Origin of the sequence: Streptococcus vicugnae, assembly GCF_016461705.1 — a bacterium.
Classification (GTDB): domain Bacteria; phylum Bacillota; class Bacilli; order Lactobacillales; family Streptococcaceae; genus Streptococcus; species Streptococcus vicugnae.
The window spans coordinates 115344-164665 of the sequence record NZ_JAEMHW010000003.1 but is presented as its reverse complement, the minus strand read 5'-3'; the positions used below and the strand labels follow the sequence as shown (position 1 = coordinate 164665).

Here is a 49322-nt window from a genome sequence, read left to right as displayed (position 1 = left end):
TCAATCATAGTTAAGTGACGATAGCCTAGGAGATACACCTGTTCCCATGCCGAACACAGAAGTTAAGCCCTAGCACGCCTGATGTAGTTGGGGGTTGCCCCCTGTTAGATATGGTAGTCGCTTAGCATTTATCCGCCATAGCTCAGTTGGTAGTAGCGCATGACTGTTAATCATGATGTCGTAGGTTCGAGTCCTACTGGCGGAGTTTTAAAGCGGTAGACGTAATGAGCAACCTTCGGGTTGCTTTTTTGTGGCTTTAAATTTTTGTTAACTATTTTGTAAGTGATCTGAAAATATTTTCCTTTTTTACTGAACAAAGTTTATTATGGTGGGTTCTTTTCGAATTATTTGTTATAATAGATGTAATATTTTTAAAGGAATGTTTAATGGTTATTATTGAAAAGGCTCCCGCTAAGATTAATTTAGGATTGGATATCGTAGGGAAAAGGCCTGATGGTTATCATGATTTATCAATGGTTATGGTTAGTGTCGATTTGAATGACTATGTAACGGTATCAGAGATTTCAGGCTCAGATATTATTGTTGAATCTAATAATCATAAGATGCCTTTAAATGCTAAGAATGATGTTTTTAAGGCTGCACAGCTTATAAAGGATAGATATGGAATATCATCGGGTGTGAAGATTGAATTGGAAAAAACAATTCCTATTTGTGCAGGCTTAGGTGGTGGTTCCACTGATGCAGCTGCAACTATTAGAGCTTTGGATAAGTTGTGGCAATTGGGATTATCTAAGTCTGAGATGATTGAGATTGGATTTCAGGTTGGAAGTGATGTCCCTTATTGTCTTAGTGCTGGCTGTGCTTGTATTTCTGGCAAGGGAGAGATTGTGGAGTGTTTAAATACTTCTTTATCGGCTTGGGTTGTTTTGGTTAAACCTGATTTTGGTGTATCTACTCGAACAGTTTTTCCTGAGATTGATTGTGAGACAATTTCTCGTGTTGATATTGATTCTTTGAAGAAAGCTGTTTTAGCTAATGATTATGATCAGATTATTTCTCACATGGGAAATTCTTTGGAAGATATTACTATTAAGCGTAAGCCGTTTATACAAAAAATTAAAGATCGAATGATAAAGTGCGGGGCCGATATTGCTTTAATGACAGGAAGTGGGCCAACGGTTTTTGGGCTATGTCGTTCGGAGAAGAAAGCAGATCGTTTGGTTAATAGTATGCGAGGTTTTTGTAAAGAAGTTTATAAGGTTCGTATACTGTGATAGAAGAGAATCAGGTAATTGATTCTTTTTTTTCTTTTTGATATAATTAACTGGTTAATGATATGAGAGGAGTGTTGATATGCAGCTAGAAAAACAAATTGATTGTCTAGTGAATGAGATTTTATTAAAAGCCGAAAATCAGCACGAGTTATTGTTTGGTGCTTGTCAAAGTGGTGTTGAATTGACTAATACACAGGAGCATATCTTGATGCTTTTGTCCCAAGAACGATTGACAAATTCTGCTTTGGCAAAACGTTTGAATATTAGTCAGGCGGCAGTTACTAAAGCGATTAAATGCTTAGTAAAAGAGGGAATGCTTGCTCCTGTGAAAAATAAAGATGACGCTCGTGTAACTTATTTTGAGTTAACTGAGCTAGCTAAACCTGTCGCTGATGAGCATAGTCATCACCATAATGCGACATTATCAGTGTATAAAAAAATGATTAATGATTTTTCGGAAGAAGAACAGACTGTTATTTCAAAATTTTTGACTGCTTTTTCAGATGAGCTAGAAGGGTGTAAATGAGATATATTACTGTAGAAGATTTGTCTTTCCAATATGATAGTGAACCTGTCTTGGAAGGAATTAATTATCATTTAGATAGTGGTGAATTTGTTACTTTAACTGGGGAAAATGGCGCAGCTAAATCAACTTTGGTAAAAGCTACGCTTGGTATTTTAACACCCAAAAGTGGTCAGGTGACAATTTCTAAAACAAATAAGGATGGTAAGAAATTACGCATTGCTTATTTGCCACAGCAGATTGCTAGCTTTAACGCTGGTTTCCCCTCAACAGTGCATGAATTTGTACGATCTGGTAGATACCCTAGAAATGGTTGGTTCCGTCGTTTGACTAAGCATGATGAGGAACATGTCAAAGTGAGTCTAGAATCTGTAGGTATGTGGGAAAATCGAAATAAACGTATCGGAAGTTTATCTGGAGGTCAGAAACAACGCATTGTTATTGCACGTATTTTTGCTTCAGACCCTGATATTTTTATTTTGGATGAACCAACAACTGGTATGGATGCTGGAACAACTGAGAGATTTTATGAATTAATGCATCATAGTGCGCATACACATGGAAAATCTGTTTTAATGATTACGCATGATCCAGATGAGGTAAAGCATTATGCTGACCGTAATATTCACTTGGTGCGTAGTCAAAAGACACCTTGGCATTGCTTCGATCTTCACGCTTTAACAAAGAAAGGAGCTAATAATGCTGACTGAGATTTTTTCATATGATTTTATGCAACGTGCGATTATGGCGGTAGTTGCTATTAGTATTTTTGCTCCAATTTTGGGGATTTTTCTGATTTTGCGTCATCAAAGTTTGATGAGCGATACGCTTAGTCACGTTTCTCTAGCTGGTGTAGCTTTAGGAATTTTGCTTGGCAAATCGACAACCTGGTCTACGGTAATTGTAGTGACGATAGCAGCGGTTGTATTAGAATATTTGCAGACGGTTTATAAACACTATATCGAAATTTCAACGGCAATTCTTATGTCACTAGGGCTAGCAGTAGCCTTAATCGTGACAAGTAAGTCAGAAAACGCTGGGAGTGTGAACTTGGAACAGTATTTGTTTGGTTCAATTGTGACCATTAATATGGGGCAAGTTGTTGCTCTCTTTGTCATTGCGGTTATTGTTTTGATTTTGACCTTGCTGTTTATCAGACCAATGTATGTTTTAACATTTGATGAAGAGATTGCATTTGTCGATGGTTTGCCAGTTCGCTTAATGTCATTGTTGTTTAATATTGTGACTGGTATTGCGATTGCTTTGACCATTCCAGCAGCAGGAGCACTTTTGGTATCAACAATTATGGTTTTACCAGCAAGTATTGCGATGCGATTAGGAAAAAACTTTAGAACGGTTATTTTTATTGGTGTTTTAGTTGGTTTTGTTGGTATGGTAACTGGGATTATCACGTCATATTACTGGGAAACACCGGCAAGTGCAACGATTACAGTTATCTTTGTAGCAATTTTCCTTTTGGTGAATTTGTTTAATGTGGTAAGTCGTCGTAATAGTTAAAAAAGAGAGGAAGTTCCTCTCTTTTTTTGATGGCATAAAAAAACAGATGCTTTAAGCATCTGTTAATGATTTTAAATTAGTAAGTCAACACGAAGTATTTTTTCTTATTTGTTATTCAAAATCCTATAATATCAACGTTTGAGAGGTGTTTTTAGGTCTATTGTTTTGAATTTACTCCCCTTTTTGTGGACTTTTACAAATTTTGGAGAGCTTTTTCATAATATAGTACCGCCTCTTTTTCTTTCTCTTTTGATAAATGGCTATAAGTATCCATAGTCATGGCTAACGTTGCATGTCCTAGGCGGTGTTGTAATTCCTTATAGCCAATTCCAGCATTAAGCAATAAACTAGCGTGTGTGTGTCTGAAAGCGTGAAACGTAAATTGTGGTATACCTGCTTCCTTGCAACGGTATCTAAGTGACTTGGTTCTAGCATCACTGTTTGGGTATTGTGATATCGTTGTAGAGAAGACTAGGGCAGGAGCAGGCGCACCAATCTCTATAAATGCTTGGCGTTGTCTGTTCCTGTACTGTTTGAGCATGAGAATAGTTTTATTATCTATGCTGATAATTCTAATTCCTGCTTTGCTTTTAGGCGTACCAACTTGCTTTACGATTCGGTTGTAAGTCTTGGTAATGTTGATAGTGGCATTATCAAAATCAATATCAGACCATTCAAGAGCTACTGCCTCCCCATATCGGCAACCAGTAGCAAGCAACAGCTTATACAGTACACTATCATAGTAATAGTTGTAGGCGGTGGGTGCTAGTTGTTCCATGTAGTCTAGGAATGTTTTCAAATCTTCCTTATCGATAAATTTGATACGGTTAGCGCCTGCCTTTTGTGGTCTGGGTAGAATAACCTCACGCGCAGGGTTGAACGGTATCAATTGCATACTAACCCCATATTGTAAGATACGTTTGTTAATTGAGGCAGCTACCCCATAATTAACAATCTTGAAAGCTAGCTTGTTTACCCAGCTTTGTATGTGTGCTATATGTATCTTATCCAGTTGCATATCACCAAACACAGGTAAAATATGGTTTCTCAAAAATTGGCGCGTGTTTACGAGTGTTTGAGGTTTAACCGTCATTTGATAATTTTCTAACCATAAATCAGTAAGTTCCTTGTATGTGGTAACTTCTACTCTTTTGAACACAGTTGACCCGTTAGTTTTGAAATTGCTTTGGGCTTGCTGGGCTTTTGCTTTAACCTCTTTTTTCGTTCGCCCTGTTACAGTCGTTTTAACTTTCTTTCCTGTAATGCTATCTACTCCAAGATAAACATTTGAGCGGTATACTTTAGTACCGTCTTTTTTAATAACTTCTTTGATATTCATGATAAACCTTTCTACAGCAGGCAAGCCATTATTAAAAAGGTTTTGAGTTGTTGGGTTTATATGAATTGTTGGGAAATGTGAGTGTGAAATCTATTAATGGAAAATACTGGAAATATGTCAGGTTTTGTCAGGTTTGAGGTAGTCAACTAAACTTCCAAACCATCATTTTTTCATCCTGTCATCAAAATACATAATAGTAACAGCAATAAGTAATGAAATTATGAAGCTTAAAGAAGTATATATTATTCTATTATCAGGAATAAAATGCAGTAAGATACTTTTTACTAGGCTAATACTAGCCCACCAAGCAATAAAAAACCGAAATGAAGAAATTCTCTTTAATCTTTTAAAAAACTTTTTCATAGCTATCTTTTCTCATATTATTTTAACTTATGTCTTTACCTCGTTTATTGGCATAATTAGTCTTGTTTAAAAATATGTAAATTGACTACCTCACGCGCTTTTCTTCTTGAACTTTTGGTAGATAGTTCTTATGATACTGACAATCAGAGAAATAGCGAATATCCAAGACCAGATTGTTTGTGTCATGGTAGCTAATGTTTCACCTAAGATAAACTGAAAACTAATATCTAAAGCAATCAAAGCAAAGAATAATTGATAGGTAAAGTTAAAAATCTCTTTTAGTATAGGTTTTAAGTTTTTCATTGATGACCTCCCAATATGAAAAAACATGAATTTTTGAGCTATTAAAAAAAGCTGTAACCGTTGTTATTATGGCGTTTGTGAGGATATGACTATTAAACCATTAATGTTTTTACTAGTATTGTTGGAAAATGAGAGTGTATAGCCGTAGTCCTAAATTGTGATAGCAGGTTAGAGTTTTTCGGATTTAAAATCCGTAAAATACTAGAAAATACGAGAAAATCCTAGTATATGACGTAACAAAACGGTACTCCATATTAGAAAAAATGTTGGAATAAAAGCTATATATAATTGAATTTAGTAATTTTTAGTAGTTTCCATAATGGAAATATTTGAGGTTTATAGCTGAAATATGTCAGGTTTTGTCAAGTTCTAAGAACTTATAAACCGTTGTTGTGGTTGCGTTTGTGAGCATATGAGTACTACAAAATACTACAATCTTCTTATTATAGATTTTGTTGGAAATTGTTGGGAAAAAATAGCATGGTAGTAAATCAAATGTGACAACGTTGTCATTTTTGGGAATAGTTGCAAATGTGAGCAATTAACTACAAATCCTTAATATAGAAATAGCGAAATATTGGAATAAACACTACTTATTCAGTAACAAGTGTAGTTTTAGGTACGGTTGTAAATATACGGTTAAATCATAGAAAATCATAGTGTATTTTGGGTATGACTGTAGGCCAAATTGTTGGCAAATGTTGGCGCGTGGGTTAGTCAATTTTGATAATTTATTCCGAAATATCGGAATAGGCTAATTCTAATTTAGTGAGTTTATTCAAAATCTCATCCTCTAATTTAGTAAGTTCCTTTGATAATTCTGGAATTTTTTCTTTATCTAGCCCATGGATTAGATATTCTTCATTATTTTCAATGTTATTGTTTAATATAATTTGTATTTCCTGAAAAGAATTCTCAAGTTGTTTTTTCAATCTGTCCATAACATAATAATTGACTTGCTTAACTTTCAACCATTTTTCTTTGACAGCTAGACTTGTTTGAGAAAAGTCAACAAGAAAATCTTCTTTGTTACTAAAACGCTTAGAAGGAGATTGTTTCTTGGGGTTAAAATAAATATCATTTAGTTCAGCCATGATAAACCGTGTCAATATTTCATTTATACCCTCAGCAATAATGTCCTTATAAAATCTAGCCAATTCATTTCGAGCAATCTCATCTAAATCATTAGTAATAAATCGAGGATCCAGATAAGATTTTTTAACTCCTAAATAGTTGGAAAGTTTTTGAAGATTGCCCAAAGTAGGCATTGACCTACCTTTTACATATCCTGTAATAGTACTTTTTGGAATATCCAAGGCATTGTGTAGGTCTATTTGTCTAATTCCCTTTTCTTTCATAATATTATTGAGATTGTTTGAAAAATATTCTCTGTTTTTTAAGTCTTGAGGACTATTTTTTGACATGATTTTCACCCCTTCAGTTATCTTTATCTTACAATGCAATTATATCATTTAGTACGAAAAAAACAAAACTTTTTCCGGAGAGCGCTTGACTAAGTACGAAAAAAATAGTATCATATGTTTGTTAACTTTTGAAAGGAGAACTGTAGTATATGCAGCAATGGACATTAAAAGCTTGTAGAATTAACGCAGGTTACACGTTGAGAGAAGTAGCTACGAAAGTCAATAAGAACTTTCAGACTATCTCAAAGTACGAAAAAAATAGCACTAACATACCTTTTGAACTTTTAAAAGATCTATCTATTCTTTACAATGTAAATTTAGATGATATTTTTTTGGGTGAAAGTACGAAAAAAACAGAACTAAAACACTAGAAAGGTAGGTCAGAAATGAATCTAGTTTATTTAGACGGCGCAAAAGAGCCGTACACTACAAGCGAGATTATAGCAGAATGTGCTGAACTCAAACACGATACAGTACAAAGTTTAATTAGAAATCATAAAGAGGATTTAGAAGTATTTGGAATTTACGGATTTGAAATCCGTAAATTAAATGGTCGTGGTCGCCCTAGGAAAATTTATCATCTTAACGAACAACAAGCGACACTACTTATCACTTACTTGGATAACACCAAACCAGTAAGAGAGTTTAAAAAGAATTTAGTTAGCGCATTCTTTGAAATGAGAGATGAGTTAACCAAGATTAGGATAGAGCGAGCTTCCGAAAGACCAAAACGCTTAGCACTTAACGAAGCTATAAACCGTTGGGAGAACGCCCCTAAAATGGCTTACTCTACTGTTTATAATCTTTTGCTAAAAGGTGTTACGGGTTATAACAAAACACAATTAACCACTAAGCGAGGCGGGGAAACAGGGATTGAATGCTTGAATAGTATTGAGCTAGCGCAGTATCAAGCATTAGAAGACATGGCAATAGCTCTAATCAATCTTAACTTTAGCTACAAAGAGATAAAAACGATGGTCTTTAGACAAAAAGAAAAGCTCTCACAAGGCGCGTGAAAGCAAACAAAAAAAGGCTTAGCAGTCGGCAAACTTACAAGCCTTTAAGCTGGAAATAAAACACGATTAATAAAAAGCAGGCAAGCTATTATTAAAAGGGTTTTAGGAATGTTTATATAGTTTAATTTTATCAAAGTTAGACTATTGTGTCCAGACAGAGAGCGATAACTCTTAAAACTACAGATAAAACTACAAAATAATTGGTATGTATAGTAAAAAGCCAAATAGGTATAAGAAAACAGTATTAAAAAGCGACGAGGAAAAAACAAATATGAAATTTAAAAGTGTAGAGAATAAAGCAAATCCATTTAGTTTAGACCATTATACAGACGAACAAAAAGCGGTTTTTAAAAAACGAGATGAAACCAAAAAAAGAGCAGAGGAATTTTTTTAAAGCAATGTACGACCAATCAACGGCTTGGGTGATTGTTGCTAATGTAATGATTACGTACCACAACATTTATACAGGTTTTGCAGAAACCTTTGAGCAGGCTTGGAACGCCCTAGGTTATGAAATTACAACCGATATTGTCTATAGAGCAGTTAACAATTTACCAGCAAGAGGCAAGAAAGAAGAGGTCAAAGCATGATTTATCAAGAAATAAATTTACCAATTTGGGGGCAATTGTTGCTTATGGCTATTCTTATTTTAATTGGCATTGAGTTGGCTAAAATCAAGCCTGTAGAAGCTCCGAAAGAGATTAAGGAACAAATACCTAACAACCATGTTAAAGAACGGTATGGGGCTTATATTCAACTTAGAGGACGTTATTATAATTAAGGGAGATTGATTATGTTTAGTTTGAGTAGAGAGAGTGAGGACAGTCTCAAAACAGAATTATTAGCATTAGTAGCAAGCTTCCTAAAATCGTACACCAAGCCCAAACCCAAGATTTTAGGACTAATCACACAAGATGAGTTACGCACAGACTTATCTGTTAGCTTTAACACGTTGCAACGGTGGGAGCAGGCAGGTTTAAAACGATACATGCCACCAATCGAAGGTACGCGCACTGTATTCTACAAAATTGATGACATTTTATTATTTTTAGGAGTAGAAAAATGATCGACGACATTATACCAGAATTAAATGACCTACAGACGTTAGCAACTGTGGCTTTGGTTGATGATAATTTGAACACTAGTCAAGCAGTTTTACGAGTAATTGAACAAAAAATACCACGGCTTATTGAAATTTTAGAGGAGTTGGATAATGGGAAGATATAATATACACCCTGCACAAGGTGGCGGACATTATCACAATGAGAAACATTATAAAGACCGTCGCCCTACATTGGAACAGCAAGAAGAACAAAAAAGACTTAAAAAGTTGAAGAAGAAACGGAGAAAGGGGCGTTAGTATGTATCAATTCATTAACTTACAAATTAATAAGCAGGTTTTGCCTTTATTTAACTTTCTAAAGGACAATCCAACACGAACCCTAGCCAAAGACAATCATGTCATGATGATCTACTACCAACCACCAGACTTTTATCTAGTGCCATTTAGCTATAAAGGTATCACGGTAACTGTAACCGCCACAGACGATCTAGAAAGCTATTTAGCGGACGGTTGGCAGGTTGCTAGAGATTATAAAATAGCTAGCGTACAAGACAAGCTAGCGGACGTGTTAGACGAGTTAGAACATGAATACCTAAATAGGCAGAGAGCAGGAAGACCATTGCCTATTATGGGGCTTGTGTTTGATTGGATAGCTTACGGACTATCTAGCAAAGAAGAAATCATAGCCTTTGTTAAGTTATTTTATCTAAATGGCTATTCATACGAGCAAATAACACAGTTGTATGCTAGCTTAACCAAAAGCAATAACCTTAATATCTGCTTTCTAAACACAATTAATACGATTTTCAAGGAGGAATTGAATGAGCGAATTTTTAGAACGGCTTGACGAAAAAGTGCCAGATATTGAAACACCATTGCCAGCACCAATCACAGAGGAGCAAGAAGACAATCATTTAACAACGTTTAAAAATATAAAAAGCGTGTTATTTGATGAGGTTGAAAAAATCAAACGTGATGCCTATAACCGTGCTTATCAAGAATACATGTTAGAGCATGAGAATGCAGAGGATAAGACAGCAAGAGCATACGCCGAGAAAGCGCGTAAAAAAGCAACTCCAAACACACCTCTTGCCGTTGCAATTATCTTAAAAAAATATATTCACTTTACACGTATTAAGCCAGAGGGACAAAATCAGAAAGCGCCGTTGTACTTTTATCACTCTGACAAAGGTATCTACACCGAGGATAACGAATTCTTACAAGATTTGATTATGCTTATTTTTCCAAACGCTACTGAAAAACAAGCATTTGATACACTTTACAAAATCGCACACCAAAGCCCAATCAAGAAAATACAAGGTGAGTATACAGCTATTGGCAAACAACTTTATAACAACGCAACAGGCAAATTTGAGCCTTTCAATCCTCAAATCATTGTCACTAGAAAAATCAAAACCGCCTACAATCCTTATGCAAAAGAGCCAACTATAAACGGTTGGAAAGTGACAGATTGGCTTAAAGAATTGTTTGACGGTGATGAGGAATTATATAAGCTTGCTATCCAAATTTTCAAGGCAAGCGTTACAGGTCAATCACTAGAAAAAATTTTTTGGTTGTACGGCGAGGGCGGAACAGGTAAAGGAACTTTTCAACAGTTACTAATAAATTTAGTTGGTTTAGAAAACGTTGCAAGTCTTAAAATTACAGACTTAAATAAAAGCCGTTTTACCACTTCTATCTTGCTTGGGAAATCGTTAGTTATCGGTGATGACGTTCAAAAAGACGCTATTATCAAAGATACCTCGGACATGTTCAGTCTTGCGACTGGTGATATTATGACAATTGAGGACAAAGGGAAAAAGCCCTATTCGTTGAGGTTAAATATGACCGTTGTACAGTCTTCTAACGGTCTCCCACGTATGAATGGTGATGTATCAGCAATTGACAGGCGGTTTAGAATTTTGATATTTTCAAGCAGATTTAAAGATAAACCAAACCCAGCTATCAAAAAAGATTATATCAATCGCAAAGAAGTCCTAGAGTATTTGGTTAAGTTAGCAATTGAAACACCATCAGAGGATATCAATCCTAAGCAATCTCAAACCTTATTAGGTGAACACCAAAAGGACATTAACCCTGTTTTGGATTTTGTCGAAAAGACGTTTAGAGAAGATTTAGCGAGTGAATTTATTCCCAATGATTTTATTTGGTATTGCTGGAAACAGTATCAAGATTATTTTCATCAATCGTTTTTTAAGACCGAAAGAGGATTGCACAGAGATATTAAGCAGGTTTTACCACCTTACATTAGAACTGGTGTAAGAACTATCCCATCAGGTAGGCAATTACATTTAGGTTTTTACCCTAAAGAGGATACACCAGACTATGCCAATCTTGCGACCTATTCAAACGGTAGAGAGACACCAGAGAAACGCAAGAAATCCAAAAAAGATAGGGGATATTGGAATAACAACGTAAGACATAAATAATTTTTTTGGAACGTTAGGAACACTTGTATTTGTAAACGTTCCATGAACTAGTCTTACAGCGCCAAGGGTTTGGAACATTTGTTACATTTAGTACATTGAATATAAGTTATATATAGATAAAGTTATTTTACTCTTATATTTAGTTATAGAGTTTACCCCCTATGTCCCAAATGTGGTAAACGTTCCAAAGCCAGTAGCACCAAGGAATAGCGGGAATTAAAAAATGTTCTATGAATGTAGCAAACGTTCCAAAAATCAGAAAGGATAAAGAAAAATGAAAATTAAACTATTCAATCGCAAGCGAATTGAAACAGGCTTTAACGAGTATATGGATTTGCCAAAATTCAGAAATGAAACTAATGAGGAATTTGAAAACAGGGTGAATTCTTTTATTGCTGATAAGAAAGTGATTGATATTAAATATCAAGAAGCAACTTATGGCACTTATGAGGAAATGGATGCATATTTAACGATCATAGTTATGTATGAGGAGGTAACTAATATGACTAACACAAACAAAACAACAGCACCAATGACACTAGCAGAACTTAAAGAATGGGTAGAAGAAACATGCGAACTATCAACGCTCTTGCAGACCAAAGACTATAAGAGCTATCTTCCTGAAGAGAAACAAGAAGAATTTGAAGCAATCGCTTTTAGTGTTTTCAATTGTTTGGAAAGCTTCTCAATGATGTTAGAAGATGATGAATTACATTATCAACCAAAGCCAATCGAGGAAGAAAGTGACTTGGATAACCAAGCCGATGAGATGGCACAATATCATGAGCTGATGAAAGAAGTAGAGGACAGCGACAAGGAAGCGCGTGAGATTGCTTATGATGATACTATTCATGAGTATATTGACAAACGAACAGAACAACTAAAGGAACAAGCAGACGTTGAGGAGTTAGTTAACAAAGTCGCAAGATATGAAGCTGAATTAATTGATTATGCAGAGCGTTTGTTAAGTGATGAACCATTGAACGCAGATAGTGAAACAGCAATTGGAACACTTGATATGTTAGATGATGAAGCGATTGACTTATTCAAGTCTGTAGACGTTGATAATGAGTATCAAGGTTTAGAGTATTACAATACAAGTCTAAACAAAGAAGATTAAAGCAAAGTCTGTTATCATAGTATCAAGCGTTAACATGACAAGAGGAAGCTTACTGATTATCAGTAGGCTTTTTTGCTTGGATAGCGAAACGAACAGCGAGGGAAGTGCGAGAAACACGCGCTACCTTGTTTATTATTCGGAAATACCCCATTGATTTTTAATGGGGCTTGGTATTGTTCGTGTTCTACAACGCCGCCCTCTTCCGTGTGTGATTTTCCCTTTTTGATTTTTCTAGCACGTCCTTATTAGCCCCTAAAATGACTTGTATGACGTTTTAAGCGATTGGGGTATAATTATATTATCCGAGTGTTTAAATTAACCCCCGCCCCCTATTTTGAGACAAGGAGAGCCACCACAAGGCGTTTGCTTGTATCACGCGCCATTTTTTGAGATTTTTAAGGGGTGTCATCACTTGCATTGAGTTTTGTTATTATGCTATTTATTAGGTAGCTAACAATATGATTAACTCAGTTTTTAGGTATCAAAAAAAGACCATGGATAAACCACAGTCCGAAAGAAAAAGCCCTGCCACGCAAGCCCTCGTAAATATGTTAACGTTACTATATCATAACATTTTCTATATTTATTTTGGCTTTGTGCCAATGCATATATTATAACACAAAAAGGTAGAACCGTCCCACCGCCTACCGCAGACAAGTCTGTTTCAAGGGGCGTTAGAAAGGTTCTACCGACTTGTATTATAGCACAAAACAAAGAGATAGACGACCGCGCTCCAATAGGTGCTCGACCTTCTACCTCTTTGACTACATTATAGCACAGGAGGCAGATAATGGAAATAGATAAGAAACTGACAAAGAAAAATACTTATGAGGTTTTAAAATTGTATCGACGTTATTCCCGTATGGCTGGAGAAGAACTTATACCCAAAATAACAGATAACTACCTATTTGAGCTTAAAATGGTAGAGTTAAATATCAAAGTGGAAAGGCAATTACAAGCCTTTAAGGAACTACGGGCAATTACAGAAGCTATCAATAGCATTGATAAGCAACATTTAAGGCAAATCCTTATTGAGAAGTATTGTAAATGGCACAATAAGGAAGATTATATTATCTATGGTGAACTGATGATGTCAGAGACTAATTTTTATCTGAAATTAGAGCGTGGGGTTATTGAGTTTGCCAAACATTATAAAAATGGTGAACTGTTAGTGTTTACTTCGGAGCAACTCACGCGCCACAATCAATTTTAAACCTCACAGACAACATTCTTAATAGCCTACAGCAATCATTAAGACTTTCCGAGGGTAATTATACCAGACCAGTATTAAAGTTTGATTTAACGCCTGTAGAACGTACCTAGGAGCAAAAAAAGAGCCTTGCTAGTTGCAAAGCTCCAAAATCAGAAAGTGTGATACATGAACGAATTTAGTTTATCAGTATCTAAAAAATTATCAAATAAGTTTATCAAGAACAACTATATTATACCATGGGCAAACTAAAAAAGCACCCGTTAAGGTGCTAGTTTCTTGCCTGCTGAACTCGTTAAAATTTACTCCCCTTTTTGTGGACTTTTGATAAAAATAAGTAAAAATGTAAGGAGATAGATTTTTTTAGAAATCCTATAATATCAGCGTTCCAAGGGTTCTATGCTAGTATATGATTAGCTAAAGTCCAGTACGAAGTATTTTTTCTTACCACGACGGATAACAGTAAGTTCGTTATCAATTTTATCGTCATCAGAAAGTGTGTAATCTAAATCTTGAACACGTTCACCGTTGATGTAGATAGCACCATTTTGAACGTCTTCACGTGCTTGACGTTTTGATGGTGAGATTTTAGCAACAACAAGCATTTCAACGATGTTGCGGTTATCATCGTCTGAAACAGCGTAGTTAGGAACGTTGTTTAGACCTTGTTTTAATTCTTTTGCTGAAAGGCTCTTGATGTTTCCAGCGAAAAGTTGTTCAGTGATTTTAAGAGCTTCTTTGTAAGCTTCTTCACCGTGAACAAGTGTGACAACTTCACGTGCTAGGACTTTTTGTGCCAAACGTTCGTGACGTGCAGCGTTAAATTCTTTTTCGATTTCAGCGATTTCATCTAGTGAAAGGAATGTGAAGATTTTCAAGAAGCGAACAGCATCGTCGTCCATGACGTTGAGCCAGAATTGGTACATTTCGTATGGAGATGTTTTGTCAGCATCAAGCCAAACAGCATTTCCTTCAGATTTACCGAATTTTTTACCTGTAGCATCAGTGATAAGTGGCACTGTCATAACGTGACCAGTCTTATCTGCTTTACGACGAAGAAGTTCTGTACCAGCAGTCATATTTCCCCATTGGTCAGAACCACCAATTTGCAAAGTAACGTTGTATTTATCATTCAATTCGTAGAAATCGTAACCTTGCATGATTTGGTAGGCAAATTCAGTATATGAGATACCTGTTTCAATACGTTTTTTAACTGATTCTTTACTCATCATAGCATTGACAGTAAAGTATTTTCCGACATCACGTAGGAAGTCGATGAAGCTGACATTACCAAACCAGTCATAGTTATTTACCATGACAGCTTTGTTGTCACCATTTTCGAAATCAAGGAAACGTGACAATTGATTTTGAATTTTAGTTACCCAACCATCAACAGTTTCTTTAGTTTGAAGACTACGTTCAGCGTCTTTAAATGATGGGTCACCAATAAGTCCTGTAGCTCCTCCAACAAGAGCATATGGTTTGTGTCCTGCCAATTGAAGGCGACGTGATGTTAAAATAGCAACCAAGTGACCAAGGTGCAAGCTATCAGCTGTAGGATCATAACCAGTATAATAGGATACTTGCCCTTCTGTTAATGCTTTGACAAGGGCTTCTTCATCAGTTGTTTGAAAAACTAAGCCACGTTCTTTGAGTTCTTCGAATATGTTCACGAGCTTTCTCCTTACTTAAAATTTTGGGGTGATTGTGATTTCTAGCTAAGCTAAATCTCCCCCAATGATATAATGTAGTTTACAGGCTATTATATCAAAAAGCGGTGCCTCTATGCAAGCTTTATCAAAGTTTGGTATAATATTATCGAGGTATTAGAATGAGTAAGAGAAATAAAAATAAGAAAAAAGCAGATCGTCAGAAGCTTGGCTTACTAGATTTTGGATCAGTCTTTTTGAGGACAGTTAAGTTATTAACCGACTTTTTTTATATTATTGTCATATTGTTTGGCATGTTGGGAGTCGGTCTAGCTTTTGGTTATCTTGCTAGTCAGATAGATGCGGTTAAGATTCCTGATAAGGAGAGCCTAGTTAGTCAGGTAACTTCTTTGACGCGTGTGTCACAGATGTCTTATTCTGATGGTAGTTCGATTGCTGCTATTGATACGGATTTGTTACGTACTCCAGTTGCTAGTGAAGCTATCTCAGAAAATGTTAAACATGCCATTGTGGCAACTGAGGATGAAAATTTTGAAGGGCATGATGGTGTGGTTCCTAAGGCGGTTTTCCGTGCGACTTTGGGATCTGTTCTTGGTTTAGGCGAAACTAGCGGTGGGTCAACATTGACTCAACAGTTAATCAAGCAACAGGTTTTAGGTGATGATCCAACCTTTAAGCGTAAGTCACGTGAAATTATCTATGCTTTGGCATTAGAACGTTATTTGAATAAAGATGAGATTTTGACCGATTACCTGAATGTGTCACCTTTTGGACGTAACAATAAGGGTGAAAATATTGCCGGAATTGAAGAAGCGGCGCAAGGTATTTTTGGGGTGTCTGCAAGTGATTTAACCATTCCGCAAGCAGCATTTTTAGCTGGTTTGCCTCAAAGTCCGATTGTTTATTCTCCATATACAGCAGCTGGTCAGCTAAAAGATGCTGAGAATATGACTTATGGTATTTCGCGTCAGCAAGATGTACTTTACAACATGTATCGTTCGGGCTATTTAACTAAAGATGAGTACAACGAGTATAAGTCTTATGATATTAGCCAAGATTTTATTCAACCAGCATCTGCAACTACAAGCTTTCATGATTTCCTTTACTATTCTGTCCTAGAAGAAGCACAAGAGATTATGTATAACTACTTAATTGAGAAAAATGGTGTTTCTGAACAAGAATTAAAAAATGATGCTACTAAAGAATCTTACCGTAAGTTAGCCTCAGAAACCTTGCAACAGGGTGGTTACACGGTTAAGACAACGATTGATAAGAATGTCTACAATGCGATGCAAAATGCTGTAGCACAGTATGGTGGTACGCTTGATCAAGGAAGTTCTCAACAGGTCGATGTTGGGAATATCTTGATGGATAATTCTACTGGTGCGATTTTAGGATTTATTGGTGGCAGGGATTATTCAACCAACCAAAATAACCACGCTTTTGATACTGCGCGCTCACCAGGTTCAAGTATCAAACCGATTATCGCTTACGGTATTGCCATTGATCAAGGGCTCCTTGGTAGCGCAAGTATTCTTTCTAATTACCCAACGAATTTCTCAAGCGGTCAACCGATTATGCACGGTAATGATGTCGGAACAGGCATGATTAATCTTCAAGAAGCACTTAATGTGTCATGGAATATTCCAGCCTATTGGACTTATCAAATGTTGCTCAATCATAATGTTGATGTTGAGTCTTACATGAAGAAGATGAATTATAGCGTTGATAATTACGCGATTGAAAGTTTGCCTTTAGGTGGGGGGATTGAGACAACTGTTCTCCAACAAGTAAATGCTTATCAGATGATTTCAAATGGTGGTGTTTATCAAAAAGGTTATATGGTCGATAGCATTACTGACAGTAAAGGTAATGTCATTTACCAACATAAGGCAAATCCAGTACGTGTCTTCTCAGAATCAACAGCTAGCATTTTGAATCAGCTTCTGAAAGATGTTGTTAAGGGCGGTGCAACAACCGAGTTTTACAAAGATTTACAAGGTTTGAATGGTCAAGCAGCGCAAGCGGATTGGTCAGGAAAAACAGGGACAACCGACAATTATACTGATGTTTGGTTGATGCTCTCAACACCAAAAGTGACACTTGGTGGCTGGGCAGGTAATGATGATAATACTTCGTTAAATCCGATGGCCGGATACAAATACAATGCTCAATATATGGCTGATTTGGTGAATAGTATTTATAATGCTAATTCTAATACGTTTGGAACAAATAAATACAATCTATCTTCAAATGTTATTAAGTCAACAGTTCTAAAAGCAACAGGTTTACAGCCTGGTACAGTAACGGTTAACGGTCGCTCGCTTAATGTAAGTGGTGAGACTACAACAAGCTACTGGGCTAAGAATGGTGCTGGTAATATGACCTATAAATTTGCTATTGGAGGAACGGATAGTGACTATACAAAAGCATGGGATGCCTTGCTTCATAATCCTTCGATTAAAACCAATAGCAGCAATTAAAAATACTTGCAAAAATTGAAAAAATAAGGTATAATATTAATAACTATTTGTCGTCTGCTTTAGTTGAAATATTGTCCAACTAAGGTTTGCAGCAGTTAAATCACACTTTTTATGGTCAGATTTAGCTGCTCTTTTTGTGCCTAATTTTAGAAAAAATGCGGTTTGTAACCTATATTTAAAGATTCTAAAAATTCACATCAGCGACACACTTGGCAGGGTGTTTAATAAGCATCCTAACTATAAAGGTCAAAATGAAAATGTAATGATTGTTCTCATCGCATGAAGAGAATTGTGGTTATGATGGATTTTATAGACCTCTGTATTTTAATGAAGGAGTAAAAAACTTGGCAGGACATGAAGTTCAGTACGGGAAACACCGTACACGTCGTAGCTTTTCAAGAATCAAGGAAGTTCTTGATTTACCTAACTTGATTGAAATTCAAACGGATTCTTTTAAAGACTTCTTGGATAACGGATTGAGAGAAGTTTTTGAAGATGTACTTCCGATTACAAACTTTACGGATACTATGGAGCTTGAATTTGTTGGTTACGAATTGAAAGAGCCTAAGTATACGCTTGAAGAAGCTCGTATCCACGATGCATCTTACTCAGCACCTATTTTTGTAACCTTCCGTTTGATTAACAAAGAAACAGGAGAAATCAAAACTCAAGAAGTTTTCTTCGGTGATTTCCCAATTATGACTGAAATGGGTACATTCATCATCAATGGTGGTGAACGTATTATCGTTTCTCAGTTGGTTCGTTCTCCTGGTGTTTATTTCAACGATAAAGTTGATAAAAACGGTAAAGTTGGTTATGGTTCAACTGTAATCCCTAACCGTGGAGCTTGGCTTGAATTAGAAACAGATTCAAAAGACATTGCTTACACACGTATTGACCGTACACGTAAAATTCCATTTACAACACTTGTACGTGCTCTTGGTTTCTCAGGTGATGATGAAATCATGGATATCTTTGGTGACAGCGAACTTGTTAGTAACACTATCGAAAAAGATATTCACAAAAACCCAGCAGACTCACGTACTGACGAAGCTCTTAAAGAAATTTATGAACGCCTTCGTCCAGGTGAACCAAAAACAGCTGATAGCTCACGTAGCTTGCTTGTAGCTCGTTTCTTTGATCCACGTCGTTATGACTTGGCAGCTGTTGGTCGTTACAAAATCAACAAAAAACTTAACATCAAGACTCGTCTCTTGAACCAAACAATTGCTGAAAACTTGGTGGATGCTGAAACTGGTGAAATCCTTGTTGAAGCTGGTACAGTAATGACACGTGATGTTATCGATTCAATTGCTGATCAATTGGATGGTGACCTTAACAAATTTGTTTACACACCAAACGATTACGCTGTTGTCACTGAACCTGTTGTTCTTCAAAAATTCAAAGTTGTGTCACCAATCGATCCAGACCGTGTTGTTACAATCGTTGGTAACGCAAATCCAGATGATAAAGCACGTGCTCTTACACCAGCTGATATCTTGGCTGAAATGTCATACTTCCTTAACCTTGCTGAAGGTCTAGGTAAAGTTGATGATATCGACCACCTTGGTAACCGTCGTATTCGTGCCGTTGGTGAATTGCTTGCTAACCAATTCCGTATTGGTCTTGCACGTATGGAACGTAACGTTCGCGAACGTATGTCAGTTCAAGATAATGAAGTGTTGACACCACAACAAATCATCAACATCCGTCCTGTAACTGCTGCAGTTAAAGAATTCTTCGGTTCTTCTCAATTGTCACAGTTCATGGACCAACACAACCCACTTTCTGAATTGTCTCACAAACGTCGTTTGTCAGCCTTAGGACCTGGTGGTTTGACTCGTGACCGTGCTGGTTATGAAGTTCGTGACGTGCATTACACTCACTATGGTCGTATGTGTCCGATTGAAACTCCTGAAGGACCTAACATCGGTTTGATTAATAACTTGTCAACATACGGGCACCTTAACAAATATGGTTTCATCCAAACACCATATCGTAAAGTTGACCGCGCTACAGGTGTGGTTACAAATGAAATCGTTTGGTTGACTGCCGATGAAGAAGATGAATACACAGTAGCACAGGCTAACTCAAAACTTAACGAAGATGGTACATTTGCTGAAGATATCGTTATGGGACGTCACCAAGGTAATAACCAAGAGTTCCCATCAAACATCGTTGACTTCGTAGATGTTTCACCTAAACAAGTAGTTGCCGTTGCGACAGCATGTATTCCTTTCCTTGAAAACGATGACTCTAACCGTGCCCTTATGGGTGCTAACATGCAACGTCAAGCGGTGCCATTGATTGATCCACACGCACCATATGTTGGTACTGGTATGGAATATCAAGCAGCCCACGATTCAGGTGCTGCCGTTATCGCTAAACACGATGGACGCGTTGTTTTCTCAGATGCTGAAAAAGTTGAAGTTCGTCGTGAAGATGGTTCACTTGATGTTTACCACATCACTAAATTCCGTCGTTCAAACTCAGGTACAGCTTATAACCAACACACACTTGTTAAAGTTGGTGATATCGTTGAAAAAGGTGACTTCATCGCTGATGGTCCTTCAATGGAAAAAGGTGAAATGGCCCTTGGTCAAAACCCAATCGTCGCTTACATGACTTGGGATGGTTATAACTATGAAGATGCCATCATTTTGAGTGAACGTCTTGTTAAAGAAGATGTTTATACATCAGTTCACTTGGAAGAATTTGAATCAGAAACACGTGATACTAAGTTAGGCCCTGAGGAAATCACTCGCGAAATTCCAAACGTAGGTGAAGAAGCTCTTAAAGACCTTGACGAAATGGGTATCATCCGTATTGGTGCTGAAGTTAAAGAAGGTGACATCCTTGTAGGTAAAGTAACACCTAAAGGTGAAAAAGACCTTTCTGCTGAAGAACGTCTTCTTCATGCAATCTTCGGTGATAAATCACGTGAAGTTCGTGATACATCACTTCGTGTACCACACGGTGGAGATGGTGTCGTTCGTGACGTTAAAATCTTTACACGTGCTAACGGTGATGAATTGCAATCAGGTGTTAACATGCTCGTTCGTGTTTACATCGCACAAAAACGTAAAATCAAAGTCGGAGATAAAATGGCCGGTCGTCACGGTAACAAAGGGGTTGTATCACGTGTTGTTCCAGTTGAAGACATGCCTTACCTTCCAGACGGAACTCCAGTCGATATCATGTTGAACCCACTTGGGGTGCCTTCTCGTATGAACATCGGACAAGTTATGGAACTTCACCTTGGTATGGCTGCTCGTAATCTTGGTATTCACATCGCAACACCAGTCTTCGATGGAGCAACTTCAGAAGACCTTTGGGATACTGTTCGTGAAGCAGGTATGGATAGTGATGCTAAGACAGTTCTTTACGATGGACGTACAGGTGAACCATTTGATAACCGTGTGTCAGTTGGTGTCATGTACATGATCAAACTTCACCACATGGTTGATGATAAACTTCACGCTCGTTCAGTTGGTCCATACTCACTTGTTACACAACAACCTCTTGGTGGTAAAGCACAATTTGGTGGACAACGTTTCGGTGAAATGGAAGTTTGGGCTTTGGAAGCTTACGGTGCATCTAATGTTCTTCAAGAAATCTTGACTTACAAATCAGATGACGTGACTGGACGTCTTAAAGCTTATGAAGCCATCACTAAAGGTAAACCAATTCCAAAACCTGGTGTACCAGAATCATTCCGAGTTCTTGTTAAAGAATTGCAATCACTTGGTCTTGATATGCGCGTGCTTGACGAAGACGATAACGAAGTTGAACTTCGTGACCTTGATGAAGGTGAAGATGACGACGTAATGCACGTTGATGATCTTGAAAAAGCTCGTCAAAAACAAGAAGCTGAATCAGCAGAAGTAGCAGAAGTTTCTGCAGAAGAAAAATAATAATAGGAAAGAACAATTTGGGCATAAGAGTTGCAAGTAAATTTTGCTTCTCTTAGTCGGATTGTTTGGATGAGTCCTATAACGATAAATAATGTCTTGCAGATTGATATTTGTGAGTCATGACAGTTAGGAAGTAGCTCAGCTATTTTCAAAAGTACAATAAAGAAAGGTAAAACTAGTGGTTGACGTAAATCGTTTTAAAAGTATGCAAATCACATTAGCCTCACCAAGTAAGGTTCGTTCATGGTCTTACGGTGAAGTTAAAAAACCTGAAACAATCAACTATCGTACGCTCAAACCAGAACGTGAAGGTCTTTTTGATGAAGTTATCTTTGGACCTACAAAAGACTGGGAATGTGCTTGTGGTAAATATAAACGTATTCGTTATAAAGGAATTGTTTGTGACCGCTGTGGTGTTGAAGTAACACGTGCTAAAGTTCGTCGTGAACGTATGGGTCACATCGAATTGAAAGCTCCAGTATCACACATTTGGTACTTCAAAGGTATTCCATCACGTATGGGACTTACTTTGGACATGAGCCCACGTGCACTTGAAGAAGTTATCTACTTCGCTGCTTACGTGGTTATCGATCCAAAAGATACTCCGCTTGAACCAAAATCACTTTTGACAGAACGCGAATACCGTGAAAAAATCCAAGAATATGGACAAGGTTCATTCGTTGCTAAAATGGGTGCTGAAGCTATCCAAGATCTTCTTAAACGCGTTGATTTGAAATCTGAAATCGCTGAACTTAAAGAAGAATTGAAAACAGCAACTGGTCAAAAACGTATCAAAGCAGTTCGTCGTTTGGATGTTCTTGATGCCTTCTACAAATCTGGTAACAAACCAGAATGGATGGTACTTAACATCTTGCCAGTTATTCCACCAGATCTTCGTCCAATGGTTCAATTGGATGGTGGACGTTTTGCTGCATCTGACTTGAACGACCTTTACCGTCGTGTTATCAACCGTAATAACCGTTTGGCTCGTTTGCTTGAATTGAATGCCCCTGGTATCATCGTACAAAACGAAAAACGTATGTTGCAAGAAGCTGTTGATGCTCTTATCGATAACGGTCGTCGTGGTCGTCCAATCACAGGTCCTGGTAGCCGTCCTCTTAAATCTTTGAGCCACATGCTTAAAGGTAAACAAGGTCGTTTCCGTCAAAACTTGCTTGGTAAACGTGTTGACTTCTCTGGACGTTCAGTTATCGCCGTAGGTCCAACACTTAAAATGTATCAATGTGGTGTGCCACGTGAAATGGCTATCGAATTGTTCAAACCATTTGTAATGCGTGAAATCGTTGCTCGTGATTACGCAGGTAACGTTAAAGCAGCTAAACGTATGGTTGAACGTGGAGATGAACGTATTTGGGATATTCTTGAAGAAGTTATCAAAGAACACCCAGTACTTCTTAACCGCGCACCGACTCTTCACCGTTTGGGGATTCAAGCCTTTGAACCAGTCCTTATCGATGGTAAAGCACTTCGTCTTCACCCACTTGTTTGTGAAGCCTACAATGCCGACTTCGATGGTGACCAAATGGCCATCCACGTACCTCTTTCTGAAGAAGCACAAGCAGAAGCACGTCTTCTTATGCTTGCCGCAGAACACATCCTTAACCCTAAAGATGGTAAACCAGTCGTAACACCATCTCAAGATATGGTTCTTGGTAACTACTACCTTACTATGGAAGAACCAGGTCGTGAAGGTGAAGGAATGGTCTTCAAAGACCGTGATGAAGCAGTAATGGCATACCGTAACGGTTATGTTCACTTGCACACACGTGTTGGTATTACAGTAGATAGCATGCCAAACAAACCATGGACTGATGAACAAAAACACAAAATCATGGTTACAACTGTTGGTAAGATCCTCTTCAACGACATCATGCCTGATGATCTACCTTACCTTCAAGAACCAAATAATGCTAACTTAACTGAAAAAACTCCAGATAAATACTTCTTGGCACCTGGACAAGATATCCACACTGTTATTGATAGTCTTGATATCAACGTTCCATTCAAGAAGAAAAATCTTGGTAACATCATTGCGGAAATCTTTAAACGTTTCCGTACAACTGAAACATCAGCCTTCCTTGACCGCTTGAAAGACCTTGGTTACTACCATTCAACTCTTGCTGGTTTGACAGTGGGTATCGCCGATATCCCAGTTATCGATAACAAACAAGAAATTATCGATGCAGCTCACAGCAAAGTTGAACAAATCAACAAAGCCTTCCGTCGTGGTTTGATGACTGATGATGATCGTTATGTTGCTGTTACAACAACATGGCGTGAAGCTAAAGAAGAACTTGAACAACGTCTGATTGAAACACAAGATCCTAAGAACCCAATCGTTATGATGATGGACTCAGGAGCTCGTGGTAACATCTCTAACTTCTCACAACTTGCCGGTATGCGTGGTTTGATGGCCGCTCCGAACGGACGTATCATGGAATTGCCTATCTTGTCTAACTTCCGTGAAGGTTTGTCTGTTTTGGAAATGTTCTTCTCAACTCACGGTGCTCGTAAAGGTATGACCGATACAGCCCTTAAGACTGCCGACTCTGGTTACCTTACTCGTCGTTTGGTTGACGTTGCCCAAGACGTTATCATTCGTGAAGACGATTGTGGAACTGACCGTGGTCTTGTTATCCGTGCAATCACTGATGGTAAAGAAGTTACAGAAACTCTTGAAGAACGTCTTGTTGGTCGTTATACTAAGAAATCTGTTAAACACCCTGAAACCGGTGAAGTTATCGTTGGCCCTGACGTATTGATTACTGAAGATATGGCCGCTGAAATTGTTAAAGCTGGTGTTGAAGAAGTAACAATCCGTTCAGTATTTACATGTAACACTCGTCATGGTGTATGTCGTCACTGTTATGGTGTCAACCTTGCTACAGGTGATGCGGTTGAAGTTGGTGAAGCAGTTGGTACAATTGCCGCTCAATCTATCGGTGAACCTGGTACTCAGCTTACAATGCGTACCTTCCACACGGGTGGTGTTGCGTCAAATACCGATATCACACAAGGTCTTCCTCGTATCCAAGAAATCTTTGAAGCTCGTAACCCTAAAGGGGAAGCAGTTATCACTGAAGTTAAAGGTACAGTTGTTGACATCGAAGAAGATGCTTCTACACGTACTAAGAAAGTTTACGTTCAAGGTAAAACTGGTATGGGTGAATACGTGGTACCATTCACTGCCCGCATGAAAGTTGCTGTTGGTGATGAAGTACACCGTGGTGCCCCACTTACTGAAGGTTCTATCCAACCTAAACGTCTCCTTGAAGTTCGTGATACATTATCAGTTGAAACTTACCTTCTTGCCGAAGTACAAAAAGTATACCGTAGCCAAGGGGTAGAAATCGGTGATAAACACGTCGAAGTAATGGTTCGTCAAATGCTTCGTAAAGTACGTATCATGGATCCAGGTGATACAGATCTTCTTCCAGGTACACTTATGGATATCGCAGACTTCACAGATGCTAACAAAGATGTTGTTATCTCTGGTGGTATCCCTGCAACTGCACGTCCAGTACTTATGGGTATTACTAAAGCTTCGCTTGAAACTAACTCATTCTTGTCAGCTGCATCATTCCAAGAAACAACTCGTGTTCTTACAGATGCTGCTATCCGTGGTAAGAAAGATCACCTTCTTGGTCTTAAAGAAAATGTTATCATCGGTAAAATCATTCCAGCTGGTACAGGTATGGCTCGTTACCGTAACCTTGAACCACAAGCTGTTAATGAACTTGAAACAAGTGAAGATGCTGAAACAGTTGAAGCAACTGTATCAACAGACGCTGAATAATCTGATTTCACATTTTGAGTTAATAAATGAAAAAGCCTAGGATGATTTCCTAGGCTTTTTCGGTGCTAATTATTAGAGCTAAACAGATGATAATGGTTATAAATAAGCAAATCCTTTTTAAAATCCTTTTAATTTTTATATAATAAAGGCCATAAGGAAGTGAAAAAATGTATCAAGTAATCAAAATGTATGGGGACTGGGAACCCTGGTGGTTCTTGGATGACTGGCAGGATGATATCATCGAAGAACAAGTTTTTGAATACTTTGAAGAAGCTGTGTCATTTTATAAATCAGAATGGCAGTCGTTGAGAATGAACCTGCCAAGTTGTAAGTGTCATGATAATTTTCAAGCTGCTTTCTGGGATCAATCAGAAAAACGTTGGTGTGAAAATTGTGGTGACTATCTGCAACAGTATCATTCCCTTTTAATCTTAAAGGATGGGCAAGAATTGACTGAAGAACATTTTGCTTATCATTTTAATGTTCGAAATGACGAACCTAGTCCCAGGCCTCGAAATTGCAAATTTAAACCTTAACCATGGAATTTTTCCATGGTTTTTTCTTTTTACCAAAATTTTTTACGAATATAAGATTTGAGGAGGTTAAAATGATTCAGGAAAAGGCAAAGCAGCTTATTAGAGATGCTGTTGAAAAGAATGCACAAGATATTTATATTGTTCCTAAAGCCAATCATTATGAAATTTATCAGCGTATCGGAGATGAACGTCAATTTATCCAAGAAGCAGCTATTGATGAGATGACGGGGTTGATTAGTCATTTTAAATTTGTATCGGGGATGAATGTTGGTGAGAAACGCCGTAGTCAGCTAGGTTCTTGTGATTATTTATTTGCTGATGATGAGGAAATTTCATTGCGCTTGTCTACGGTTGGTGATTATCGTGGGCATGAGAGCCTGGTCATTAGACTTCTTTATTCAGGTCGCCATGATTTGCAATATTGGTTTGATGGAGCTAGAAATATTTTAGAAGCGATTGATAGTAGGGGACTTTATCTTTTTTCCGGGCCAGTAGGGAGTGGGAAAACTACTCTCATGTATCAATTGGTTCGGGAAAAATTTCCGGATAAACAAGTCATTACAATAGAAGATCCTGTTGAGATTAAGCAAGATAACATGTTGCAGTTACAACTTAATGATGAGATTGGTATGACTTACGATAATCTGATTAAACTTTCGCTCCGTCATAGACCAGATATTTTGATTATAGGTGAGATTCGAGATAGTGAGACGGCACGTGCGGTTATTAGAGCAAGCTTAACGGGAGTTTTGGTCTTTTCAACGATTCATGCTAAGAGTATCCCGGGTGTCTATGCAAGATTATTAGAATTAGGAGTTAGTAGGCAGGAGCTAGAAAATAGCTTACGAGCTATTATTTATCAGCGGTTAATTGGCGGTGGAGGTGTAGTTGATTTTGCCAAAGGAGATTTTGAACATTACTCACCAAAAAGGTGGAATGAGCAAATTGAAAGCCTTGCTAGAGACGGACATATCAGTGCTGAGCAAGCGAAAATCGAAAAAATTACCTTTTAAAAAACAGCAGAAGGTTATTCAATTATTTAATAATTTATTTAACAGTGGCTTTAACTTAACTGAAATTGTTTCTTTTTTAAGACGAAGTCAACTATTAGCAGAAGTTTATGTGGATACCATGCAGGAATCTTTGTTAAGTGGTGAGAGCTTGGCGGATATGATGGCAAAACTAGGTTTTTCCGATACGATTGTAACCCAGATTGCTCTTGCGGATGTTCACGGTAATTGTCAGCAGAGTTTGTTAAAAATTGATGGCTACTTGGCCAGTATGTCAGTTATTCGAAAGAAATTGATTGAAGTGGCGACTTACCCACTCATTTTACTTAGTTTTTTAATCCTGATTATGCTGGGCTTGAAAAATTATTTGCTGCCACAGCTAGAAAATCAAAATATTGCCACTCAGATTATTAGCCATTTTCCTATGATTTTTTTGGGTGGTTTTGCCTTACTAGGCTTAGGAAGTTTTTTAGGATTTTTGTACGCAAAGCGTCTATCACCGATTTACCTTTATAGTCAGCTAAGCCGTCTTCCGATTTTGGGACGCTTTGTTCGATTATATTTGACGGCTTATTATGCGCGTGAATGGGGAAATCTGATTGGACAAGGAGTTGAATTAATGGAGATTGTTGAACTTATGCAAAGACAAAAATCCCGTCTTTTTCAAGAAATTGGAAAGGACATGCAAGAAGCTTTGCTTGCTGGGCAATCTTTTCATCAAAAGGTTCTAGATTATCCTTTTTTCTTGCGTGAACTTAGCTTGATGATTGAGTACGGTGAAGTCAAATCAAAATTAGGGCGTGAACTGGATATTTACGCAGAGGACACTTGGCAGAATTTCTTTAGCCAATTAACACAAGCGACACAATTGATTCAACCTTTGGTTTTTGTTTTTGTTGCTTTAATCATCGTTTTAATTTATGTGGCAATGCTTTTGCCAATGTATCAAAATATGGGAGGAAATTTTTAATGAAAAAAATTTGGAAAAAACTACGTAAAAAGTCTGTGGAAGCTTTCACACTTGTGGAGATGTTGATTGTCCTGCTAATCATTGGTGTCTTGATGTTGTTATTTGTGCCGAACTTGAGTAAGCAAAAAGAGGTCGTGCATGAAAAAGGGGATGCTGCTGTTGTTAAGGTTGTTGAGAGTCAGATGGATCTTTATGAGGTTAAAACTGGAGATAAAGCTAGTGTAGATGACTTGGTAGAAGTTGGCTATATTACAAAAGAACAAGCCAAAACTTACAATGAAGCTAAGAAGTAAGACGCTAGCAGCTTTTACCCTTATTGAAAGTTTGCTGACCTTAATGGTTTCTTGTTTTATAGTCATCATGTTTTCTCATTCGGTTAACGGCATTTTTCAGTCTGTTGAGGAAAAGCTATTTTTCCTCTCTTTTGAAAATTGCTACCGCGATACACAAAAATTGGCCAGTATGAAGCAGGAAAGTCAAACCTTGCAAATATCACAAGATGGCATTTCAAATGGGATGACTAGTGTTACTTTACCTCAAACAGTGTCTGTAGCCAAAAATTATCAGGTTGTTTTTGATAAATCTGGGGGCAATTCATCTTTAGCAAAACTACAGTTTTATACTGAAACTCAAGAAGTTGATTATCAATTGTACATAGGAAGTGGTAACTATAAAAAAACAGAAACTAAAAGCCTACATACTCCTTGAAGGATTGGTATCTTTAGCCTTGTTAGCAACGATTACTAGTCTTGTTTTGGGGGAGATGGATCATAGTCGTCAACGTATGCAAGAAAGCCTACACCAACAAGAAGTGTTAAATGTGGCAACGATGGCAGTTCAAACAGGACAAAATCACTTGGTAATAAATGGTGTCGATGTTGAAATTGTTAAACATGATGGTGAGATTCATGTTTTTGACGGTCAAAATGAGGTTTTATATGTCAAGAAAAACTAGACTAAAAGCTTTTACCCTTTTAGAAAGCTTAGTTGCCCTGCTGGTCATTTCAGGATCAATACTGGTCTATAAAGGTTTAACTCAGTCGATTTCAAGTAACGTTCACTATTTGTCTGTTAACGAGGAAGATAAATGGTTGCTCTTTTCTCAGCAGTTACGTTCAGAACTTGAGGAATGTCAGTTAGATAAAGTCGCTGACAATAAGCTTTATGTTAATAAAGCTGGTCAACAGTTAGCTTATGGCTTATCTAAGGCAGATGACTTTAGAAAGACAAATGCTTCTGGTCAGGGCTACCAACCCATGCTTTTTGGAGTGACGTCATCCAGTGTAACTCAGGATGACAATAAGGTGATGATTAAATTGCAATTGGGCAAAGATGTGGAGAGATGTTTTGTTTACACTTTTGAAAAAAGAAGTTAAAGCAGGCATTTTATTGTATGCTTTATTGATGGCGGCGATTTTTGCTTTGTTGTTGCAGTTTTATTTGGGGCGCGTGGTTGCAAGCGAGCGCCAACATCAAGCTCAGATAAAATCTGCTCAAGCTTATTTAATGGCAGAAATCAGTAAAGATTTGGTAAAAGATGACTCTGGACAATACCAATTTGATAAAGGACTTGTTACCTACCAACACAAAGATGACGTTTTAGTAGAAACAGTGACATTAGAGAGCAAAGAAGAGTTTCATTATACTTTTTACCTTCCTAAAAAAGAAAATCAAGCACCTGAGAAAGAAAGTCACTAGTGCTTTCTTTTCATTTTCAAGGTTTTTTGATATGATTAATTTTGGAGGGGAAAATGAATTTTGAAAAAATCGAAACAGCTTATGGGCTGATTCTAGAAAATATACAGTTAATCGAAAATGAGTTGAAAACACACATTTACGATGCACTTATTGAACAAAACTCTTTTTATCTTGGTGCTGAAGGTGCCAATGAAACAGTAGCTGCAAATAATGAAAAACTACGCCAACTTGATTTAAGTAAAGAAGAATGGCGTCGTGCTTTTCAGTTTATTTTCATTAAAGCTGCTCAGACAGAAGCACTTCAGGCAAACCACCAATTTACACCTGATGCTATTGGCTTTATCTTAATGTTCCTTATTGAGAATTTGACAGCTTCAAAAGAACTTGATGTTTTAGAAATCGGTAGCGGAACAGGTAATCTTGCTCAAACCTTGCTAAATAATTCATCTAAAGACTTGAATTACCTTGGAATTGAAGTTGATGATTTGTTAATTGACTTGTCAGCAAGTATTGCCGAAGTGATGGATTCTAAAGCTCAATTTATTCAAGAAGATGCTGTACGACCACAGATTCTTAAGGAAAGTGATGTCATCATCAGTGACCTTCCAGTCGGCTTCTATCCAAATGATGAAATTGCGAAACGCTATAAAGTAGCAAGTAGTGAAGGGCATACTTATGCGCATCATTTGTTGATGGAACAATCTCTCAAATATCTCAAAAAAGATGGTATTGCTGTCTTTTTAGCACCGGTTAGTCTTTTGACAAGTAAACAAAGTGATTTGTTAAAGGCATGGTTGAAGGATTACGCTGATGTTATTGCGGTGATTACTTTACCAGAATCTATTTTCGGCAATGCGGCCAATGCTAAGTCAATTTTTGTCTTGAAGAAACAGGCTGAACATACACCAGAAACATTTGTTTACCCGCTTGCTGACTTGCAAAGTCGCGAAGCTCTGACAGATTTTATTGAGAAATTCAAAAAATGGAATGTTGAAAATATGATTTTTTAAAATAGTTGTGCTAAAATAGAGATATATTATGAAAGCGCTTTAGAGGTAAATTTATGGCGAAAACTATTTCTATTAATGCAGGAAGCTCAAGTCTCAAGTGGCAATTGTACAAAATGCCTGAAGAGGAAGTTATTGCAAAAGGTTTAATTGAACGGATCGGCCTTGCAGACAGTGTTTCTACAGTGAAATTCAATGGTCAGAAGTATTCGGAAACGAAAGATATTCCAGACCATACAGCAGCTGTAAAAATTCTTCTTGATGACTTGATTTCGATGGACATTATTGCTAGTTATGATGAGATAACTGGTGTTGGTCACCGTGTGGTAGCTGGGGGTGATTATTTCAAAGAATCGGCCTTAGTGACTGATACGGTGATTCAACAGGTAGAAGAATTATCAATGCTAGCACCGCTTCATAATCCAGGAGCAGCTCTTGGAATTAAAGCGTTTAAGGAAATATTGCCTGATATTACGAGCGTTGTTGTTTTTGATACTGCCTTCCATATGACAATGCCTGAAGTAGCTTACCGTTATCCTATTGCTAATCGTTATTATACTGATTATAAGATTCGTAAATACGGTGCACACGGTACAAGTCACCAATATGTTGCTCAAGAAGCAGCTAAGGTTTTAGGTAAGCCTTTGGAAGACTTAAAATTGATTACTTGTCATATTGGTAATGGAGTCTCTATTACAGCTATTAAAGGTGGTAAATCTGTTGATACTTCAATGGGATTAACTCCACTTGGTGGGACAATGATGGGAACACGTTCTGGAAGTATTGATCCAGGTGTCATTACTTATTTGTTAGAATGTGAGCCAGCGATGGCTGATCCTAAAAAAATTCGTACCATCTTGAATCGTGATTCAGGTTTACTCGGTATTTCGGAAAAATCAAGTGACATGCGTGATATTCTAGCAGGAAAAGCAGAAGGTGATGAAAAATGCCAACTTGCTTACGATATGTATGTTGATCGCTTGAGAAAATATATTGGACAATACTTCGCCGTTTTAAATGGTGCCGATGCTATTGTCTTCACCGCTGGTATCGGTGAAAATTCTAGTGATGTCCGTGGGGATGTCATTTCTGGAATGACTTGGTTTGGTGTCGATGTTGACCCAGCTAAGAACGTTTCAGGTACTTATGGTGTGATTTCAACAGATCAAGCTCGCGTGAAAGTAGTTGTTATTCCAACGGATGAAGAACTCGTAATTGCGCGTGATGTTGAACGTTTCAAACACCTTACTAATTAAGTTATCAAAATATTATATTATGATAAGACCAGAAAAGCTGACCCTAGGGTCAGCTTTTTTGATATTTTTATAAAAATGTAAAATAAGCTTGACATAAAATGTAAAGCGTACTATACTAAAAATGTAAAGCGAACTTTACTTATAATATCTACTGGAGGGACAAATGGAAACAAAGATTCAAGAACTCCGAAAAGCAAATAAAGTTAGTCAGGCTGAATTAGCTGAGGCATTGGGGGTAACGAGACAGACGATTATTTCTCTAGAAAAAGGGCGTTACAATGCTTCTTTAGAATTAGCATATAAAATCGCTAAATATTTCGGCATGACAATCGAAGAAGTTTTTATCTTTGACGAAGAATAATAGGAGATAGAGAGTATGAAAAGATAGGTTTGGTTTTAAGTAGACGTGTTACGGTTTTTTCACAGAATAGAAAGGAAAATAAATAATGCTATTAAAGGCGCTTCAAAGTTGTCAGCAAAAGAAAACATTGGAAGAATATCGAAGTTATTTGATGAAAGTATCGTATGTAATTTTGATACTTTCGATTTTAGGGATTATATTATCGTTTGTCATTCGAGCTAATGATTTTGCCTCAGGTTTATTGCTTGGAAGTGGTAGTAGTGGTTTGATTGTTGCCATCTATTATTGGATAGTTTGTCATCAACCCAAGCGTTTAAAGAATGCTTATATTGCTGCATATGATGAACGTAATCAATTTATTTTGCGTATGACAGCAGTATCAATGTTAGTAATGATGTTCTTAATCAATTTTGTCTTGATTATTTTATATGCTTTCTTTAGCGTTGAATTGTCTTACATTACGTTGTTATTAATCTGGTTGTATAGTTTGAGTTTAGGATTTTTAATACTTAGAGGAATTCTTTCAAAGATTTTATAGGGAGAGTGTTATGAAAAAAGTAGTATCATTTTTTAAATATCTTGGTTTAGCGGTAGGATTAATTCTTCTGGAACAATTGCCTACAGTTTTTCTCAGAAAAAATCAGCCAACTTGGCAAGCTTTAATTATTATGGTTTCTTTGCTGTTAGTTACACTGTTAACGGTTTATGTTGCTAAACGTTTGGGATTTTTAAATCACATGGAACACTTGTTAACGTGGGATGCATGGAAAAGTATCTTTACGGGATTTTTGATTATGGTTCCTATCAAAATGCTTGGAGGCATTACTTTATTTTTAGAACATGGTGCAAAAACTGATACGCTTAACCAATCTGTTATTGAGCAACTTGGGATGTCTCCGTTAATGTTATTGGTTTTGACTGTTATTGCAGCACCGATTGTTGAGGAATTTGTTTTTCGTGGCCTTATCGTTAAGCAAGCTTTTAAGTTTTCTAAACTAGGAGTTGGTGTTAGTACTTTTCTTTTTGGAGCTCTTCATATGCCAACGGACATTGGCAGTTGGATTCTTTATGGAGGCATGGGATTGGTGCTCGCTTTGGTTTATCAAAAGACACAAAAGCTTGAATGTTCAATTGCTCTTCATGCAGTCAATAATTTTCTTGGTGTTATTTCGATGTTTTTTTAATACATAAAAAGGTTGAGACAATCTGTCTCAACCTTTTTATATTTTTATCGTTTACAAAGCTTTAGCTTTATCGATTGTTGCATCAATACTTGAAATAACGCTAGCTGTTAAGCCAGTTTTTTCAAGGTCAAGCAAACCTGCGATTGTTGTTCCACCAGGACTTGAGATTTTATCAATCAAATCATGTGGGCTATCAGAACCTTGAAGCAGGTTTTCAGCACTAGCAAGGACGGTTTGTGTCACAATGTCCAGTGATTTTTCTTTTGGAATACCGTATTTGACACCTGCTTTAGCAAGGGCTTCGATAAATAGGTAAATGTAAGCTGGGCTTGATCCTGCAAGAGCAGTGAAGGTATCAAAGTCTTTTTCAGGAATATCAAAAGTTGATCCAAAACTGTCTGTGATTTCTTTAGCGGCTGCTAGGAGTTCTGCAGAGACTTTGTCATTAGTACAAATGGCAGTTGTACTTTTAAGAATTTGAGCGTTGAGGTTCGGCATAATACGGATTAGTGGAAGATTTGGATCAGTTAATTTGCCAAGACGTTCAAGTGTTACCCCTGCTGCCATTGAAAGAATGGGTTGGTGGAAGTGAAGTCCAGCAAGAACGGGTTCAAACATTTGGGGTTTGATACCAAGGACAACCAAATCAGATTGGTCGATAAGTTCTTGATGTGAAAGAGCTGCTTCAACTTCAAGCTGCTCTGCAATTTCGCGTGAGCGAGGAAGTGAAGAACCTGAAATGATGATATCGTGTGATGTTGCATTTAGTCCGTTGATGATGGCAGTAGCCATTTTTCCGACTCCGATAAATCCAATTTTCATAGTAAGACAAAGGGGAAAGTACAAGAGAAATGTTTAATGACCTGAGTCCCCTAGCTCCTTTCTAGTATTTTTTGATGAGGTCAACAGTTGAGCGGTCTAGTTTTTTAACAATAGCTTGGATGAAGGCTTGTGCTTGTAAGAAGTCATCCATAGCATAAAGGCTTTGATGTGAGTGAATGTAACGTGCACAAACTCCGATAGTTGTTGATGGGATACCACCGTTTTTGAGGTGAGCAGCACCAGCGTCTGTACCACCTTTGGCAGCGTAGTATTGGTATTTGATACCAGCTTCTTCAGCAGTTGTGAGCAAGAAGTCACGCATATCTTTTAGCATCACATGTCCTGGGTCGTAGAAACGGAAAAGTGTTCCATCACCAATTTTACCTTGGTTACCATAGATGTCTCCGGCTGGTGAACAGTCAACAGCAAAGAAAAGTTCTGGTTGGAATTTTGTAGCAGATACATGTGCTCCGCGAAGACCTACTTCTTCTTGAACGTTTGCCCCAGCGATAAGTGTATTATCAAGTTTTTGACCTTTAAGGCTTTCAAGCAACTCTGTTACCATAAGCACACCAAAGCGGTTGTCCCAAGCTTTAGAGATAACATTTTTTTGGTTTGCTGTGAGGATAGTTTCAGATTTTGGAACAATGATATCACCTGGAAGGATACCAAAGGCTTCCGCTTCAGCTTTATCCGTAAATCCAGCATCAAAGATGATGTCATCGATTTTTGGAAGTGATGCAGAGTCATTTGCTCCACGAAGGAAATGTGGTGGGACTGAACCAGAAACAACTGGAATAGCAGAACCATCACGTGTATAAAGTGTGAAGCGTTGTGAACTTAGGACTAATGGATTCCATCCACCGATACCAACAGCACGCATTGTTCCATCGGCTTTGATTTCGCTGACCATGAAACCAACTTCGTCCATGTGTGCAGCCACCATGATGCGAGGTGCGTTTTCAGCGGCAGAATTTTTGATACCAAAAATACCACCAAGACCATCAGTTTGCACGTCATCAACAAGTGGAGTGATTTTTGAGCGAAGATAGTCACGAACACTGTGTTCGTATCCTGCGATACCATCAAGTTCAGTGACTTCTTTTATTTTTGAAAATAAGTCTGACATAAAAACCTCGATTCTATGGTTTCTATTTTACCACGTTTTCTGACAATTTTTAGATTGAAATAACATTAAATATTTGGACCTTGGTATTATGTGCTGAAATATGCTAAAATAAAGCGTATGAGAAACAAAAAAAGAAGCTTACTGTCACGTTTTGGCCTTGTGGGAGTCGGCGGTATCATTGTTTTGGGAACAATCCTGAAAAAACAACGCGAAGAAAAGCGACAAGAACAGATTAAGAAAGCCATTCGTGATTATTTTAGTCAATTTGGGAGCATTTCGGTGCTTTATCTGAATGCTTATGAATCTGATAAGGAGAGAACGACTGGAGGACTTGTTTTTGAGGATGGTCGAACTTTCCAATTTGTTTACCAAGACGGTGAGATTAGCTACGAGGAGGAGAAGAATGATTAGTCCAAAATCTTATGAAGAAATGGCTAGCTATTTAGAAAATGATGGCAAGGTAGTCTTCTTTTTTACGGCAAATTGGTGCCCAGACTGCCAGTTTATTTACCCAGTCATGCCTGAAATTGAAGCAGAAAATCCAGAATTTACTTTTGTTCGTGTTGACCGCGATGATTTCATGGAAGTAGCTCAACGCTGGAATATTTTTGGTATTCCAAGTTTTGTAGTGACTGAGAATGGCAAAGAAATTGGTCGTTTAGTTAATAAATTAAGAAAAACCAAAGCAGAAATTAACAGCTTTTTAGCTGGATTGAAATAGGAGAGAAAATGATTTTTACGTACAACAAAGAACATGTCGGTGATGTCCTAATGGTGATTGTCAAAGATAGCAAAGGTGCTAAACTTGACTATGAACGCAAAGGCAATGTCTCACGTGTTTTCCTTGAAAAAAATGGTGAAACAGTTGCTTGGAATATTTTTGAAGTATCAAGTTTAATCACAATCGAAGGTGTTGGACAAGTGACTTTGTCTGATGAAGATGTTGCTAAGCTTAACGCTGAATTGACAAAAGAAGGCTTTAGCGAACAATTGGAAAATGACCCTTCACCAAAATTTGTTGTTGGTCAAATCAAAGAAATGGTTGCTCACCCAGATAGTGACCACTTGAACATTTGCCAAGTGCAAATCTCAGATGACAAAACTGTTCAAATCGTTGCAGGTGCTCCAAATGCTGCTGTTGGACTTAAAACAATCGTTGCCCTTCCAGGTGCTATGATGCCAAACGGAAGCCTTATCTTCCCAGGTGCCCTTCGCGGTGAAAAGAGCTTTGGTATGATGTGCTCACCTCGTGAATTAGCCCTTCCAAACGCACCACAAAAACGTGGTATTATCGAACTTGATGACACAGCTGTTGTCGGTGAAGCCTTTAACCCAGAAAAACACTGGAAAGGGTAAGAGAATGAAACGAGCTAGAATATTCTAGCTCGTTTCATTTTTTGCGTAAAGTAAGGTGCTGTAGAAAAGCAATATCTTTATAGGGTTTTTGGTTAGCTACAGCTAGTTCCATTTTTGTTAAACGTTCTAGCCAACCGTCCTCAGTTTTGAAGGCATTTGGTTGGAGAGCATAAAAGGTGCGTAAACCTTGGTAATTTTCAAGTTTTAAGTTAGTTTTGTTGGTAAGCTCTTCAATACTGTAAGTTTCCCCACGTCCGAATGATGAACTATTGTAACTGTCTTTCCCATCTAAGAGATAAAGTGCATCTTCAATATTATTGTTAAAAATGACTTGATGTAAGACTTTTCCAGTAAGATTGTGCTTAATTAAGGAAAGCTCACCATGTGGTTTTAAGAGGCGTTCAAATTCATTAAGGAATTTTTGATGTTGAGATTTGTCGATGTATTCAAAGACATTATGGCAAACGATGATATCAAAAGATGAATCAGGCAATTCTTTTAAAGCATCTAGACTACCATTGATTTTAGTGAAGGTCTGTGTGCCATCTGCAAAAAGCATATCAGCATTTGGTTCAATCGCAGTAACGGTATTATTTTGTGATAAATATTCTGAGGTTGTTCCAAAACCAGCACCAAAATCAAGGATTTGTTTATCTTTGATGTGGTTGAGTTGTGCAAAAATCAAACGGTACATGATTTTTCCCCAAGGCTGATTCAGCATTTCTTTGTAGGCATTGATATTGACTGTCATAAAATCTCCTAGCTTGTAAAATATATTTTATTTTAACAGAATATTTTGAAAAATTCTTTTTTAAAGTGGATTACCAAATTTTTTTTCGAATAATAAGATAGGAGGTAATGATGTACAATAAAGTTATTATGATTGGGCGTTTGACGGCACAGCCTGAGCTTGTGACAACGCCAAATGAGAAATCTGTTACACGTGTAACACTTGCCGTTAACCGACGCTTTAAATCACAAAATGGTGAACGTGAGGCTGACTTCATTTCACTGGTGGTTTGGGGACGTTTGGCAGAAACGCTCGTTTCTTACGCTGGTAAAGGAAGTTTGATTTCGGTTGATGGTGAACTTCGCACACGCAAATATGAAAAAGATGGTCATACGAATTATGTGACAGAAGTGCTCTGTCAGTCTTTCCAATTGTTAGAAAGCCGTGCGCAGCGCGCCATACGAGAAAATAATGTGGCAAACGACCTCGCTGATTTAGTTTTAGAAGAGGAAGAATTGCCGTTTTAACCAACCCAAGCTCGAGTTATTTTTTGACTTGGGCTTTTTTTGTTATTTAGTGAGATAAATTTTTCTTATATTTGGTTATAAGAAAAATAGATTAGGCAATTACATTGAAACATGTTAATCTAATCGTATCATTAATTCGGAGGTAATAAATGCTTTTAAAAATAATTTCAGGTGGTCTTGTAGGTATTGCCTTTGGGTTTGTCTTGCAACGTACACGGTTCTGTATGACAGGTGGCTTTAGAGATATGTATATTGCCAAAAATAATACTTTATTCTACGCGTTTTTAACAGCAATCACGGTAGAAAGCGTTGGTGTTCTTAGTCTAATTAAGTTGGGAATTGTTTCCTCTCCTTATGAGGATTACTCAGTGCTGGGGGCGATTATAGGATCTTATTTGTTTGGGATTGGTATTGTGTTAGCAGGTGGTTGTGCTACAGGAACTTGGTATCGTGCAGCTGAAGGATTAATAGGTAGTTGGGTGGCCTTATTTTTCTATATGTTAAGTGCAGCAAGTATGAAGTACGGTGCTTTACAATTTTTAAATCAAGCAATTTCCAAATACTGGGTAGTTAACGATAATTTAGCAGGGCAATTAGGTATTTCGGTGTGGTATTTTGTTTTACTTTTAGTCATTGTAACAATACTTTTAGTAATCAGAGAATTAAATAAACCTAAAAAAATTGTTGCTACTCTTGCTCCCAAATATAAAGGAATTCGACATTTGCTTTTTGAAAAGCAATATCATAAGTTTTGGGCTGGATTCGTCATTGGTTTGATTGCTCTTATAGCATGGCCAGCAAGTGAGTTTGCTGGACGTACAGGTGGTTTGGGTATTACAACACCTTCTGCTAATCTTATTAGTTATGTTGCGACTGGTGATATTAATTTACTTAATTGGGGAGTCTTTCTTGTTTTGGGAATATTCCTAGGATCTTATATTGCTGCTCGAGGTGCTGGAGAATTCCGATGGCGTCTTCCTGATATAAAAACTATTAGGAAGAGCACTGTTGGTGGTATTCTTATGGGAATAGGTGCTTCTTGGGCAGGGGGATGTACGATTGGAAATGGTTTAACAGCGACAGCGGTCATCTCTAGCAAAGGTTGGATTGCTTTGCCCTTAACTATTCTTGGAGTATGGACTGCATCTTATTTTATATTTGTTAAGCCAAATCAATATTTGAAAGGAGAGTAGTTATGGCTGTGGTAGAACTTGAAACGGGTGGATTAGTGTGTCCTTTTCCATTGATTGATGCTAAAAACAAGATGAAAGAATTATCAATTGGTGATGAACTTCTTATTAAATTTGATTGTACACAAGCAACGGAGAGTATTCCAAATTGGGCAGCAGAGAATAGCTACCCTGTTACGCGTTTTGAACAAGTTGGTCAAGCTTCATGGGAGATTGTTGTTCAAAAACAGTAACTAACCTTTTAACCAACCCAAGTTCGAGTTAGTTTTTGACTTGGGCTTTTTTTTGTTATTATCAGGAAATAGTTTTTGAAACCCTTTTCAAAAAGTGCTATACTGAGAGAAAATAGGAGGAAAAGTACAATGGTAAAAATAATTTTTAGTGATATTGACGGCACTCTTATTAATGATGCCTTGAAAGTGACGCCTAGGACACGCCAAGCTCTTCGTCATGCTGTTGATACAGGTATTTTATTTGTTCCAGTTTCGGCGCGTATGCCAGAGGCGATTAAGCCAATTTTGAAAGATTTTTTACCTGATGTACCCATGATTTCCTATAATGGTGCCCTCACCCAAGATGAACAAGGGCAAGTGATTGATAGCTGTCCGATGAGTCCACAAGAAGCGCAAGCCATTTGCCAGTATTTAGAAAAAGAAGTTTCAGAGGTTGCTTGGAATGTTTACAGTGGTGAAAAGTGGTTGTCGCAAAATCGAATGAATAAATGGATTTCTCGTGAGGAAGAAGTTGTTGGACTGGTTTCTCAGGAGGCGGATTTGGAGGCAATTGGGCATTTGTCTGAAGTTCATAAACTGCTTTTGATGGGAGAACCAGAGAAAATGGTTACCTTGGAAGAAAAGTTAAAAGAACTCTATCCTGGCTTGTCGATTGCACGTTCGTTGCCGTATTACATAGAAGTGATGGCAAACGGCATTCAAAAAGGACGCGCAGTTAGCCTATTAGCCGACCATTATGGTGTTGATACGTCTGAAACCTTAGCATTTGGTGATAATTTTAACGACCTAGACATGCTGGAAGTTGCAGGCGAGGCATATGTCATGGCAAATGCTCCGCAGGAAGTTAAGGAGCGTGTTGGACACGTAACAGCCAGTCACAATCATGATGGAATTGCCTTGGTTTTGGAGAAATTTAAACTAGCTAGATAAACGATTTTTTTATAACGATTGTCAAATTCCTACGCTTTGATGTAGGAATTTTTTTGATGACTTTTGCCACTAAAAAATTGATTTTTGTCATATCAAGCTGGTGACAAATGTTTAATGATAACGCTTTCTCTTTTTGCTAATATTATTTCTGTTGAATGTTGAAGCTACTTTGACAAATTTCAATAGGAGAAAGGACTTATGAAAAAAGAACAAGAAAAGAAATGCGTTAATTGGTTTATGCACAAACGCGGTAAACAATGGATTTATGGCTGTGGTGTTTTAGTTTGTGGTATAGTCTTAGGGACTGTAGCTACACCTGTTATGGCTGATGAAGCTGTATCTTCACCAACGGAATTGGTAACGGTTGCAGATGTAAATGCCGACAACAATACAAACACAGACCAAAAAACTGAAGTAGATCAAGAAACACAACAACCTGCAAATCAGGTAGAAACTCCAGAAAATCAAACACCAATTGAACAAGGAGTGGTTGGAGAGCAAAATCAAAAAGTTACAGAAGAAAATCAAGTAACAGAAAACCAAGATGTTACACAACAAAATCAAGTAACTGAAAATCAAGAACCTGCGACTAAAACTCAAGATGATGCTCAAAAAACTGAGACAACAGATGCTGAAGAAAAAGTTGAAGTGACTGATTCACTTAAACAAAAGGCTGATCAACCTAACGAAAGCACCGAAAAAGCTAGAAAAGCCCTTTCTACTAATTTAACTACGAAAAAAGAGAGTAGCTACAACACAAATCTTCAAGGCTTGAGCTATGATGCAAATGTTTGGGAAGTTCGTGAAGATGGTTTGTATAGTAATGCCATCGGAGAAGGAGATAGTTTCCTTTTGTCAACATCAGCAGGTAAAAACTTTGTCTTCCAAACAGATGTAACATTCTTACAAAATACAGGTGCAGCTTCGCTTGTTTTCCGCTCGACTGGTGATGCTCAAAATCTAAAAGGTTATGTAGTCAATCTCGATGGTAATTCTCATAAAATAAAATTCATGCGTTGGGGTGAAGCAAACCTTATCGATGAAAAAGAAATCGAAGCCACATCAGATAATAAGTATTCTTTAAAAGTTGTTGCTGCCAATGGTTGGATTTCATATTATATTAACGGTATCTTGGTTGCAAACTTGAGTGACTATACCATCCAGCGTGACGACCGTGGTCAAACAACATATATTAAAGATGGTAATTTCGGTCTTTTGAACTGGAATGGTGAAATGATTTTCCAAAATACTTTTTACCGTGAACTCACAGATGCAGAATTACCAATTCTTAAGGATGTAACAGTTTCTTCAAAAAATGGTCCGGTTGAACCTAAAGGACAATTCTTCCCAGAAGGTGCTGTTTATATCCAATACGTATCACATGATGCTTCAACTGTTGACTTAAGTTTTGTTCCGAATAATCAAGATGCAGTCATCAAAGTGACAGATGATCAAGGCAATGTTTATTCAGATCCAAGCAATATTCCAGTATCAGTGGGTGCAAACTACCTCACAGTGACAAGTACTTACACAGTAGATGGTTACGAAGTAACATCGACTTACCGTATTAATGTTCACCGCCGTCAATCAGCAGAAGTTTATTATAATGAGAACTTCCGTGATCAATATCACTATTCTGTTAAAGATGGCTGGGCAAACGATCCAAATGGTTTAGTTTATTATAATGGTGTTTACCACATGTTCTATCAATTTTATGATGATATACAATGGGGACCAATGCACTGGGCACATGCGACAAGTACTGATTTGATTCACTGGGAAGACCAACCGATTGCTTTTTATCCAGACTATAATGGTGCAATGTTCTCTGGTTGTATCGTAGCTGATCCTAATAACACAAGTGGTTTGTTTGAAGGTGATAAGGGTGGATTGGTTGCCTTGATTACAGCTGATGGTGAAGGTCAACGTATCAAAGTTGCTTACAGTAAAGATGAAGGTAAGACTTGGCAAAAACTTGATGAAGTTGCAGCTGACTGGTCAACCGACCCATTGCAAAATCGTGATTTTCGCGATCCTAAAGTCTTCCGTTGGGAAGGTAAATGGTTCATGGTTCTTGCTGGCGGTCCACTTCGTATCTATTCATCAGATAACTTGCTTGATTGGTCAGTGGAATCAACTTACCCAGATCTTCATACAGAATGCCCAGACCTTTATCCAATCATGGCAGAAGGCAATACAGTGAAATGGGTTCTTTCACGCGGTGGACGCTATTACAAAGTTGGTGATTTAAAACAAGTTGATGGACACTGGAAATTCGTTGCGGACGCTGATTACCAAGAATCAGATGGTATCATGAACTTTGGTAAAGATTCATACGCTGCAATGACTTACTACGTACAAGATTTTGGTACTAAAGATAACCCAACAATTCCTCAAATTATTGAGCTTAACTGGATGAATACTTGGGATAACTATTGTAACCTTGTTGCTGAACGTACTGGTCAAAAATTTAATGGTACATTCAATCTTAACTTGACACTTGGTCTTGTCAAAGATGGTGATAAATATGTTCTTACTCAAACACCAATCAAAGCATATGAAAGCTTACGTGATGTAGACCATAAAGTCGAATACAAAGACGTTGTTGTTGGCAAAGATAATAATCTCTTCAAAGACTTCTCTGGAGACACTTACGAAATTGTAGCTCACTTTAAACCAAGCGATAGAACAACAAAAGTTGGTTTCAATCTCCGTGTTGGTCAAGGTGAAGTAACAAAAGTTTACTATGATTTGCAAACAGGACGAATTGCTATCGACCGTAGTCAATCAGGTATTATACTCACAGAGCTCTTTAGAAATGTTGATAGCCAAGCTGTGACACGTAATGCCGATGGAAGTATTGACCTTCACATCTTTGTTGACCGTGCTAGTGTTGAAGTCTTCACAAAAGGTGGTACTGTTACTGGTGCTAACCAAATCTTCACCTCACCACAAAGTCTTGGTCTTGGGGTATTTGCTGAAGGTTATGAAGCTAAAGCAGATATTGCTCTTTATCCATTAAAGAGTATTTGGAAAGACAAAGTTGAAACTACTAAACCACAAAGCATTGTCCCTGCTTCTGCTAAAAATGTCAGAATGAATGTTGGTGACAGCACGGTGGTGAAAGCGTATGTCTCTCCAGCGGTTGTTAACCAAGATTTGCTTTGGTCAATTCTTAACAATGGCAATGTGTCAACAGAAATTTCTGGTAACCAAGTCTTTGTGAAAGCACTGAAGAAAGGTCAAGTGATTGTTAGAGCACAATCTAAAACTGACCCATCAGTTTACCAAGATTTTGTTCTTGATATTCTAGAAGACAACTTTAAGACAAATGTTAAAAATGTGAAAGTCTTCGCTGGTGATTGGCATGCTGACGGTGAATCATTGAAAGTTGAAAACCATAACTCAAATGACATTTACATGGCAGCAGATAAGATGCCTTATGAAAACTATCAAATGGATTTGGATATCAAATACGGTCGCGGGGTTGTAAATATCTTCTTTGCTTCAGGCAATCCAGATGCTAACAATGCCTATAGTATCCAATTCGGTGGCGATAATTCTGTTCGTTTGTTCCGCTTCTACAGTGATACTATTTCAGAATCACAAATGACAGCAGCCATTAATGACAATCAATTCCACCACGTTCGTTTGGTGAAATCAGCAAACGCTATTCAAGTCTTTGTTGATAATCAATTAGCAATGTCTTACACATTTGATCAAGTTGAAGATTTCTTCAATAATCCATATATTGGACTTGGTCTTTGGGACGGTGAACTTGAAGTTCAAAACTTCTTCGTTGTAGATTTGGATGCTAAAGAACCAACACAAAACGAAGAAAAGGTCGAAGTTGTGCCAACAGATCCTCAAACACCAGCAGAACAAGTAGTTACAACAACTACATTGGCAGCTAAAGCGCCTGCTAAATCAGAAAAAGCTACAGATGCTAAAGCTCCAGTTATTCCAAAAACTGCTCTTGTTTCAGAAACTGTCTTGCCACAAACAGGTGAAAAAGATAGTCATCTTGCTGGACTTGGTATCGTATCAATCCTAGCAGCTATGGGAGCATTCTTTGGACAATTCTTCAAGAAAAAAGAATCATAACATTTAGGATATTAGGGAAATGAAAAGAAAGGAGAATGGTTGTTTTCCTTTCTTTTTCTTCTTGATAGCTGTCAATCACGACCAAATTGTCTAGACATTTTAAACATGCTATAATATTTGTGTATTGTTAGTTGATATTTTTGAGTAAGTAGATAAGGTAGGGAATGAAAAAAGGAAAACTTATAGCATTAATAGTAAGCGTTTTTATTGCGCTGTTAACGATGCTTGGCATTTATCTTCATTACAAATTAGTTCCTTATAATGAAAATCGTGTCAAAATAGGAGCAACTTATATGACCATGAACAATGATTTCTATAAGGTTCTAAATAATGAAATCGATAAAATAGTAGAGGAAAACAACGATATTCTCTACACAAGGGACCCAGCACTTGATGTTAATAAACAGACTCAGCAAGTGGAATTATTTATCAAAAAAGGGGTCAATATTATTATCATCAATCCTGTTGATGCCAACAGCAAAAAATTGATTAAAGTTTTGAAGAAAGCTAAGAAAACAGGAATTAAGATTGTGGTTGTGGATAGTCAGCTTTCAGATAATTCTCCAGTGGACACGACGATTGTGTCAGATAATTATCAAGCAGGTGTCCTATGCGCGAAAAACCTTATGCAGACTCAGTCAAGTGCTAAAATTTTACTTTTAGAGCACCAAAAAGCGGTGTCTGCGGTTGATCGGATCAATGGTTTTTTGGCGACAATCAAGGGACATGATAGCTATCAAGTTGTTGATAGAAAAGATTGTTTGGGTCAGACCGAGGTTGCCATGCCACAAGTTGAATCAGTTATCAATTCTGGGGTAGATTTTGATACGGTCATGGCTCTTAATGACCAAGTGGCAATAGGGGCGCTTGCTGCTATTGAGAATATGAAAGTTACAGCTCCTGTTAAAATTTATGGTGTTGACGGTTCACCTGACATGAAAAACTTATTAGCAACAACTAGTTCTATTCAAGCTACCGTTGCACAGTCACCTTTGACCATTGGTGAGAAAGCTATTCAAGCTGGTTATCGACTTTATCAGGATAAAAAAGTAGATAAAGAGATTGTTATTCCAGTTGAATTCATGACAAGTGACAATGTCTTAAATAGTGATTTAACGGGGTGGCAATAATGAAAGTTTTAAAAAATGTTGAATTTGCCAAACGTGCGCTGTTGGTCATTAATTTTTTAGCGGTGCTTTTTTACAGTTCAGTCTATCTGTCAGCGACTAAGTACATTATTGAAAATAATTTTAGTCGTTCGCTGTTAGAAAAAATCAATATTATTCCAAGTTCACCTGAGCGAATTTTTTGGTTATCAAATTTATTTTTTATTGGCTTACTTTTGGTGATGTATGTCAGAAATCGTGAATTTGAAAGGGAAACCAAGGTGCGCGATTGGTTAGCTGCTCTTGAAATCATTTTGCTGTTTGCGACTTTTTTTGCTTTGCAACTATCATATAATGGCTTGATTTTATTGGTCTTCATGGATATTTTCTTTTCATATACGGACTTTTACACCTTTCGCGAAAAAAAAGCTTGGTTACTTTTTATTGTCGCTAGTTTTGGTGCACTTTTGCTATCAAATTATGATGTGTTGTCACTTTTGGTGAGAACGCCTGATTTGGATGTTTATATCAATTTCTTTCCAGCAGGCACACGTCTTGTGATTTCGTTCATCAAGAATTGTCTGGTGTCACTTAATATGATTGTCTTTATCATTTCATTGATGACTTATATTATTTATTCGGTGACAGAAAATCATAAGATTGAGGAAGAATTATTAATGGCTGCGCAAGCCAATACGCGTTTGAAGGAATACGTTGCGGTGTCTGAAAAGATTACTGAAGATAGGGAACGTAGACGTATCGCGCGTGAAATTCATGATACGATTGGACATGCTTTGACGGGAATTTCGGCAGGGATTGATGCCGTGACGGTTTTGATTGACCTTGACCCAGAACATGCCAAAAAACAATTAAGCAGTGTTTCAAATGTCGTTCGCGAAGGGATTGTTGATGTTCGACGATCTCTTAATAAAATGCGACCAGGTGCTCTTGAAAATCGTACGTTGAAAGATGCTCTAGAGAAGATGCTTTCAGAGTACCAAGAGTTGTCACACTTGCAAATTGATTTAAATTATCACTGGGATAATGTTGACTTTGATAAGACCAAAGAGGACGTTATTTTCCGAGTTATTCAGGAATCTGTAACGAATTCTTTGCGACATGGTCGTGCAACCAAAATCAGCATTACCATGCTTAGTGAGAGTGATTATGTTTTATTGATTAAGGATAATGGAACAGGAAGTGAAACCATCAAGTATGGTTTCGGCTTAACGCAGATGACAGAACGTTTAGCCATTATTGGTGGTCGCGTTGCCTTTTCTGGTAAAGATGGATTTTCTACAACGATTCATATCTCTAAAATACAAGGAGAAGAAGGATGATACGAGTACTTATTGCAGATGATCAGGAGCTGATTCGCGAATCTTTGAAGATTGTTTTATCAGCGTATCCTGATATTGAAGTTGTTGGGGCTGTGAGTGATGGAACAGAGGTCCTAGAAACTCTGCCAACGAGCAAACCTGATGTTATTTTGATGGATATTCGTATGCCAAAAATGGATGGTGTTTTGTGTACCAAAGCAGTCAAAGAAAACTATCCAAATATCAAGGTTATCATTTTGACGACATTTGATGATGATGATTTTATCTACAGCGCTCTTAAATACGGTGCGACAGGTTACATGTTAAAAGGGACGTCAATGGATGATTTGCACGATGCTGTTGTGACAGCCAATGAAGGACGTGCCATGATAAACCCTGATATTGCAACCAAGGTTTTTAAATTATTTTCACAAATGGCTCAATCAAATTTTGCTATCCAAGTTGACGATGACTTGGTTCATGACATTAGCAAAATGGAATGGCGTATCATTCAACAAATCGGATTTGGTTTGTCAAACAAAGAAATTGCTGCGAAGTTGTATTTATCAGAAGGAACAGTGCGCAATTACCTTTCTAATATTTTGTCAAAACTCAATTTGCGAGATCGTACGCAATTAGCGATTTGGGCAGTTCAGACAGGTGTAACACTCAAATCATTTGAGGATGATGACCATGACTAAACTAACCAAGATAAAACTTTGGCTTTCGGTGCTTGTTCTTTTAAGTGCTTGTGTTGGTGGTTATGTTTATTATCAAATGCAACAAAAGACGATTTTAAAGATTGGTGTTTATGCTGGCAGCAGCTGGGATGTGCCAAACGGTAATGATTATAAAGTTATTGACACAGCCATTAAACGCTTTGAAAAACTCCATCCTAGTGTCAAGGTTGTCTACGAAAGTGGGATTTCAAAGGCAGATTATTCAAACTGGTTGACAGATCAGATTGTCGCTGGAAAGCAACCTGATGTCTTTATCGTGCCAGAAGATGACTTTAATCTTTTGTCATCAACAGGTGCCTTGTCTAATTTGGATAGTAGCATCAGCACTAGTTTTTATGATTCAATTTTTTATAAGTCGTCTTACCAAGCTGGAGAATACAATCATAGCCATTATGCCTTGCCGTTTGAAAGCAATCCAACCATGATGTGTATTAACATTGATCTTCTTGAAAAAGAAGGCATTAGCATTCCAAAATCAGGTTGGACGGTTGATGATTTTTATAACATTTGTAAACAAGTCACCAAAGATACAGATGGCGATGGAGTCATTGATCAGTACGGTTGTGTTGGCTATACTTGGCAGCAAGCTGTTGCGGCTTATGGCGCAAAACTTTTCAATGAAACAGGTAGCAAAGCGTATTTTGATAGTGAAAAGGTTAAAAAAGCTTTGGGGTTAATTACTCAACTAAAAGCTCTAAATGGAAATTATGAAGTAACGACAAAAGACTTTGATGAAGGAAAAGTTGCCTTTATTCCAATGTCATTAGCCATGTATCGAACTTATAAACCTTATCCTTACCACGTTGCTAAGTATTCAACATTCTCATGGTCTTGTGTGACCATGCCAGCTAGCCAAAAAGGGGTTGATGCGACACAGGTTTCAACATCACTTTATGCGATCTCATCGAAAACAAAACACCGCAGCGCTGCTTGGAAATTTTTAAAATTTTTGTGCACTGACGAAAAAGTCCAACAGTCTGTCTTCAATTACTCTCAAGGAAGTTCAGTTTTGAAATCTGTCATGCGCAGTCAAGCAACAGAGGATAAATTGAAAGAAGACGGCTTTGGTTCTGAGTCTTTGACCGTTTCAACGCTAGATTCGATGCTCAGCCAAGGTGTGACTAAGCCAACTTTTAAAACTTACAATAGTGTGATGAATCAAGCGGATTATATCATCAATAAATCCTTAGCTAATAACAGCATTGATAGTGATTTATTTGCTATTCAGAAGGAAATTGAGGATAGTTTAAAATAAAAAAGAAAGTCTGGAAAGAATTGTTCCAGACTTTTTTCATGTTTTCTAAAAATGACAATTGTCATTTTCAATGTTGCGATTGTCATTATCATGAGATGACAAACGAGAGTGTGAAAACGCTTAATACATTGATAGAATAATAGACAGATAAGGAGAGAAAAAACTATGAAGTATTTACTACTGGTGAGTCATGGTGGTTTTGCAGAAGGTCTCAAAACTTCTTTGGCTATGTTCGCTGAAGATAAGATGGACCAAGTCATTGCGGTTGGTTTGAAAAATGGAAAAACCGTTGATGATTTTGCGCAAGATTTCAGACAAGCCATTTCAGGTTTGACAGCTGAAGATTCAGTTATCGTTCTTGCAGATATTGTTGGTGGTAGCCCACTTACAACAGCTTGCAGTGTTTTGGAC

Annotated in this window: 50 protein-coding genes, 1 tRNA gene, 1 rRNA gene and 1 pseudogene (1 of these 53 only partly in view); 46 read left to right on the top strand and 7 right to left on the bottom strand. The window is 37.5% G+C overall.

The features are described 5' to 3' along the window. Positions 1-10 precede the first annotated feature (10 nt). The 6 genes from rrf to JG537_RS07730 all read left to right on the top strand — a co-directional run bounded on the left by rrf (position 11) and on the right by JG537_RS07730 (position 3276). Positions 11-126: ribosomal RNA gene (gene rrf / locus JG537_RS07755) — 5S ribosomal RNA — on the top strand. 5 nt (positions 127-131) lie between these two features. Further along, positions 132-205 (top strand) — tRNA-Asn (locus JG537_RS07750). 181 nt (positions 206-386) lie between these two features. Next, positions 387-1235, top strand: a complete 849-nt coding sequence (gene ispE, locus JG537_RS07745) for a 4-(cytidine 5'-diphospho)-2-C-methyl-D-erythritol kinase (RefSeq protein ID WP_132869792.1) — start codon at positions 387-389, stop codon at positions 1233-1235. 79 nt (positions 1236-1314) lie between these two features. Continuing rightward, positions 1315-1761 (top strand): zinc-dependent MarR family transcriptional regulator, encoded by a 447-nt coding sequence (locus JG537_RS07740; protein ID WP_132869793.1) that lies wholly within the window; start codon positions 1315-1317, stop codon positions 1759-1761. Beyond that, positions 1758-2468 carry a metal ABC transporter ATP-binding protein gene (locus JG537_RS07735; protein WP_132869794.1) on the top strand — a complete coding sequence of 237 codons (711 nt, stop codon included), beginning with the start codon at positions 1758-1760 and terminating at the stop codon, positions 2466-2468. The genes JG537_RS07740 and JG537_RS07735 overlap by 4 nt, the downstream gene beginning before the upstream one ends. Then, positions 2458-3276 carry a metal ABC transporter permease gene (locus JG537_RS07730; RefSeq protein WP_132869795.1) on the top strand — a complete coding sequence of 273 codons (819 nt, stop codon included), beginning with the start codon at positions 2458-2460 and terminating at the stop codon, positions 3274-3276. The genes JG537_RS07735 and JG537_RS07730 overlap by 11 nt, the downstream gene beginning before the upstream one ends. Positions 3277-3469: 193 nt before the next feature. Here JG537_RS07730 and JG537_RS07725 read toward each other — a convergent pair whose 3' ends face one another. The 3 genes from JG537_RS07725 to JG537_RS09770 all read right to left on the bottom strand — a co-directional run bounded on the left by JG537_RS07725 (position 3470) and on the right by JG537_RS09770 (position 6705). Beyond that, positions 3470-4615 carry a tyrosine-type recombinase/integrase gene (locus JG537_RS07725; RefSeq protein ID WP_199544739.1) on the bottom strand — a complete coding sequence of 382 codons (1146 nt, stop codon included), beginning with the start codon at positions 4613-4615 and terminating at the stop codon, positions 3470-3472. A gap of 453 nt (positions 4616-5068) precedes the next feature. Next, positions 5069-5281, bottom strand: coding sequence for a hypothetical protein (locus tag JG537_RS07720; RefSeq protein WP_199544738.1), 213 nt, complete (start codon positions 5279-5281; stop codon positions 5069-5071). A 731-nt stretch (positions 5282-6012) separates the two neighbouring features. Then, entirely contained in the window at positions 6013-6705 is a 693-nt protein-coding gene (locus JG537_RS09770; protein WP_246454378.1) for a helix-turn-helix domain-containing protein, read from the bottom strand. A gap of 149 nt (positions 6706-6854) precedes the next feature. On the opposite strand from JG537_RS09770, the gene JG537_RS07710 reads away from it, so the two are divergent. The 11 genes and pseudogenes from JG537_RS07710 to JG537_RS07660 all read left to right on the top strand — a co-directional run bounded on the left by JG537_RS07710 (position 6855) and on the right by JG537_RS07660 (position 13567). Continuing rightward, positions 6855-7076 (top strand): helix-turn-helix domain-containing protein, encoded by a 222-nt coding sequence (locus tag JG537_RS07710; protein WP_199544734.1) that lies wholly within the window; start codon positions 6855-6857, stop codon positions 7074-7076. 15 nt (positions 7077-7091) lie between these two features. Continuing rightward, entirely contained in the window at positions 7092-7721 is a 630-nt protein-coding gene (locus tag JG537_RS07705) for a Rha family transcriptional regulator (protein WP_199544733.1), read from the top strand. Between the two features lie 271 nt (positions 7722-7992). Then, positions 7993-8311 (top strand): annotated as a pseudogene (locus JG537_RS07700) (hypothetical protein). Continuing rightward, positions 8308-8502, top strand: a complete 195-nt coding sequence (locus JG537_RS07695; RefSeq protein ID WP_199544732.1) for a hypothetical protein — start codon at positions 8308-8310, stop codon at positions 8500-8502. The pseudogene JG537_RS07700 and the gene JG537_RS07695 overlap by 4 nt, the downstream one beginning before the upstream one ends. 12 nt (positions 8503-8514) lie before the next feature. Further along, a complete protein-coding gene (locus JG537_RS07690; RefSeq protein ID WP_199544731.1) occupies positions 8515-8787 on the top strand; it encodes a hypothetical protein in 273 nt (90 codons plus the stop codon). Next, positions 8784-8948 (top strand): flagellar biosynthesis protein FlgC, encoded by a 165-nt coding sequence (locus JG537_RS07685; protein WP_199544730.1) that lies wholly within the window; start codon positions 8784-8786, stop codon positions 8946-8948. The genes JG537_RS07690 and JG537_RS07685 overlap by 4 nt, the downstream gene beginning before the upstream one ends. Next, positions 8935-9081: a hypothetical protein gene (locus JG537_RS07680; RefSeq protein WP_013643539.1), complete on the top strand. Its 147-nt coding sequence runs from the start codon at positions 8935-8937 to the stop codon at positions 9079-9081. The genes JG537_RS07685 and JG537_RS07680 overlap by 14 nt, the downstream gene beginning before the upstream one ends. Before the next feature lies 1 nt (position 9082). After that, positions 9083-9631, top strand: a complete 549-nt coding sequence (locus JG537_RS07675) for a hypothetical protein (protein WP_199544728.1) — start codon at positions 9083-9085, stop codon at positions 9629-9631. After that, complete coding sequence (locus tag JG537_RS07670; protein ID WP_199544726.1) at positions 9606-11234, top strand: DNA primase family protein; 1629 nt, start codon at positions 9606-9608, stop codon at positions 11232-11234. Before JG537_RS07675 ends, JG537_RS07670 begins: the two co-directional genes overlap by 26 nt. Positions 11235-11508: 274 nt before the next feature. Then, on the top strand, positions 11509-12354 hold the full coding sequence (locus tag JG537_RS07665) for a hypothetical protein (RefSeq protein ID WP_199544724.1): 846 nt from the start codon (positions 11509-11511) through the stop codon (positions 12352-12354). 790 nt (positions 12355-13144) lie between these two features. After that, positions 13145-13567: an ArpU family phage packaging/lysis transcriptional regulator gene (locus JG537_RS07660; protein ID WP_199544722.1), complete on the top strand. Its 423-nt coding sequence runs from the start codon at positions 13145-13147 to the stop codon at positions 13565-13567. Positions 13568-13977: 410 nt separating this feature from the next. On the opposite strand, the gene tyrS is transcribed toward JG537_RS07660, so the two are convergent. Next, complete coding sequence (tyrS, locus tag JG537_RS07655; protein ID WP_132869888.1) at positions 13978-15237, bottom strand: tyrosine--tRNA ligase; 1260 nt, start codon at positions 15235-15237, stop codon at positions 13978-13980. 158 nt (positions 15238-15395) lie between these two features. Here tyrS and pbp1b point away from each other — a divergent pair, with 158 nt between their 5' ends. The 16 genes from pbp1b to JG537_RS07575 all read left to right on the top strand — a co-directional run bounded on the left by pbp1b (position 15396) and on the right by JG537_RS07575 (position 33470). Next, positions 15396-17717, top strand: a complete 2322-nt coding sequence (pbp1b, locus tag JG537_RS07650; RefSeq protein ID WP_199544720.1) for a penicillin-binding protein PBP1B — start codon at positions 15396-15398, stop codon at positions 17715-17717. Positions 17718-18061: 344 nt separating this feature from the next. Then, positions 18062-21631, top strand: coding sequence for a DNA-directed RNA polymerase subunit beta (gene rpoB / locus JG537_RS07645; RefSeq protein WP_132869236.1), 3570 nt, complete (start codon positions 18062-18064; stop codon positions 21629-21631). A gap of 178 nt (positions 21632-21809) precedes the next feature. After that, a complete protein-coding gene (rpoC, locus tag JG537_RS07640; protein WP_199544718.1) occupies positions 21810-25448 on the top strand; it encodes a DNA-directed RNA polymerase subunit beta' in 3639 nt (1212 codons plus the stop codon). Between the two features lie 167 nt (positions 25449-25615). Next, positions 25616-25984, top strand: coding sequence for a DUF1033 family protein (locus JG537_RS07635; protein ID WP_199544716.1), 369 nt, complete (start codon positions 25616-25618; stop codon positions 25982-25984). Between the two features lie 71 nt (positions 25985-26055). Continuing rightward, on the top strand, positions 26056-26997 hold the full coding sequence (gene comGA / locus JG537_RS07630) for a competence type IV pilus ATPase ComGA (protein WP_199544715.1): 942 nt from the start codon (positions 26056-26058) through the stop codon (positions 26995-26997). Then, the gene (gene comGB, locus JG537_RS07625) at positions 26921-27964 is read left to right on the top strand and encodes a competence type IV pilus assembly protein ComGB (protein ID WP_199544712.1); all 1044 of its coding nucleotides are present in this window, start codon (positions 26921-26923) and stop codon (positions 27962-27964) included. Before comGA ends, comGB begins: the two co-directional genes overlap by 77 nt. Then, on the top strand, positions 27964-28257 hold the full coding sequence (gene comGC, locus JG537_RS07620) for a competence type IV pilus major pilin ComGC (RefSeq protein WP_132869474.1): 294 nt from the start codon (positions 27964-27966) through the stop codon (positions 28255-28257). Before comGB ends, comGC begins: the two co-directional genes overlap by 1 nt. After that, on the top strand, positions 28241-28672 hold the full coding sequence (gene comGD / locus JG537_RS07615; protein WP_199544748.1) for a competence type IV pilus minor pilin ComGD: 432 nt from the start codon (positions 28241-28243) through the stop codon (positions 28670-28672). The genes comGC and comGD overlap by 17 nt, the downstream gene beginning before the upstream one ends. Next, positions 28626-28919, top strand: coding sequence for a competence type IV pilus minor pilin ComGE (comGE, locus tag JG537_RS07610; RefSeq protein WP_199544710.1), 294 nt, complete (start codon positions 28626-28628; stop codon positions 28917-28919). Before comGD ends, comGE begins: the two co-directional genes overlap by 47 nt. Then, complete coding sequence (gene comGF / locus JG537_RS07605; RefSeq protein ID WP_132869475.1) at positions 28903-29340, top strand: competence type IV pilus minor pilin ComGF; 438 nt, start codon at positions 28903-28905, stop codon at positions 29338-29340. The genes comGE and comGF overlap by 17 nt, the downstream gene beginning before the upstream one ends. After that, complete coding sequence (gene comGG / locus JG537_RS07600; protein WP_425507483.1) at positions 29324-29662, top strand: competence type IV pilus minor pilin ComGG; 339 nt, start codon at positions 29324-29326, stop codon at positions 29660-29662. The genes comGF and comGG overlap by 17 nt, the downstream gene beginning before the upstream one ends. Positions 29663-29715: 53 nt before the next feature. Next, the gene (locus JG537_RS07595) at positions 29716-30672 is read left to right on the top strand and encodes a class I SAM-dependent methyltransferase (RefSeq protein ID WP_132869477.1); all 957 of its coding nucleotides are present in this window, start codon (positions 29716-29718) and stop codon (positions 30670-30672) included. A 53-nt stretch (positions 30673-30725) separates the two neighbouring features. Then, positions 30726-31925, top strand: coding sequence for an acetate kinase (locus JG537_RS07590; RefSeq protein WP_132869478.1), 1200 nt, complete (start codon positions 30726-30728; stop codon positions 31923-31925). Between the two features lie 163 nt (positions 31926-32088). After that, positions 32089-32286 (top strand): helix-turn-helix transcriptional regulator, encoded by a 198-nt coding sequence (locus JG537_RS07585; protein ID WP_199544708.1) that lies wholly within the window; start codon positions 32089-32091, stop codon positions 32284-32286. 85 nt (positions 32287-32371) lie between these two features. Next, entirely contained in the window at positions 32372-32824 is a 453-nt protein-coding gene (locus JG537_RS07580) for an ABC transporter permease (protein WP_199544706.1), read from the top strand. 10 nt (positions 32825-32834) lie between these two features. Next, on the top strand, positions 32835-33470 hold the full coding sequence (locus JG537_RS07575) for a CPBP family intramembrane glutamic endopeptidase (RefSeq protein WP_199544704.1): 636 nt from the start codon (positions 32835-32837) through the stop codon (positions 33468-33470). A 51-nt stretch (positions 33471-33521) separates the two neighbouring features. Here JG537_RS07575 and proC read toward each other — a convergent pair whose 3' ends face one another. Together proC and pepA are read right to left on the bottom strand one after the other, a co-directional pair. Then, positions 33522-34292, bottom strand: a complete 771-nt coding sequence (gene proC / locus JG537_RS07570) for a pyrroline-5-carboxylate reductase (RefSeq protein WP_132868819.1) — start codon at positions 34290-34292, stop codon at positions 33522-33524. Positions 34293-34353: 61 nt separating this feature from the next. Continuing rightward, entirely contained in the window at positions 34354-35421 is a 1068-nt protein-coding gene (gene pepA, locus JG537_RS07565; RefSeq protein ID WP_199544702.1) for a glutamyl aminopeptidase, read from the bottom strand. Between the two features lie 117 nt (positions 35422-35538). Between pepA and JG537_RS07560 the strand changes: the two genes are divergently transcribed. Genes JG537_RS07560 through ytpR form a run of 3 tightly spaced genes read left to right on the top strand, consistent with a single transcriptional unit; the run spans position 35539 to position 36777 of the window. Then, positions 35539-35832: a DUF4651 domain-containing protein gene (locus JG537_RS07560; protein ID WP_199544700.1), complete on the top strand. Its 294-nt coding sequence runs from the start codon at positions 35539-35541 to the stop codon at positions 35830-35832. Next, on the top strand, positions 35825-36142 hold the full coding sequence (locus JG537_RS07555) for a thioredoxin family protein (protein ID WP_199544698.1): 318 nt from the start codon (positions 35825-35827) through the stop codon (positions 36140-36142). The genes JG537_RS07560 and JG537_RS07555 overlap by 8 nt, the downstream gene beginning before the upstream one ends. Positions 36143-36150: 8 nt before the next feature. Continuing rightward, the gene (gene ytpR, locus JG537_RS07550) at positions 36151-36777 is read left to right on the top strand and encodes a YtpR family tRNA-binding protein (RefSeq protein WP_074869730.1); all 627 of its coding nucleotides are present in this window, start codon (positions 36151-36153) and stop codon (positions 36775-36777) included. 34 nt (positions 36778-36811) lie between these two features. Here ytpR and JG537_RS07545 read toward each other — a convergent pair whose 3' ends face one another. After that, complete coding sequence (locus JG537_RS07545) at positions 36812-37528, bottom strand: class I SAM-dependent methyltransferase (RefSeq protein WP_199544696.1); 717 nt, start codon at positions 37526-37528, stop codon at positions 36812-36814. A 110-nt stretch (positions 37529-37638) separates the two neighbouring features. Here JG537_RS07545 and JG537_RS07540 point away from each other — a divergent pair, with 110 nt between their 5' ends. From JG537_RS07540 to JG537_RS07495, 10 genes are all read left to right on the top strand, one after another. Next, a complete protein-coding gene (locus tag JG537_RS07540) occupies positions 37639-38034 on the top strand; it encodes a single-stranded DNA-binding protein (RefSeq protein ID WP_199544694.1) in 396 nt (131 codons plus the stop codon). Between the two features lie 149 nt (positions 38035-38183). Then, positions 38184-39227, top strand: coding sequence for a YeeE/YedE family protein (locus tag JG537_RS07535; protein WP_199544692.1), 1044 nt, complete (start codon positions 38184-38186; stop codon positions 39225-39227). 2 nt (positions 39228-39229) lie between these two features. Next, positions 39230-39457 (top strand): sulfurtransferase TusA family protein, encoded by a 228-nt coding sequence (locus JG537_RS07530; protein ID WP_014293788.1) that lies wholly within the window; start codon positions 39230-39232, stop codon positions 39455-39457. Between the two features lie 129 nt (positions 39458-39586). Continuing rightward, positions 39587-40387, top strand: a complete 801-nt coding sequence (locus JG537_RS07525; RefSeq protein WP_199544690.1) for a Cof-type HAD-IIB family hydrolase — start codon at positions 39587-39589, stop codon at positions 40385-40387. A gap of 198 nt (positions 40388-40585) precedes the next feature. Continuing rightward, a complete protein-coding gene (locus JG537_RS07520) occupies positions 40586-44491 on the top strand; it encodes a GH32 C-terminal domain-containing protein (protein ID WP_009853254.1) in 3906 nt (1301 codons plus the stop codon). 164 nt (positions 44492-44655) lie between these two features. Continuing rightward, complete coding sequence (locus JG537_RS07515; protein WP_009853255.1) at positions 44656-45621, top strand: sugar ABC transporter substrate-binding protein; 966 nt, start codon at positions 44656-44658, stop codon at positions 45619-45621. Next, positions 45621-46937 carry a sensor histidine kinase gene (locus JG537_RS07510; protein WP_009853256.1) on the top strand — a complete coding sequence of 439 codons (1317 nt, stop codon included), beginning with the start codon at positions 45621-45623 and terminating at the stop codon, positions 46935-46937. Before JG537_RS07515 ends, JG537_RS07510 begins: the two co-directional genes overlap by 1 nt. After that, positions 46934-47617 (top strand): response regulator transcription factor, encoded by a 684-nt coding sequence (locus tag JG537_RS07505; protein WP_009853257.1) that lies wholly within the window; start codon positions 46934-46936, stop codon positions 47615-47617. The genes JG537_RS07510 and JG537_RS07505 overlap by 4 nt, the downstream gene beginning before the upstream one ends. After that, positions 47604-48911 carry an ABC transporter substrate-binding protein gene (locus JG537_RS07500; RefSeq protein WP_012961339.1) on the top strand — a complete coding sequence of 436 codons (1308 nt, stop codon included), beginning with the start codon at positions 47604-47606 and terminating at the stop codon, positions 48909-48911. Before JG537_RS07505 ends, JG537_RS07500 begins: the two co-directional genes overlap by 14 nt. Before the next feature lie 165 nt (positions 48912-49076). After that, positions 49077-49322 carry the 5' portion of a PTS sugar transporter subunit IIA gene (locus JG537_RS07495; protein WP_003067864.1) on the top strand. It continues 183 nt past the right edge of the window, so only the first 246 of its 429 coding nucleotides appear in the window; its start codon is at positions 49077-49079; its stop codon lies off the right edge, out of view.

What these genes read in the sequence shown, in the direction of transcription:
- ispE (WP_132869792.1), top strand. Translation starts at nt 387, where the DNA reads ATGGTTATTATTGAAAAGGCTCCCGCTAAGATTAATTTAGGATTGGAT.
- JG537_RS07680 (WP_013643539.1), top strand. Translation starts at nt 8,935, where the DNA reads ATGGGAAGATATAATATACACCCTGCACAAGGTGGCGGACATTATCAC.
- comGF (WP_132869475.1), top strand. Translation starts at nt 28,903, where the DNA reads ATGTCAAGAAAAACTAGACTAAAAGCTTTTACCCTTTTAGAAAGCTTA.
- JG537_RS07710 (WP_199544734.1), top strand. Translation starts at nt 6,855, where the DNA reads ATGCAGCAATGGACATTAAAAGCTTGTAGAATTAACGCAGGTTACACG.
- JG537_RS07535 (WP_199544692.1), top strand. Translation starts at nt 38,184, where the DNA reads ATGCTTTTAAAAATAATTTCAGGTGGTCTTGTAGGTATTGCCTTTGGG.
- comGB (WP_199544712.1), top strand. Translation starts at nt 26,921, where the DNA reads ATGAGCAAATTGAAAGCCTTGCTAGAGACGGACATATCAGTGCTGAGC.
- JG537_RS07665 (WP_199544724.1), top strand. Translation starts at nt 11,509, where the DNA reads ATGAAAATTAAACTATTCAATCGCAAGCGAATTGAAACAGGCTTTAAC.
- JG537_RS07505 (WP_009853257.1), top strand. Translation starts at nt 46,934, where the DNA reads ATGATACGAGTACTTATTGCAGATGATCAGGAGCTGATTCGCGAATCT.
- JG537_RS09770 (WP_246454378.1), bottom strand. Translation starts at nt 6,705, where the DNA reads ATGTCAAAAAATAGTCCTCAAGACTTAAAAAACAGAGAATATTTTTCA.
- comGA (WP_199544715.1), top strand. Translation starts at nt 26,056, where the DNA reads ATGATTCAGGAAAAGGCAAAGCAGCTTATTAGAGATGCTGTTGAAAAG.
- JG537_RS07545 (WP_199544696.1), bottom strand. Translation starts at nt 37,528, where the DNA reads ATGACAGTCAATATCAATGCCTACAAAGAAATGCTGAATCAGCCTTGG.
- JG537_RS07520 (WP_009853254.1), top strand. Translation starts at nt 40,586, where the DNA reads ATGAAAAAAGAACAAGAAAAGAAATGCGTTAATTGGTTTATGCACAAA.
- JG537_RS07515 (WP_009853255.1), top strand. Translation starts at nt 44,656, where the DNA reads ATGAAAAAAGGAAAACTTATAGCATTAATAGTAAGCGTTTTTATTGCG.
- JG537_RS07575 (WP_199544704.1), top strand. Translation starts at nt 32,835, where the DNA reads ATGAAAAAAGTAGTATCATTTTTTAAATATCTTGGTTTAGCGGTAGGA.
- comGC (WP_132869474.1), top strand. Translation starts at nt 27,964, where the DNA reads ATGAAAAAAATTTGGAAAAAACTACGTAAAAAGTCTGTGGAAGCTTTC.
- JG537_RS07705 (WP_199544733.1), top strand. Translation starts at nt 7,092, where the DNA reads ATGAATCTAGTTTATTTAGACGGCGCAAAAGAGCCGTACACTACAAGC.
- proC (WP_132868819.1), bottom strand. Translation starts at nt 34,292, where the DNA reads ATGAAAATTGGATTTATCGGAGTCGGAAAAATGGCTACTGCCATCATC.
- JG537_RS07670 (WP_199544726.1), top strand. Translation starts at nt 9,606, where the DNA reads ATGAGCGAATTTTTAGAACGGCTTGACGAAAAAGTGCCAGATATTGAA.
- JG537_RS07735 (WP_132869794.1), top strand. Translation starts at nt 1,758, where the DNA reads ATGAGATATATTACTGTAGAAGATTTGTCTTTCCAATATGATAGTGAA.
- JG537_RS07595 (WP_132869477.1), top strand. Translation starts at nt 29,716, where the DNA reads ATGAATTTTGAAAAAATCGAAACAGCTTATGGGCTGATTCTAGAAAAT.
- JG537_RS07530 (WP_014293788.1), top strand. Translation starts at nt 39,230, where the DNA reads ATGGCTGTGGTAGAACTTGAAACGGGTGGATTAGTGTGTCCTTTTCCA.
- JG537_RS07590 (WP_132869478.1), top strand. Translation starts at nt 30,726, where the DNA reads ATGGCGAAAACTATTTCTATTAATGCAGGAAGCTCAAGTCTCAAGTGG.
- JG537_RS07635 (WP_199544716.1), top strand. Translation starts at nt 25,616, where the DNA reads ATGTATCAAGTAATCAAAATGTATGGGGACTGGGAACCCTGGTGGTTC.
- pepA (WP_199544702.1), bottom strand. Translation starts at nt 35,421, where the DNA reads ATGTCAGACTTATTTTCAAAAATAAAAGAAGTCACTGAACTTGATGGT.
- ytpR (WP_074869730.1), top strand. Translation starts at nt 36,151, where the DNA reads ATGATTTTTACGTACAACAAAGAACATGTCGGTGATGTCCTAATGGTG.
- JG537_RS07560 (WP_199544700.1), top strand. Translation starts at nt 35,539, where the DNA reads ATGAGAAACAAAAAAAGAAGCTTACTGTCACGTTTTGGCCTTGTGGGA.
- JG537_RS07585 (WP_199544708.1), top strand. Translation starts at nt 32,089, where the DNA reads ATGGAAACAAAGATTCAAGAACTCCGAAAAGCAAATAAAGTTAGTCAG.
- JG537_RS07510 (WP_009853256.1), top strand. Translation starts at nt 45,621, where the DNA reads ATGAAAGTTTTAAAAAATGTTGAATTTGCCAAACGTGCGCTGTTGGTC.
- JG537_RS07675 (WP_199544728.1), top strand. Translation starts at nt 9,083, where the DNA reads ATGTATCAATTCATTAACTTACAAATTAATAAGCAGGTTTTGCCTTTA.
- pbp1b (WP_199544720.1), top strand. Translation starts at nt 15,396, where the DNA reads ATGAGTAAGAGAAATAAAAATAAGAAAAAAGCAGATCGTCAGAAGCTT.
- JG537_RS07500 (WP_012961339.1), top strand. Translation starts at nt 47,604, where the DNA reads ATGACCATGACTAAACTAACCAAGATAAAACTTTGGCTTTCGGTGCTT.
- JG537_RS07580 (WP_199544706.1), top strand. Translation starts at nt 32,372, where the DNA reads ATGCTATTAAAGGCGCTTCAAAGTTGTCAGCAAAAGAAAACATTGGAA.
- JG537_RS07525 (WP_199544690.1), top strand. Translation starts at nt 39,587, where the DNA reads ATGGTAAAAATAATTTTTAGTGATATTGACGGCACTCTTATTAATGAT.
- JG537_RS07695 (WP_199544732.1), top strand. Translation starts at nt 8,308, where the DNA reads ATGATTTATCAAGAAATAAATTTACCAATTTGGGGGCAATTGTTGCTT.
- JG537_RS07660 (WP_199544722.1), top strand. Translation starts at nt 13,145, where the DNA reads ATGGAAATAGATAAGAAACTGACAAAGAAAAATACTTATGAGGTTTTA.
- JG537_RS07725 (WP_199544739.1), bottom strand. Translation starts at nt 4,615, where the DNA reads ATGAATATCAAAGAAGTTATTAAAAAAGACGGTACTAAAGTATACCGC.
- JG537_RS07555 (WP_199544698.1), top strand. Translation starts at nt 35,825, where the DNA reads ATGATTAGTCCAAAATCTTATGAAGAAATGGCTAGCTATTTAGAAAAT.
- JG537_RS07540 (WP_199544694.1), top strand. Translation starts at nt 37,639, where the DNA reads ATGTACAATAAAGTTATTATGATTGGGCGTTTGACGGCACAGCCTGAG.
- JG537_RS07685 (WP_199544730.1), top strand. Translation starts at nt 8,784, where the DNA reads ATGATCGACGACATTATACCAGAATTAAATGACCTACAGACGTTAGCA.
- JG537_RS07740 (WP_132869793.1), top strand. Translation starts at nt 1,315, where the DNA reads ATGCAGCTAGAAAAACAAATTGATTGTCTAGTGAATGAGATTTTATTA.
- JG537_RS07690 (WP_199544731.1), top strand. Translation starts at nt 8,515, where the DNA reads ATGTTTAGTTTGAGTAGAGAGAGTGAGGACAGTCTCAAAACAGAATTA.
- comGD (WP_199544748.1), top strand. Translation starts at nt 28,241, where the DNA reads ATGAAGCTAAGAAGTAAGACGCTAGCAGCTTTTACCCTTATTGAAAGT.
- JG537_RS07730 (WP_132869795.1), top strand. Translation starts at nt 2,458, where the DNA reads ATGCTGACTGAGATTTTTTCATATGATTTTATGCAACGTGCGATTATG.
- JG537_RS07720 (WP_199544738.1), bottom strand. Translation starts at nt 5,281, where the DNA reads ATGAAAAACTTAAAACCTATACTAAAAGAGATTTTTAACTTTACCTAT.